The 57,671-nt window shown below is 33.1% G+C and carries 61 protein-coding genes and 2 pseudogenes (1 of these 63 running past the window's edge); 10 read left to right on the top strand and 53 right to left on the bottom strand.

Annotation, left to right across the window (positions count from 1 at the left end):
• Together cas1 and cas9 are read right to left on the bottom strand one after the other, a co-directional pair.
• Positions 1-530: the 5' portion of a type II CRISPR-associated endonuclease Cas1 gene (gene cas1, locus F5ESL0228_RS01110; RefSeq protein ID WP_122022601.1), read on the bottom strand. 382 nt of this gene lie to the left of the window's left edge; only the first 530 of its 912 coding nucleotides appear in the window; it begins with the start codon at positions 528-530; its stop codon lies off the left edge, out of view.
• A 228-nt stretch (positions 531-758) separates the two neighbouring features.
• Positions 759-4,949, bottom strand: coding sequence for a type II CRISPR RNA-guided endonuclease Cas9 (cas9, locus tag F5ESL0228_RS01105; RefSeq protein ID WP_122022600.1), 4,191 nt, complete (start codon positions 4,947-4,949; stop codon positions 759-761).
• A gap of 185 nt (positions 4,950-5,134) precedes the next feature.
• Here cas9 and F5ESL0228_RS01100 point away from each other — a divergent pair, with 185 nt between their 5' ends.
• Positions 5,135-6,076 carry an aldo/keto reductase family oxidoreductase gene (locus F5ESL0228_RS01100; protein WP_122022599.1) on the top strand — a complete coding sequence of 314 codons (942 nt, stop codon included), beginning with the start codon at positions 5,135-5,137 and terminating at the stop codon, positions 6,074-6,076.
• 104 nt (positions 6,077-6,180) lie between these two features.
• Here the strand turns inward: F5ESL0228_RS01100 and rpoN are convergent.
• From rpoN to F5ESL0228_RS01060, 7 genes and pseudogenes are all read right to left on the bottom strand, one after another.
• Positions 6,181-7,257 (bottom strand): annotated as a pseudogene (gene rpoN / locus F5ESL0228_RS01090) (RNA polymerase factor sigma-54).
• A 201-nt stretch (positions 7,258-7,458) separates the two neighbouring features.
• On the bottom strand, positions 7,459-8,163 hold the full coding sequence (locus F5ESL0228_RS01085; protein ID WP_122017724.1) for an MgtC/SapB family protein: 705 nt from the start codon (positions 8,161-8,163) through the stop codon (positions 7,459-7,461).
• Complete coding sequence (locus tag F5ESL0228_RS01080; RefSeq protein ID WP_122017723.1) at positions 8,164-8,991, bottom strand: PTS system mannose/fructose/sorbose family transporter subunit IID; 828 nt, start codon at positions 8,989-8,991, stop codon at positions 8,164-8,166. It abuts the gene before it with no gap.
• The gene (locus tag F5ESL0228_RS01075) at positions 8,988-9,827 is read right to left on the bottom strand and encodes a PTS sugar transporter subunit IIC (protein ID WP_122017722.1); all 840 of its coding nucleotides are present in this window, start codon (positions 9,825-9,827) and stop codon (positions 8,988-8,990) included. Before F5ESL0228_RS01075 ends, F5ESL0228_RS01080 begins: the two co-directional genes overlap by 4 nt.
• A gap of 21 nt (positions 9,828-9,848) precedes the next feature.
• Positions 9,849-10,340, bottom strand: coding sequence for a PTS sugar transporter subunit IIB (locus F5ESL0228_RS01070; protein WP_122017721.1), 492 nt, complete (start codon positions 10,338-10,340; stop codon positions 9,849-9,851).
• An 11-nt stretch (positions 10,341-10,351) separates the two neighbouring features.
• Positions 10,352-10,768 carry a PTS fructose transporter subunit IIA gene (locus tag F5ESL0228_RS01065; RefSeq protein ID WP_122022596.1) on the bottom strand — a complete coding sequence of 139 codons (417 nt, stop codon included), beginning with the start codon at positions 10,766-10,768 and terminating at the stop codon, positions 10,352-10,354.
• Positions 10,769-10,904: 136 nt separating this feature from the next.
• Positions 10,905-13,472 (bottom strand): sigma 54-interacting transcriptional regulator, encoded by a 2,568-nt coding sequence (locus F5ESL0228_RS01060; RefSeq protein WP_122022595.1) that lies wholly within the window; start codon positions 13,470-13,472, stop codon positions 10,905-10,907.
• Between the two features lie 443 nt (positions 13,473-13,915).
• Here F5ESL0228_RS01060 and F5ESL0228_RS01055 point away from each other — a divergent pair, with 443 nt between their 5' ends.
• The 3 genes from F5ESL0228_RS01055 to F5ESL0228_RS01045 are packed head-to-tail and all read left to right on the top strand — an operon-like array spanning position 13,916 to position 16,610.
• Positions 13,916-14,884 (top strand): ABC transporter substrate-binding protein, encoded by a 969-nt coding sequence (locus tag F5ESL0228_RS01055; protein ID WP_122022594.1) that lies wholly within the window; start codon positions 13,916-13,918, stop codon positions 14,882-14,884.
• A 30-nt stretch (positions 14,885-14,914) separates the two neighbouring features.
• On the top strand, positions 14,915-15,805 hold the full coding sequence (locus F5ESL0228_RS01050) for an ABC transporter permease (protein ID WP_122022620.1): 891 nt from the start codon (positions 14,915-14,917) through the stop codon (positions 15,803-15,805).
• 1 nt (position 15,806) lies between these two features.
• Entirely contained in the window at positions 15,807-16,610 is an 804-nt protein-coding gene (locus F5ESL0228_RS01045; RefSeq protein ID WP_122022593.1) for an ABC transporter ATP-binding protein, read from the top strand.
• A gap of 113 nt (positions 16,611-16,723) precedes the next feature.
• Here the strand turns inward: F5ESL0228_RS01045 and F5ESL0228_RS01040 are convergent, their stop codons facing one another.
• The 8 genes from F5ESL0228_RS01040 to F5ESL0228_RS01005 all read right to left on the bottom strand — a co-directional run bounded on the left by F5ESL0228_RS01040 (position 16,724) and on the right by F5ESL0228_RS01005 (position 22,882).
• A complete protein-coding gene (locus F5ESL0228_RS01040) occupies positions 16,724-17,104 on the bottom strand; it encodes an MFS transporter (RefSeq protein ID WP_158592463.1) in 381 nt (126 codons plus the stop codon).
• 157 nt (positions 17,105-17,261) lie between these two features.
• On the bottom strand, positions 17,262-19,103 hold the full coding sequence (locus F5ESL0228_RS01035) for a transcription antiterminator (RefSeq protein ID WP_122022591.1): 1,842 nt from the start codon (positions 19,101-19,103) through the stop codon (positions 17,262-17,264).
• Between the two features lie 11 nt (positions 19,104-19,114).
• On the bottom strand, positions 19,115-19,657 hold the full coding sequence (gene hxlB, locus F5ESL0228_RS01030; RefSeq protein ID WP_122022590.1) for a 6-phospho-3-hexuloisomerase: 543 nt from the start codon (positions 19,655-19,657) through the stop codon (positions 19,115-19,117).
• Positions 19,650-20,246, bottom strand: a complete 597-nt coding sequence (locus F5ESL0228_RS01025) for an SIS domain-containing protein (RefSeq protein ID WP_122022589.1) — start codon at positions 20,244-20,246, stop codon at positions 19,650-19,652. The genes hxlB and F5ESL0228_RS01025 overlap by 8 nt, the downstream gene beginning before the upstream one ends.
• The gene (locus tag F5ESL0228_RS01020) at positions 20,239-20,766 is read right to left on the bottom strand and encodes a YjbQ family protein (protein ID WP_122022588.1); all 528 of its coding nucleotides are present in this window, start codon (positions 20,764-20,766) and stop codon (positions 20,239-20,241) included. The genes F5ESL0228_RS01025 and F5ESL0228_RS01020 overlap by 8 nt, the downstream gene beginning before the upstream one ends.
• Positions 20,763-21,053 carry a PTS sugar transporter subunit IIB gene (locus F5ESL0228_RS01015; protein WP_122022587.1) on the bottom strand — a complete coding sequence of 97 codons (291 nt, stop codon included), beginning with the start codon at positions 21,051-21,053 and terminating at the stop codon, positions 20,763-20,765. The genes F5ESL0228_RS01020 and F5ESL0228_RS01015 overlap by 4 nt, the downstream gene beginning before the upstream one ends.
• 19 nt (positions 21,054-21,072) lie before the next feature.
• Positions 21,073-22,410 carry a PTS galactitol transporter subunit IIC gene (locus tag F5ESL0228_RS01010; protein ID WP_122022586.1) on the bottom strand — a complete coding sequence of 446 codons (1,338 nt, stop codon included), beginning with the start codon at positions 22,408-22,410 and terminating at the stop codon, positions 21,073-21,075.
• A 13-nt stretch (positions 22,411-22,423) separates the two neighbouring features.
• Complete coding sequence (locus F5ESL0228_RS01005) at positions 22,424-22,882, bottom strand: PTS sugar transporter subunit IIA (protein WP_122022585.1); 459 nt, start codon at positions 22,880-22,882, stop codon at positions 22,424-22,426.
• A gap of 173 nt (positions 22,883-23,055) precedes the next feature.
• Between F5ESL0228_RS01005 and F5ESL0228_RS01000 the strand changes: the two genes are divergently transcribed.
• The gene (locus tag F5ESL0228_RS01000) at positions 23,056-23,700 is read left to right on the top strand and encodes a ribulose-phosphate 3-epimerase (RefSeq protein ID WP_122022584.1); all 645 of its coding nucleotides are present in this window, start codon (positions 23,056-23,058) and stop codon (positions 23,698-23,700) included.
• A gap of 71 nt (positions 23,701-23,771) precedes the next feature.
• Here F5ESL0228_RS01000 and F5ESL0228_RS00995 read toward each other — a convergent pair whose 3' ends face one another.
• The 7 genes from F5ESL0228_RS00995 to F5ESL0228_RS00965 all read right to left on the bottom strand — a co-directional run bounded on the left by F5ESL0228_RS00995 (position 23,772) and on the right by F5ESL0228_RS00965 (position 31,658).
• Entirely contained in the window at positions 23,772-24,518 is a 747-nt protein-coding gene (locus tag F5ESL0228_RS00995) for an aspartate/glutamate racemase family protein (RefSeq protein ID WP_122022583.1), read from the bottom strand.
• Positions 24,519-24,529: 11 nt separating this feature from the next.
• Positions 24,530-26,101 (bottom strand): UDP-N-acetylmuramoyl-L-alanyl-D-glutamate--2,6-diaminopimelate ligase, encoded by a 1,572-nt coding sequence (locus F5ESL0228_RS00990; RefSeq protein WP_122022582.1) that lies wholly within the window; start codon positions 26,099-26,101, stop codon positions 24,530-24,532.
• A 44-nt stretch (positions 26,102-26,145) separates the two neighbouring features.
• Positions 26,146-27,300 carry a cell wall metabolism sensor histidine kinase WalK gene (locus tag F5ESL0228_RS00985; RefSeq protein ID WP_122022581.1) on the bottom strand — a complete coding sequence of 385 codons (1,155 nt, stop codon included), beginning with the start codon at positions 27,298-27,300 and terminating at the stop codon, positions 26,146-26,148.
• A gap of 3 nt (positions 27,301-27,303) precedes the next feature.
• On the bottom strand, positions 27,304-27,990 hold the full coding sequence (locus F5ESL0228_RS00980) for a response regulator transcription factor (RefSeq protein ID WP_122017712.1): 687 nt from the start codon (positions 27,988-27,990) through the stop codon (positions 27,304-27,306).
• A 202-nt stretch (positions 27,991-28,192) separates the two neighbouring features.
• On the bottom strand, positions 28,193-29,161 hold the full coding sequence (locus F5ESL0228_RS00975) for an ABC transporter ATP-binding protein (RefSeq protein WP_122022580.1): 969 nt from the start codon (positions 29,159-29,161) through the stop codon (positions 28,193-28,195).
• Between the two features lie 2 nt (positions 29,162-29,163).
• Positions 29,164-30,690, bottom strand: coding sequence for an ABC transporter permease/substrate-binding protein (locus tag F5ESL0228_RS00970; protein WP_122022579.1), 1,527 nt, complete (start codon positions 30,688-30,690; stop codon positions 29,164-29,166).
• Between the two features lie 11 nt (positions 30,691-30,701).
• On the bottom strand, positions 30,702-31,658 hold the full coding sequence (locus tag F5ESL0228_RS00965) for a zinc-binding dehydrogenase (protein ID WP_122022578.1): 957 nt from the start codon (positions 31,656-31,658) through the stop codon (positions 30,702-30,704).
• Positions 31,659-31,790: 132 nt separating this feature from the next.
• Here F5ESL0228_RS00965 and F5ESL0228_RS00960 point away from each other — a divergent pair, with 132 nt between their 5' ends.
• A complete protein-coding gene (locus F5ESL0228_RS00960) occupies positions 31,791-32,144 on the top strand; it encodes a helix-turn-helix domain-containing protein (RefSeq protein WP_122022577.1) in 354 nt (117 codons plus the stop codon).
• Between the two features lie 187 nt (positions 32,145-32,331).
• Here F5ESL0228_RS00960 and F5ESL0228_RS00955 read toward each other — a convergent pair whose 3' ends face one another.
• From F5ESL0228_RS00955 to rsmG, 9 genes are all read right to left on the bottom strand, one after another.
• Complete coding sequence (locus F5ESL0228_RS00955) at positions 32,332-34,161, bottom strand: ABC transporter ATP-binding protein (RefSeq protein WP_369916831.1); 1,830 nt, start codon at positions 34,159-34,161, stop codon at positions 32,332-32,334.
• 42 nt (positions 34,162-34,203) lie between these two features.
• Complete coding sequence (locus F5ESL0228_RS00950) at positions 34,204-35,928, bottom strand: ABC transporter ATP-binding protein (RefSeq protein ID WP_122017710.1); 1,725 nt, start codon at positions 35,926-35,928, stop codon at positions 34,204-34,206.
• A 147-nt stretch (positions 35,929-36,075) separates the two neighbouring features.
• Positions 36,076-36,858: a DUF1129 family protein gene (locus tag F5ESL0228_RS00945; RefSeq protein ID WP_122022575.1), complete on the bottom strand. Its 783-nt coding sequence runs from the start codon at positions 36,856-36,858 to the stop codon at positions 36,076-36,078.
• Positions 36,859-36,867: 9 nt separating this feature from the next.
• Positions 36,868-37,968, bottom strand: a complete 1,101-nt coding sequence (gene ychF, locus F5ESL0228_RS00940) for a redox-regulated ATPase YchF (RefSeq protein WP_122017708.1) — start codon at positions 37,966-37,968, stop codon at positions 36,868-36,870.
• A 22-nt stretch (positions 37,969-37,990) separates the two neighbouring features.
• Complete coding sequence (locus F5ESL0228_RS00935) at positions 37,991-38,266, bottom strand: DUF951 domain-containing protein (protein WP_122022574.1); 276 nt, start codon at positions 38,264-38,266, stop codon at positions 37,991-37,993.
• Positions 38,259-39,146: a ParB/RepB/Spo0J family partition protein gene (locus F5ESL0228_RS00930; protein WP_122022573.1), complete on the bottom strand. Its 888-nt coding sequence runs from the start codon at positions 39,144-39,146 to the stop codon at positions 38,259-38,261. The genes F5ESL0228_RS00935 and F5ESL0228_RS00930 overlap by 8 nt, the downstream gene beginning before the upstream one ends.
• A complete protein-coding gene (locus F5ESL0228_RS00925) occupies positions 39,124-39,903 on the bottom strand; it encodes a ParA family protein (protein WP_122017755.1) in 780 nt (259 codons plus the stop codon). Before F5ESL0228_RS00925 ends, F5ESL0228_RS00930 begins: the two co-directional genes overlap by 23 nt.
• A gap of 15 nt (positions 39,904-39,918) precedes the next feature.
• Positions 39,919-40,767: a nucleoid occlusion protein gene (gene noc, locus F5ESL0228_RS00920; RefSeq protein WP_122022572.1), complete on the bottom strand. Its 849-nt coding sequence runs from the start codon at positions 40,765-40,767 to the stop codon at positions 39,919-39,921.
• A gap of 14 nt (positions 40,768-40,781) precedes the next feature.
• Positions 40,782-41,504, bottom strand: a complete 723-nt coding sequence (gene rsmG, locus F5ESL0228_RS00915; protein ID WP_122022571.1) for a 16S rRNA (guanine(527)-N(7))-methyltransferase RsmG — start codon at positions 41,502-41,504, stop codon at positions 40,782-40,784.
• A gap of 157 nt (positions 41,505-41,661) precedes the next feature.
• Here rsmG and F5ESL0228_RS00910 point away from each other — a divergent pair, with 157 nt between their 5' ends.
• A complete protein-coding gene (locus F5ESL0228_RS00910) occupies positions 41,662-42,198 on the top strand; it encodes a CvpA family protein (RefSeq protein WP_122022570.1) in 537 nt (178 codons plus the stop codon).
• Between the two features lie 93 nt (positions 42,199-42,291).
• Here F5ESL0228_RS00910 and F5ESL0228_RS00905 read toward each other — a convergent pair whose 3' ends face one another.
• The 11 genes from F5ESL0228_RS00905 to yaaA form a co-directional block, all read right to left on the bottom strand.
• Positions 42,292-43,218, bottom strand: a complete 927-nt coding sequence (locus F5ESL0228_RS00905; protein WP_122022569.1) for an FAD:protein FMN transferase — start codon at positions 43,216-43,218, stop codon at positions 42,292-42,294.
• A gap of 6 nt (positions 43,219-43,224) precedes the next feature.
• Positions 43,225-44,016, bottom strand: a complete 792-nt coding sequence (locus F5ESL0228_RS00900) for a tyrosine-protein phosphatase (RefSeq protein WP_122022568.1) — start codon at positions 44,014-44,016, stop codon at positions 43,225-43,227.
• A 90-nt stretch (positions 44,017-44,106) separates the two neighbouring features.
• A complete protein-coding gene (locus F5ESL0228_RS00895; protein ID WP_122022567.1) occupies positions 44,107-44,655 on the bottom strand; it encodes an NADPH-dependent FMN reductase in 549 nt (182 codons plus the stop codon).
• 11 nt (positions 44,656-44,666) lie between these two features.
• Positions 44,667-45,206: an NADPH-dependent FMN reductase gene (locus tag F5ESL0228_RS00890; protein WP_122022566.1), complete on the bottom strand. Its 540-nt coding sequence runs from the start codon at positions 45,204-45,206 to the stop codon at positions 44,667-44,669.
• 108 nt (positions 45,207-45,314) lie between these two features.
• Positions 45,315-45,920 (bottom strand): TetR/AcrR family transcriptional regulator, encoded by a 606-nt coding sequence (locus F5ESL0228_RS00885; RefSeq protein WP_122022565.1) that lies wholly within the window; start codon positions 45,918-45,920, stop codon positions 45,315-45,317.
• Positions 45,921-46,006: 86 nt separating this feature from the next.
• A complete protein-coding gene (locus tag F5ESL0228_RS00880) occupies positions 46,007-46,222 on the bottom strand; it encodes a hypothetical protein (RefSeq protein WP_122022564.1) in 216 nt (71 codons plus the stop codon).
• A 349-nt stretch (positions 46,223-46,571) separates the two neighbouring features.
• The gene (locus F5ESL0228_RS00875) at positions 46,572-47,246 is read right to left on the bottom strand and encodes an ABC transporter ATP-binding protein (protein WP_122022563.1); all 675 of its coding nucleotides are present in this window, start codon (positions 47,244-47,246) and stop codon (positions 46,572-46,574) included.
• 2 nt (positions 47,247-47,248) lie between these two features.
• Entirely contained in the window at positions 47,249-48,310 is a 1,062-nt protein-coding gene (locus F5ESL0228_RS00870) for an ABC transporter permease (RefSeq protein ID WP_122022562.1), read from the bottom strand.
• Positions 48,310-48,831, bottom strand: a complete 522-nt coding sequence (locus F5ESL0228_RS00865) for a TetR/AcrR family transcriptional regulator (protein ID WP_122022561.1) — start codon at positions 48,829-48,831, stop codon at positions 48,310-48,312. Before F5ESL0228_RS00865 ends, F5ESL0228_RS00870 begins: the two co-directional genes overlap by 1 nt.
• Before the next feature lie 155 nt (positions 48,832-48,986).
• Positions 48,987-49,586 carry a histidine phosphatase family protein gene (locus tag F5ESL0228_RS00860; protein ID WP_122022560.1) on the bottom strand — a complete coding sequence of 200 codons (600 nt, stop codon included), beginning with the start codon at positions 49,584-49,586 and terminating at the stop codon, positions 48,987-48,989.
• A gap of 26 nt (positions 49,587-49,612) precedes the next feature.
• Positions 49,613-50,380, bottom strand: coding sequence for a peroxide stress protein YaaA (gene yaaA, locus F5ESL0228_RS00855; protein ID WP_122022559.1), 768 nt, complete (start codon positions 50,378-50,380; stop codon positions 49,613-49,615).
• Between the two features lie 63 nt (positions 50,381-50,443).
• Between yaaA and F5ESL0228_RS00850 the strand changes: the two genes are divergently transcribed.
• Entirely contained in the window at positions 50,444-51,103 is a 660-nt protein-coding gene (locus F5ESL0228_RS00850; RefSeq protein WP_122022558.1) for a hypothetical protein, read from the top strand.
• 152 nt (positions 51,104-51,255) lie between these two features.
• On the opposite strand, the gene F5ESL0228_RS00845 is transcribed toward F5ESL0228_RS00850, so the two are convergent.
• Entirely contained in the window at positions 51,256-51,549 is a 294-nt protein-coding gene (locus tag F5ESL0228_RS00845; protein ID WP_122017682.1) for a DUF202 domain-containing protein, read from the bottom strand.
• 22 nt (positions 51,550-51,571) lie between these two features.
• Positions 51,572-51,679: pseudogene (locus F5ESL0228_RS08385) on the bottom strand (PTS system mannose/fructose/sorbose family transporter subunit IID); the annotation flags it as partial.
• 51 nt (positions 51,680-51,730) lie between these two features.
• Here F5ESL0228_RS08385 and F5ESL0228_RS00835 point away from each other — a divergent pair.
• Positions 51,731-52,006 carry a hypothetical protein gene (locus F5ESL0228_RS00835; RefSeq protein WP_147441414.1) on the top strand — a complete coding sequence of 92 codons (276 nt, stop codon included), beginning with the start codon at positions 51,731-51,733 and terminating at the stop codon, positions 52,004-52,006.
• A gap of 54 nt (positions 52,007-52,060) precedes the next feature.
• Here F5ESL0228_RS00835 and F5ESL0228_RS00830 read toward each other — a convergent pair whose 3' ends face one another.
• The 6 genes from F5ESL0228_RS00830 to F5ESL0228_RS00805 form a co-directional block, all read right to left on the bottom strand.
• A complete protein-coding gene (locus F5ESL0228_RS00830) occupies positions 52,061-52,405 on the bottom strand; it encodes a hypothetical protein (protein ID WP_122017680.1) in 345 nt (114 codons plus the stop codon).
• A gap of 162 nt (positions 52,406-52,567) precedes the next feature.
• The gene (locus F5ESL0228_RS00825; protein ID WP_122022556.1) at positions 52,568-53,416 is read right to left on the bottom strand and encodes a PTS system mannose/fructose/sorbose family transporter subunit IID; all 849 of its coding nucleotides are present in this window, start codon (positions 53,414-53,416) and stop codon (positions 52,568-52,570) included.
• Positions 53,413-54,222, bottom strand: coding sequence for a PTS sugar transporter subunit IIC (locus F5ESL0228_RS00820; protein WP_122022555.1), 810 nt, complete (start codon positions 54,220-54,222; stop codon positions 53,413-53,415). The genes F5ESL0228_RS00825 and F5ESL0228_RS00820 overlap by 4 nt, the downstream gene beginning before the upstream one ends.
• Positions 54,219-54,695 (bottom strand): PTS sugar transporter subunit IIB, encoded by a 477-nt coding sequence (locus tag F5ESL0228_RS00815; RefSeq protein WP_122022554.1) that lies wholly within the window; start codon positions 54,693-54,695, stop codon positions 54,219-54,221. Before F5ESL0228_RS00815 ends, F5ESL0228_RS00820 begins: the two co-directional genes overlap by 4 nt.
• Positions 54,676-55,122 carry a PTS sugar transporter subunit IIA gene (locus F5ESL0228_RS00810; RefSeq protein WP_118907252.1) on the bottom strand — a complete coding sequence of 149 codons (447 nt, stop codon included), beginning with the start codon at positions 55,120-55,122 and terminating at the stop codon, positions 54,676-54,678. The genes F5ESL0228_RS00815 and F5ESL0228_RS00810 overlap by 20 nt, the downstream gene beginning before the upstream one ends.
• The gene (locus F5ESL0228_RS00805) at positions 55,112-56,206 is read right to left on the bottom strand and encodes a tyrosine-protein phosphatase (protein ID WP_122017676.1); all 1,095 of its coding nucleotides are present in this window, start codon (positions 56,204-56,206) and stop codon (positions 55,112-55,114) included. Before F5ESL0228_RS00805 ends, F5ESL0228_RS00810 begins: the two co-directional genes overlap by 11 nt.
• A 378-nt stretch (positions 56,207-56,584) precedes the next feature.
• Here F5ESL0228_RS00805 and F5ESL0228_RS00800 point away from each other — a divergent pair, with 378 nt between their 5' ends.
• Complete coding sequence (locus tag F5ESL0228_RS00800; RefSeq protein WP_122022553.1) at positions 56,585-57,385, top strand: MurR/RpiR family transcriptional regulator; 801 nt, start codon at positions 56,585-56,587, stop codon at positions 57,383-57,385.
• Positions 57,386-57,473: 88 nt separating this feature from the next.
• Here the strand turns inward: F5ESL0228_RS00800 and F5ESL0228_RS00795 are convergent.
• On the bottom strand, positions 57,474-57,671 hold a 198-nt coding region (locus F5ESL0228_RS00795), incomplete at its 5' end, for an IS3 family transposase (RefSeq protein WP_147441413.1).

Below are 57,671 nucleotides of genomic sequence, written 5' to 3'. Positions count from 1 at the left end.
CCATAATCAAGAGCAGCATTAATTGCACATGGATTACGGCGAACAAAGGTCTTGTCAAACAATATCATAAAATATTTTCTTGCAGCAGCCGCTTCACGATTACTGCAATCATTTAATTCCAATTGATTCAGTTCATCATAAACAGTTTGGGTATTCAAGTGATAATTTTCTAAAACCTTTATCTGATTGGTGATTTTTTTATTAACAATCTTCGTCCAAAGTTTTTCTTTACTATCCTGATCCCAATTGACTTGTTTAATCAACTTCTCCTCTTTCCTAGCACCTGGATAATAATCAACCGTCTCAGTTACTGGATTACTCTTTTCATCCACAAAGATTACTTTTGTCTGATTTTGCGCTAGTTTACTAATCAATGCACTCGAAATTACTGCTTGTGTCGTTGAAACTAGTAGTAGATTAATATCTGCAATTGGTATTTGATTAATACCATCACGCGTTTGTACAACCATCATGTTCATTGTATAAGTTAATTTCGCATGTTGGGTAATAATTACAGAACGCCATCCCATAGAATTCCTCCTTGCATCTTTTACTAAAAATGTTATAATTTAGTCGTCAGGTAGCTCCTGACAGATGATTTCTGATCATCATTGATCTAACAACCAAATTTTAAAATCAAACAAGCATCGTTAGATGTAAGTTTTAACGCGATATTTATCGTCCTACCTCAGCTCTATAGCGGAGGCTTTTTTATACACAAAAAAGGGAACCGGATTTTTCGGTTCCCTTTTTTTACTTTATAAATCCGTAACTTTAACTCTCTTTTCAAATAAACCAGTTGGTGATTGAAAAATCAGCTTAGCATTAGATGAAAGTATAATACCATTCGCTATTTGCATCATACCAAATGGAGTTTTAATTCCAATTGCTTTAAGATTACCAAATTGAGAATTGTCATGTAATCCATTCAACAATTCTTTCAAAATTTTCGCTTTATCGTTAGTTTCGAGATTAATAAATTTTTCGCGCCCCTGGTCTAGACCTTCTATAAACTTATTAATATTATACAATGGTAAATATTTATGAACTTTTGCTAAAATTTCATCATAAGCAGAGATAAATAGTGTATCTTTGTCTTCAGTTTTCTCAATGTGGCCGGAAACAATCCGCATTGTCTCTTGCGATAAGGTCAATTGTTTTGCATTATACATATATGCCGAACTTGACAGTGCAAATTTTCGATCACCATCAATGACTACTTGTTTATTTAATAAATGCCCAGCAAGAATTGTAAAGCTTTTCACACCACGTTTAGGTTTTCCTTTTTTGTCATACATTATTAAGGGCTCTAAGATTTGCTTAAGAACCCCATTATAATTTCCAACTTTTTTAGCCTTCTTAAGATCCGCAAGACCGCGCATTGGTACTCCTACTACCCGATAGATAGTATCTTTTATACTAGTAATTTTAACAAGAGCCATGTAGGCATCAGTATTTCCACTATAACCACCATAAATTTTAGTATCTAATCCTTCACCTTTCGGAATTAGGCTTCTAGTTTTAGCAGTATCGCGCTCAGCACGTGGATAAATAGTCATATTAAACATTGCTTGATCTTCTGAAGTGGTTTCACGTGATACTAACATATATTTATAATTATAAGCTTTTCGTAATTTGTCAAAAATATCTGGATGTTTATAAAAGACGATCTGATTGCTGTTGTTTTCTCGAATCTCTTCCGGTGCTTTTCGCTCTTTAGTATCTTTTTGCAATAATGGCCAAATGAAACTAAAAGTCTTTACCTGTTCAATAGTTTCATCTTGTACTTTTTCACTTTCTTTAAACTTTTTGAATTTTCCATAAACAAAGAACGGTCGTAATTTTGGATAAACTTGATACAAGAAGTTAGCGCAAATAACTGACAGATAAGCATCAAGTGCATGATGATAATCATTAACCGCTCTACTCTTATATAACTGTAACCTTTTACGTAAAGCAGAATTATAACTGGCCTTAACCACAACAATTTCAGAATCAGGATATTTGCTTTGCAATATAACTGAAACCAGTTTAATAATTTGGCTTGTTTCAACTAATTGTCTATTAATAAATCCAGAACGTTGGTATTTACTTATATGGTCAGGATCTAGTAAAAGGTTCCCTAGCTTACGTTTAGTAATTAAGCCATCTTCCTGCCATTTTTTCCACATTTCACCTACGGTCATATTAATATCGGCTATACTTTTATTAGCAAAATGCTTATATGGCACATCATCAGATTTTGCTGCATTTAGTGCCTTAGAAGTTAAAACACGATTATCTAATGAATCATCTTTGACAAATGACTGCGGTAAAATATGATCTATTTCATATCGTGATGTAATTTCATCAATATTAATTTTTTTACCAGTGTATGCATCCCTGCCACCCTGCATGAAATAGAGGAAATACTTATCTTGATCTAGTTTTCGAGCAGTCATGTTATTCTTCAAAGAATTAACTAGGTCTTTATCTACAATTTCCTTTGCAGTATCTTGATAAGCTTTGAGTAATTTACTACCTCTTAATTGGGACAACTTTGGATTTTTATCAGGCTCACGTGTAAATTCAATTGCAAATTGTGCCGGAGCCTTGCCATCAGCCGCTTTGACAACATCATCAACTACTTTTATTACTTGCCTAATTGCCTTCTTATTAGCAGGTGAAGTATATGCATCAGCTAAAATAGCTTCAATTCCATTATCTTCAGTAACTTGGGCATTTTCTTTAGTAATTGCTGCTTTAAAGTCTGGCTGTGTAACAATTTGCATAAAGTTATTTTCACTAGCCCACAACAATTCAATAATATTTTTCTTATTGCTATCACGTAGTTCTTGCAATAATTTCTTTGATAAACGCCCCCAACCTTTTAGATGCCAATTGGCTAAAGCTTTAATTTGTTCTTCTGTTAACCACTTAATTGTATGCAATTCTGCTTGACGTATCTTTTTATCTTCAAAAATCGAAGATAATTCGATTATTTTTTCAAAATCTGCTTGATAATTAGGATCATCAAGTTGCTTATCAAAAAGCTTCATTTTTTTAAGCTGATAATAACTAGACAAACTAGAATTGAATTTTTTGGGATCGGCTAAGCCTTTAATTTCAATGTATTCAAGATGTTGATTTTGTTTTAAATAATTAGTTAATTCTTCAACTTTAACTATTTTGTTTTGCATAAACAAATCATTATAAATAGCCTGCTTTAGTTGGGGATCAAGTCGCTTTTTATTGATTTTAACATTATTAAGTTCATTCAAAACTTCATATTTTTGGTACAACAAACTATTAGCAGGTAAAACATCTTCACCAAGTAAATAGGTATCCTTAATTGTCATACGCGTGATAAATTTTCTGGCTGATTGATGAGTATCTACTACTTGTTCAAAATTCCACGGTGTTATCGTGTCATCACTTTTGCGAATCATCCATGCAAAATTTTTACCTGATGTTTCTTTTTGTTTATCAGTAGTGATCATTGGACCAACATAATATGGCACTCTGAATCTTACTAACTCATCAAGTTTATAAGGAGCCTGCTTTAAATGCCCTTCAACCGGATTGGATTCAGCCAAAAATGGATAGTATCTACTTTGCATCGTAATAATTTGATCAAGCTCAATTTGATGAAGCTGATAAGGAATTACACCATTACTGTTAATTCGCTGTTTAGGCATAAACTTATCCTGTTCAATTTCTTGTATAATTTGTTTAGATGCTTCAGAATCATCGAGATTATCTTGGACTACTTTATAAAATTCCTCTTTACTTAAAACACCACTACCCTTATGCCATTTTTTTAATGTTGTTTTAGCTTCAAGTAATCGTCCATGACGATAATTAACGTATAAATCATAGGCAAGTCTTAGATTTTCAGCTTTTTGCTTATCATGATGATTCTTAGCCACACTTTTAAGTAGCTTGTAATCATTACCATGCTGGTTATATTTTTCCACCATGGATTCTGATAAAGTCATCCCTTCATAAACAATGTTACTTAATGTAATTGCGCCAAACAACTTACGAATTTCGGCAATAATTGTTTCCTCTTGCTCATTTAGCTCAGTTAAAAACGATTCCAATTTGTCATCTGCATCTGCGTCGGTTAGTTTAAATTCCCAACTTCCTTTATCGATTTTATCAATTTCTTTATTTAAAATTGTCTCAAATTGTGTCTTGTAACCCATTATGGCATTGGCAACTTGCTTAGCAACATTCTTAGCTGCTTTGTCACTTGAATCAACTAATAACTGTGCGATCTTCTTAACCTTATCTGACTTATACAGAGTACGCTCATCATCTTGACCGCGAATCACAGCTTCAATTTGTCCTGCATTTTCAATTTTAAACTGAATTGAATCCAGATTCTCATCTGTTAATTGACGATAACTATTATTTAAATCACTTAAAACAGGACCCACATCAATCTTTGAAGCATTAAAGTTATTAATAGACGTGTCTTGCAAGAAATTACCACGATATTTAACAATATGATGAATCGCTAAGAAAATCTCACGCAAATCAAAGCGCTTATCCTCAGTCATTAAAGCATGTCGTAAATGATAAATCGTCGGATATTTCTTATAAAACTCGCTATCTTCCTCTGCCGTTGGAAAAACAATTGCTGGGTACTTGGTACGCATTTTATCTAATGGTGAAATCCAAGATTTATGTAATCGTACAAAAAAGCTCGGATCTACTTGTGCCATTTCCTCAGCAAAAATTTCTTCTAATAGTCCTAAACGCCACTTTCTACGTTTAAGTCGTCTTCTGGTTGTTCTAAAACCACGCCGATCAGCTGCTGAATGACCTTCCTCAAACAAGTGCGATCCCAAAGCAGTTTTGCCGCGCAATTTCAATAAGTTATTTTTTTTATCAGTAACAGCCCAACCACAAGAATTTGTCCCGATATCGAGACCTAAAATATAATCATCATTTAATTTAGTCATTACAAGACCCCCTTCTAAAAACACATTTAATTTATTTGTTTTTATTATAATAACTCTAAAAGATAACGCATTCACTATTAATTTTTGAAAAACAGCAATTATTTTTACTTTACTTGATAGTTGTTTGCAATCGTTTCCAAATGATTTAAGCAAATTTGGCGTATACTTAAGAAAGGAGGTAAATTATGAAACAAATTAAGATTGGTAACACGAGTTTTACTAGTTCAGCGATTGCGCTAGGAATTATGCGGATGAACAAATTAACTATTGATAGCGCGGTCAAGACCTTAGAAACAGCGCATGATGTTGGCATTAATTATATTGATTCAGCCGATGTTTATGGTCATGGAAAGTCCGAAGAAGTTTTTGGAGATGCCTTAAAGAAGTCCTCACTTAAACGAGAAGATTTTTATATTCAATCAAAGACAGGGATTTATGAAGATCCGACACTTGATTACAAAACAACTCGGTATGACTTTTCTAAGCAATATATTATTAATGCAGTTGATGGCATACTTAAGCGGATGAATATTGATTACCTAGACAGCTTACTTTTACACCGTCCTGATGCACTAATGGATCCTGCAGAAGTCGGTGCTGCATTTGACGAATTGCAAAAAGATGGCAAAGTTCGCCATTTTGGGGTTTCAAATTTCAATCCCTGTCAAGTTGACTTGTTACAAGCTGGCATCAGCCAAAAACTACTGATCAACCAATTACAGTTCAGTGTTATGCATACTGGACCGATTGATTTTAATATACATACTAATATGACCGACAATCGTAGTATTGACCACGATCGTGGTATCTTTGACTATTCAAGACTGCATCAAATGACTGTTCAAGCTTGGTCACCATTTCAATACGGTCAAATCGAGGGTAACTTTATTGGTAATCCAAAATTTCCGCAAGTTAACGATACCTTAGAAAAATTAGCCAAGCTAAAAGGGAGCTCTAAAAATGCAATCGCAGCCGCCTGGATTTTACGCTATCCAGCTAATATTCAAGTAATTATTGGTACCATGACACCAGAACATATTATTGATAGTGCAAAAGGTGCCGATATTGAATTGAGTGCTCAAGATTGGTATGACATTTATTTAGCTGCAGGAAATGATTTGCCATAAAAATTGGGGAGTACAAAAAACAAATAAAAAGCTGATAATCTTTGTTAAATAAACATAGATTTGTCAGCTTTTCTTTTTTCAGGCACTTTTATATTATTAAAATTTTAGGATTTACGATTATAACTATTAGGAATCCCTAGCTTTTGGCGATACTTTGAAATTACACGCCGGCTCAGATGGACATCTTGCTTGTTAAAAAGATCCACTATTTGTTGATCACTTACAGGATTTTGGGGATTTTCATTTTTAAATATTTTGGTTAGATTATACTCTATCTGTTCTTGAGATATATTTTCAGTAACTGAACGTGGAAAAAGTAATTTTAAACTAAAAATTTAATTTTGACACTGAAGATATTTATCCTTAATTGCTCTACTTATTGTACTTTGAGCTAATCCTAAGGCTTGGGAAACTTCTCTTAGACTCAATGGCTTTAAGTCTTGTTTATGCAAGGTTAATAAAAACTTATGTTGGTATTGCCCAACATACTGTCCCAGTCTTATGATGGTCCGCTGCCTTTCTTCAATAGCATGTTTCATTTCCAGATATTGTCGCTTTTGCGCAGAAAAATATTCCTTTTCACCAGACTGTGACTGCATTATAATAAATGCCTTTTCGTCAAACAATAATTCTGGTAATTGCGACTGAGCACTTTCAATAGTTAAACGGCCATCTTCCACTTTATAAATTAAATCAGGTACTAAGTATTGAGAATTATCATTATTCACATACTCACTAGCAGGAATCGGGTTTAGAGACTGAATACTAGTCAATGCATTAGTTAGTTCAATACGAGAAAAAGCAGAGCAGCTCCATTTTTCAGGACTGGCTAGTAATTGTAGTTGATTATTACGTAAAATTTGCAAAGCTATGGGATTAAAATCATTAATTTCAAGTGCTTGGATTAATAAACATTCACTGAGGTTGGTTGCACCAATTCCTAGCGGATCAAGTGTTTGTAACAATGTGCGAGCTTTTTCTAATTCTGGTAATGAAAATTCATTCATTCTTGCGATCTCGCTCAGAGAAATTCGCAAATAACCATCCTGATCTAGATTATAAATTAGTAACTTAACGGCTTGCTTATCCTTACTTTTCCAGTTATTCAAATTTACTTGCCAAAGCAAATGATCAATTAAGTTCTCTTTTACAGGTGATCTAATCCAATCTAAATTTTGCATTTCGGCCTTTGCTCCACGTAAACTAACAAAGGGATTGCTAATACACAAATCCTTCATGGCGTTTACTAAATCACGCCTACTATATGATAAGACTTTTAAATTTTGTTTTAACCTAGGTGACAAGAAAAGTCGTGTTACTAGTTGTTCCTGCGGCTTTAAAACCATTTTAGGCTTTTGATACATCACCTTATCTCCTATAAATCAAATACTTACTAGCTGAACTTCTACCACATTTTTATTCATGGAAAGATCTTCGATTACACTTGCATAATCAATTGACCGTGGCATCTCAATATCATATATATTAACATAAACGATATTATTCATTGCCTGCCTTACTTTAAAATCAACGTTTACCACAGTGATACCTTGCTTAGTAAAGTAATCGTTAATGAATTCTTTTGTTTCAACTTTATGTTTGTACTCTATTTCCAGCTTTTTCATAGGATGAATATTAATCAATTTTTTTGAAAAAACTAAAACAACAATAACGACTATTGAACCGGCAATTCCGATACTGTAGTCTCCCATTCCAAAAGCTAATCCAACACCAGCAACTGCCCATAAACTAGCCGCTGTTGTTAAACCCAAAATTGTTCGATGTTGAACCAAAATTGTTCCTGCTCCTAGAAATCCAATTCCTGAAACAACTTGTGCAATTAATCTTGCTTCATCGGCTCGAACAACTCCTGCTAATCTAGGCTTTGCTAGAGCAATTTGTAAGGCATCAAATCCAATTTTTTTCTGGATTAGAGCAATTATACATGCACCAACACAAACTAGAACATGTGTCTTGATTCCAGCAGGTCTATTTTTATGTTCACGATCAAAACCGATAACACTTGCAGTTATCACGGATAGTAATAGTCTGATAATAATTTCTGGTAGTGTTACCGCAACATTCACTCAAACCACTCCTATTAACCCTAAAATAATTGCTAAAATCAAAACACCAAGTAAAATCCAATTAACATTAACTTTTTTCGATAGTAACCAGTAGCAGCAGAGCGTTAAAAGTAAAGGAATTAGTCCCTTCCATAACTGATCAAAATAAGTTTGAATCAAAATCGGTTTACCACCAGTAATTGGAATACTCAGTTTTGATTTAAATTGAACCATTGTTGCTGTCATACAACCAATCATCATTAATCCCAATGTTGACGCAGCTTTATTCAATAATTGCATACTTCCACTTTTATACATGTCTTGAATAAAAGTGTCGCCCAGCGTAAACCCCATGTAAGTAAGATAATAACGTGCCAAAATGGATGGAACATTATAAATAATCAAAAATAACAAGGGACCCAAAACTGAACCTTGACTGGCTAAGCTAATACCTATACCAGCAGCAATTACACGTAGAACACCCCAAAAAATTGAATCGCCAATTCCAGACAGTGGTCCCATTAAAGAAGTTTTAATAGCAACCGTTGTTTCAGGATCAAAGTTCGGATCCTGAGCCGTTTTCTTTTCCATCGAAGCAACAAGTCCCATTACGAACGTACCAACATTCTGAGTAATGTTATACCAAGTAGTATGTCTCATCATAGCTTCACGATGTCCAGCTTTATCTTTTTCATAATATTTATCCAGTGCTGGCATGATTGAATACATGAATCCCGGTGCATGTGCTTTTGTTGCACCTACTCGACTTGCAAATACCGTAAATGATCTCCAAAAAATACGATTAATAATCTTTTTGTCTTGAGGTGAAACGCTTTTAGTTAATTTCATGAGAAAAAGTCCTCCTCTTCTTGCGTTGCTGTTGTTTCAGAATTATTGTTTGCAATTATTGCATCAGATTTAGCCAAGGTTTGCTTCTGCCTATTTTCTAGATCCATTAGTTGTTTATCACGCATCCATTGAATAGCAACGATAATAATACCCACAGCTGCTACTGCTACAGATGGAAGATTTAAATAGGCTGCTAAAACAAATCCTAAAAAGTAATATGGGGATAACTGCTTACTCCATAACATCCTCATCAAAATAGCAAAACCAACAGCTGGAAGAAGACCACCTGTTGCAGCTAATCCAGACATAAGATTAGCTGGGATTCGTGCAACTAACTGCTGAACAGGACGAGCACCAGCTAAAACAGCAAAAAAAGTTACTAACGAAAAAACAAAATAATTTAAAAACCACATGCCAAAATGGAGCCAGGTCAAACCTCTGACATTATCATCATTGGCTACTTTATCAACCATTGGAGCAAAGATGTTCATAACAACGTTTTTCATGAACATCAAAATAAATGCAGCAAATACGCCAATTGGAACAGCCAATGCAAGCGCCGCTTTTGTATTTACTCCTAAAGTAATAGCAAAAGTCGTTGCTAAGACGGTAGCTGTAACTGGTTCAGCCGAAAGTGCCCCACCAATATCAACCGCTCCCATAAAAATAGCTTCAAGAGAAGCGCCAATTAAAATACCAGTTTGCATATTACCCATAATTAAACCGGTAATTGTACCGACAATTAATGGACGTTCTATCATTGTCTGACCCCAGAGCCAATTACCACCGAGACAGACAAATACACATAACGCTGCCAAAAAAGCTGTTTGTATCATAGTTATCCTCCTTTACAGTAATTATTTTCCTTTCAATAAAGACTTAATTGGTGTTTTTACGTTACTAGGAACAACTTGATTAAATACTGGAATATCTAATTCAGCTAATTCCTTTAATGAAGTTAATTCTTGTTCAGATAGCATCAAAGTGGATGATAACTGAACTCCTTTATTTGCATCATTAGCAAAACGACCTACATTGGCAACATTAATCCCATCAATTTCTTTAACATTTTTAGCAATTTTAAGTGCATCTTCAATATTATTAGTTAACGCAAAAATTCTCATATCACTTCCCTTAGGATTATTGAACACCTTAATTGCATCATCAACTGTTCGAATCAATAACTTCTTTCCCGTAGGAGTAGCCATTTTCAAAGTCATTTGAACCATGGTATTATTTGCCGCATTATCATTTGCAACAACAATTCCTGGCGTATTTAATTCTTTGGTCCACACTAGTGCAACCTGACCATGAATTAAACGGTCGTCTACTCTTAATTGTGCAATCATTTTTCTTCTCCCTATTCAAAAAAATCTTCATCTGCATCATTCGATTCAGTTTGACTATCATCAATTTGACACAATTCTACTTGGCTTTGATTAATTAAATCCTGTATGTGATCTCTGGTTAATTTCTCATTATCAAGTAAAACTGCCATTACGATCGCAAGATTAGTTTGAGTTACTACAAAAATATTTTTTTTATTAACTGCTTCTAAGACTACTTTTTGATTAACACTTCCTCCCCTTAAATCTGTGAAAATAACTGCTGGGTGTTGTGCATTTTCAATAAATCTTATAATTTGCTTTGTATAATCAGACTGATCGACATATGCATCAATTGTCTGTATCTTATCTCCCATGCCCGTTAAAATTTCAATTGAATTTTTTAAACCACTAGCAAAGTGACCATGACTTGCTACTAATATTTCTGTCATATTCTCTCCTTTTATATCTTTGTGTTTCATTTCCTTATTAGCAATAATCATGCCAACTGCTAAAAATACATATCTATTGGTATAAAAAAAGAAGTGTTTATTTTTTAAACACTTCTTTTTTTATGGTTAAACATTCCTATATAAACTGTTTAAACAATTCGTATAAAAGCGATATTTCATAATATGATATTTGGATATTGTACTTTAACTCAACTGGTTGAAAAATACTACGTGTAACCTTAAAAAAGATTTTTTCTTTCTCTGTTTTTGGTTGAACTATACTTGAATTACTCTTGCGCATCATTGTACGTTCAATCATTAATGCTATATGCATATAAAGATTCAATTTAACTTTGCCATCTAATTTTAAATTGTAAAAATCTTCGTATTTTTTATTAATTGTTTCTACTTCTTTTAATACCACCTCTGGGTTCAAAAAACTTAAACGTTCAGAAATTCCTTCTTTAGAAAAGAAACGCAATAATTGATCATTAAAACTTATCAATTGTTTCTTGGTTAAGTATGGGGCTAACCAATGATTTAGTTTATTCTCCCCCGTAGAATCCAATATATTATAGAGATTCATATGGTTAAATTCGACTTTTTCGCTAATATCAATCGTTGTTAAAACAAATAATGTCTGTTTAAAATACGACCAACTTTTACTAGATATTTTTTCTTTTAACTTATTATAGCCAATTGGGATAACCATAATATTATCTGGTAAATATTTCTGCATAATATCGCTAATCTTTTCTGCAATTCCTAAACCAGAAATACAAGAAACCAGAATATTGGTCGATTGAGAAAATCCTTCATAATATTTAGTATTGATCTGATAATCTTTTTCTGCTTCCTGCGCTATTTGCTTAAATGATAGATTTTGTTTCATTTTTAGAGCTAAGTCAAGAGCTGTCAAGGTTGTTAAATTATTAACTACTAGTAAATCGCCATTTAATTGTGAACTAATTTGGGTATAAAGCTGACTTAATGACCCCATATCAACCATTAAAATAAAACCATTAGATGTATTATAACTAGCAATCAATTTTTTTGTCTCTTCGATAATCGATGAAATGTTAGCTTCTATCGGCATATCAATTGCATCAAATAGATAATTATTACAAAGTGAATTAACAACAGTTTGAATACTGGTGGCTGTATTTTCACCATGAGCTACCATTAATCCACGTAATTGAATTTGCTCATCCACATAATCACTTAGTAAAATAGCCAAAATATTTGTTAATCCTTTATGACTTTGTATATCTAAAATTGGAAGCATATTATAAAAATTCTTGGCCACATGAAAGGCTCGTGGAAAATGATTTAAGATAATTGTACGTAATTTAGTACTATTACAAATTGGTGTAAAATGATGCTCATAAAGTTCATATATAATTGTCTCTAAGTAATCTGCCGTTTTTAAACCAAACTGTTTTTTAATTACTTTTTCAAAAATTCTTTTATGCTGTAAATGTAATCCAGTTATTGATCCATCCCTTATAATAAATTTACTAATATTTTGAATCTGTAGCTTACACCTAGTTAGATTATCCTTAGAATAATTTGTACTTAAGTCTTTCAAGGAATTATTAATAAACATTAGTTCTTGGCTTAAACTAATGTTTGATGTAAAAATTGGTTCTTGGCTAGAATTAACAGTAATTGTTCCGTAATCCTTAAATGGTTGCAAATTATTTAATACCACATCTTTTAATTTTAAGTTGATAATATCATAATTGTACCAATCATGATATGCTGTGGCGCATGAAACTTTAATAATATTTTTTAAATAACCAATATTTCCTGCATGATCAATTTGCATTAATGCAGAAACAACTTCTTTATCTACCACTATCTTTTTGCTAAGTCGCTGTGCTTCTGTATAAAATAGTTCATTTAAAAGTTCTAATCGCTCGTCAACTGGCCTTGAAATCAGATTTGGTAGTTTAACCTGGACCGGTACTCTGCGTAAAAAAGTATCAAGTAAAACATTTTCTGGTTTTTCTGTAGTTGCCATTATTAGCCGAACATTAGCTTTAATCGGATGAACATTGTCTCCTACTTTATAAAACTGTCCTGAATCAATAAAGTTAAATAATTTTTCTTGATTTTCACTATTTAACCGATGAACTTCATCTAAGAAAAGATAACCATTATCAGCTTCTTTAAGTAGACCATTTTTTTCAGAATCTGCACCTGTAAAAGCTCCCCTCACATAACCAAATAGCATACTGGAAATTAATTCCGGATTATTAGCGTAATTAGCACAATTTAAAACAATATATGGCGACTTATCGGAAATAGCACCTTCACGTTTAGCATAATCATATAACTTATTAGCTAAAAAGCTTTTACCAGAACCCGATTTCCCTGTAATCAAAACATTTAGTCCATTGGGAGGATAAATGGCTGCTGCACATAACTGATCGATAATTTTCTTTAATGATCCATGATTTCCTATCACATTTTTAAAAACACCAGTAGCTGTTGGAGTAGTATCACCAACAGAAATTTTTCGCCATTTTACAGGTCGCTCTTCGATTTTTTGAACCTTATTTTCTTTAACAAGCTGATTAAGGTAATGACTGATGACAGATCTAGATAGATTTAATTTTCTCGCTAAATCACTTGTACAAATTTCTTCATCATCAGCTAATTCTTCTATTTTGTTTAAAACTATCTTTTGCGCAGTCCTCATGTTTTTACTCTCCTCAACTATGTATAGCTTTAGACTCAATTATATTCAACTATAGTTAATTTGTGAATTCGTTTTCTTAAATTGCTTTTAACAGTACTATAGAAGAAATATTTATTTAAAATACAGCTTGACATTATCTTTTTCATATTTTATAATTTTCTCATTAAGGTTGGAGGTAAATTTTAATGAATATCAATTTAAAACCTAACTTACAACTGAATAACCGCTATTACTTTAGCTATTTTAGATAAAGTTTGGGTTCATCATAGATGAATTCGAACATATTCTAGTTTGAATTTATCTATGATGGCTAAAGCCCTTTAAATTACGGTTAGCCACATAGTATCTGAGTGGTTAACCGCAATTATTGTTTAATATCAATTTGTGTACCCACTCAGAAATGAGTGGGTATTTTTGTCGTTACAGAATATGGAGGAAACACGATGAATATTAAAAAATTAATTGCAGGTATTAGTTTAGCCAGCTTATTAGTATTAGGTGGTTGTAGTAACAAAAAAGCTAATAGCACCGCAAGCGTAAAGCATGTTGGAGTTTTACAAGTTGTACAACATCCTTCTTTAGATAAAGCCTACCAAGGTTTTAAAGAAGGACTAAAAGAAGGTGGCTACACGGAAGGCAAAAATCTTAAAATTGATTACCAAAACGCGCAAAATAGTCAAGATAATTTAAAAAGTATGAGCGAAAAATTAGTTAACGAAAAATCCGATTTAATACTAGGAATTGCTACACCGGCTGCTCAAAGCATTGCTAGTGCTACTCAAGATATTCCAACCGTGGTTACTGCAGTTACAGATTTAAAGGCAGCTAAACTAGTCAACTCGAATAAAAAACCCGGTCGCAATATTACAGGAACGACAGATATGGTTTCAATTGATAAACAAATCAGTTTACTTCTATCAATTGTTCCAAAGGCAAAAACAATCGGTGTTATGTACAATGCCGGAGAAGCAAATTCTAAAATTCAAGCCGATTTAGCTATCGCTGCTTTAAAGAAAGCTGGTATAAAAGTCTTAGTTAAAACGGCTAATACGACAAATGACGTTCAACAAGTTACGGAAACACTTGCAGAAAAGGTTCAGGGAATTTACGTTCCAACTGATAATACTTTTGCCTCAGCAGCCTCAATTATTGGCAAAGTCGTCAAAGAAAAGAAGATCCCATTAGTAGCTGGTTCAACTGACCAAATTAAGACTGGTGGTTTAGCCTCGATTGGTATTGACTATGAAGAACTAGGAAAGCAAACTGGAAAAATGGCGGCCAAAATTTTAGATGGTAAAGCTAAACCAGCTGAGATGCCTGTTGAAAAAGCAAATCAATTAAAATTAGTCGTTAATAAAGAAATGGCCAAAGCTTTAGACATTAACCCCCACTCAATTAAGGCACCCAAATAAGATAGAAAGGTAACGTGAACGTTAATTATGATGAATACTTTTTGGGATCTATTTCTTTCAGCTACCTCACAAGGATTGCTATGGTCATTAATGGCAATCGGAGTTTATTTAACTTTTCGAATCTTAGATCTAGCCGATATGACTGCTGAGGGAAGTTTTCCTTTAGGTGGTGCTATTACCACAATGTGCTTAATTCAAGGTATTAATCCGATCTTAGCTACCCTAGCTGCATTTGGCGGGGGCTTAATTGCCGGTTTTGTCACAGGATTTTTAAACACCAAGTTAAAAATTCCATCATTACTAGCAGGAATTATTACAATGACCGGATTGTATTCCATTACTTCGCGAGTAATGAATAACGCAGCCAATGTTTCACTTTTAGGTAAACAAACAATTTTTACAATTGCCCAAAATTGGGGGTTATCACGTAATAATGCTGTCATTATAATGGGGTTATTCATTGCCTTATTAGCTATTGGACTATTAGTCGTCTTTTTTAAAACCGAAATTGGTTTGGCAATGCGGGCAACTGGTGATAATTCCGAAATGAGTGCTGCTAATGGAATCAATACTCAAGCAATGAAAATTCTCGGTTATATGATCTCTAATGCCTGTATTGCTCTCTCAGGTGGACTTTTAGCACAAAATAATGGCTTTGCTGATCTTAATTCTGGCGTAGGTACAATTGTTATTGGATTAGCCGCTATTATTATTGCAGAAGTTTTAATTCGCCACTTATCAATTGGAGCCAGATTACTGACCCTAGTCTTAGGTGCTATTATTTATCGGTTAATCTTAGCTCTAGTCTTTCAAATGAATGTTGAACCATCCGATGCTAAACTAGCTTCTGCACTAGTTCTGGTTGTTTGTTTGATACTGCCTAATTTTCATTTACCACATAATTTAAAGGGAAGGAAATAAAATGCCTAAAGTATTATCAATTAATAATCTTCATCAAACCTTTGAACAAGGAACAGTTAATGAAAATCGTGTCTTAAGAGGAATTGATCTTGAACTAGAGACGGGCGATTTCGTGACTATTATCGGTAGTAACGGTGCTGGTAAATCAACCTTATTAAATAGCATTGCTGGCACAATTCCCGTTCAAGAGGGACAAATCATTTTAAATGGTACTGATATCAGCAAGTTCCCTGTAACAAAGCGCGCCAAAAAGATCAGTCGTGTTTTTCAAGATCCTAAAATGGGAACTGCTGTGAGACTAACTGTAGAAGAAAACTTGGCACTAGCAATGAAACGTGGTCAACATCGTGGCTTTCGTAACGGCGTTAAAAAACACGATCGGCAATTTTTTAAAAAACAATTAGCCCAACTCAATTTAAACTTGGAAAATCGTTTGGAAACCGAAATAGGTTTGCTATCAGGAGGTCAAAGGCAAGCAATTACATTATTGATGGCAACATTAAAGCGTCCTGATTTAATTTTACTTGATGAGCATACTGCAGCCTTAGATCCTAAAACTTCCATTACCGTAATGGAATTAACTCAAAAACTGATTAGTGAGCAAAATTTAACAGCTTTTATGGTAACTCACAATATGGAGGACGCTATTCATTATGGCAATCGTTTAATCATGCTCCATCAAGGTCGTGTCGCTTTAAACTTGGCAGGAAAAGAAAAGCAAAGTTTAACTGTAACCAAATTAATGGAACTATTTCAAAAACAAGTTGGTTCTAAATTGGAAGATGATGCAATGTTACTTAGTTAAGAAAAAAATGCTGCGCCAACCTCAATAGTCGATCATTAATCCTGTTATAGTCAGAACAATTACCGGTGACTCCAGCGGCTAGCCCAAGAATACCTATCATTGTTCCCTGCTTTTTAGGAATACAATGTCATAATTACTACCTGTGTCAAAGGCAAAATTATGCTACTACCTAGGGCTTGCAGTATACGTCCTATAAGTAGAAAGGCAAAACTATTACTCCACCAGCTAATTAAAGATCCAATAGTGAAAAATGCCATTGCAGAAATAAAGGTTTGTCTTGTGGTGAATCTTTTTATTAAAAATGCTGTAGTTGGTACCATAATTGCCATTGTTAAGCTAAATGCACTAGTCAACCATTGAGCTATTGTAGCAGTAAGTGATAATTCACGCATAATTTGTGGCAAAGCTGTTGTTAATGAAGTTTGCAACAATGAAGACACAATTGCTCTAGTCAGTAATATGCAAAAAATCAAGTCAGTCCTTTTAGTAGTCATAAATTTCTCTTCTTTCATTTAAGTTGAGCTTAATTATAACTAGCTAAAAACTGCAAATACCCAACAATTTAGCCTAAAATATTGGGTAGAATGGCAATATGTAAATTAAATACGAAAAGTCTCCTATTAAGAACATTGATAAGAGACTTTTTAAGTACTATTCAATTTTTATAATTTCATTCACAAATTCTTCGTACGTCTTACATGCAGTTAGTTTGGAAACTTTATTATCATTAATTATGACCTCAGATAATTCATCAAAAACTTTTCGAAATCTTTTATCATCTTTTGAACTCGAAGCCAAAACAATGATTAAATATACTAATTGATTTCCCCACTTAATTCCCTTTGAATTAATATAAATGAACCATTGACTAAATTTAGCATTGTAATTAATCGTGTGAGGTATCGCTACAGAACCAAAAGCTGTACTTGAAAGTTTTTCTCTTTCTAAAATTTTGTTTTCAAAATCATCATCTACAATATTTTTATTTAGAAATTGATTTGAAACATAATTTATTATTTCTTGAGGAGTTCTTTTACAATTTTCCCTAACAAAATTAGTTTCCGAAGTAAATTTATTTAATCCTAATTTTAATTCATGTGACAAATTTATATCTTTAATTTGCTTAATAGCTTTTTGAATTTTATTAATATCATTAGGGAGAAGAAAACTGGATACTTGGACAAAACTATGTTGCTTAATAATCTGATCAGAATTAACAACTATTACTAATTGAGTTTCAGATAAAATATCTGTTTCATCTGAAATAACATTTAATAAAACCATCTCATTACCAAATTTTCTATTCAAACTATCCTTTACAGTTTGAACATCGTCATGATATTCAGGCATAAGTAATTGAGAAATGACTTTATTTTCATTTCTTATTTGCTCAGTAACAATATTACCTACATGAAGCGCTATAAAAGAAATTTCTTCTTCACTAACAGCTATACCCAAGAAATTTTTTATTTCATAAGCAATTAATGTTGCACACTCATAAATTGTTGGTGAAGAATTCTTAATATTTTTGGCTAAAGGGTTATGAATTGGATTGTCGTTTTTAAAACGATTAATTAAACGTAATAAGTGAGGCAAAAAACGCTTTTTAAATAATTCTTCGTCTAAATCAAGATCATAAGTTTTTTTAATAAAGAGTACAATTCTTTTAAACAATTTATTAATCTGAGAATCAGCTGGAAGTTCCACTTTATCATCTTTTGATAGTAGCTGAAACATATCAGTTAACTGTTTAATATCATATTCGGATAAATTATATTTTTTTTCTGTTAGTCCTAATACTATTTCTTTAACTATATTATTACTAATATTCTCCAATCTTACATTCCATTGTGCTTTTTCATTTCTATCAAGCATAATTACTAAGTGCAATAAAATGTTACTAAAGTTATAAGAATCTATTCTGGTTTTTGATTTTACAATACTTTGTCGTAATATTTTACTAACAATGTCAACTTTAATTTCAGGAAAATATTTTTGAATTGCTTTTTCATTTAAAAGTGTTCCATTTAATTCATGATAAATAATGGAAGATAAAAGTTTTCTTTTATCTTCTTCTTTACCCTCAACTTTAAAAAAATCACCTTGTTGAAGTAATTTAAGATTAAAATTGGCAAAATCTTTACGTAAGTTTTTTAATTCTTTACGCAATTCGACATCATTTATATAAAGTTCAGCAGACAAATCATATACATTCACAGATTTTTCAGCTTTAATAAGCTGTCTTATTAACCAAGAATTTCTCTGATTTGCATTAGTTGGTAAATAATTTTTTATTATATAAGATTTAACATCATTCTTTAATTTATACCCTCTAGATCCACTCTCAATCTCAATTTTATTTTTACGCAGCTGGGAAATTTTGTTTTTTACGGTTCTTTCTGATATACCCAATTTCATTGCAAGAGTTTTAGCAGTGATCCAAGATTCATTATTTTTCCGTAAAAAATCCAGCAAATCTCTGTTATCGCCCACATTATAGCTCCTTACTCTAAATTAGAGTGTAATGATCGTAATTTAGCTGTAGTAATAAAACCTGATTTTATGACTTTTAATATTAAGCTATCAAAGAGTATTAACGAAGCTTGTTCATATAAACTTCCCATTGGTTGAATCGAACCATTAATTTTATCTTTGGTTGGTGCATCGATTAAAATCACCATATCACTATTTTGACTAAGTGGCGCAGTTTTATCAGAAGTAAAAGAAATAATTTTTGAACCTGCTGCTCTAGCATTTTTAGCCTGTGAATTTAAAAAAGTTGAACTACCACTAGCCGAATTAAAAATTAGCAAATCATCAAACCCAATTGCCGGTGCTGTAATTTCGGAAACAACATGTACTTGTAATCCGATTTGTGACAAACGATTAGCAAATGCTTTGATCATTAATCCGCTTCTACCCTCTCCTGATAAAAAAATTCTTTTTGATTTAAAAATTAATTTTATAATCTCTGCAACTTTTTTATCTGTCAAGTTATTACTAACATTACTGAGTTCACTACATATTTCTGAAAATTCTTTAATCATGTTTTACATCCATAGCTAAACGCTGACCCACATCACCTGACGGGTGATTCAACAAAAAATCTTTTTTACTAAAATTTTTACACTTCATAAGTATCGTAGCAATTACATCAAAAAGTGAAATTACTGCCAAAGTACTGGTAGTGGCGAGCATATTAAATTCATCTAATTCTTGTTCAACTTTAACTTTAACCATTAAATCAGCTCGTTTAGCTAGCAGTGAATTAGAATTTTCCGTTATTACAATAATTTGCAATCCTTTTTTATGGATATTTTCCACAAAACTAGTTAATTCTTTTGTAGAACCTCCTTTTGAAATAAAAATTATAATATCTTCACTTTTCACCTGTCCAAGACTACCATGTACAGCATCCGAAGGGTTTAAATAAAATGCAGCAATATCAATTACATTTAAAGTATGAACAATTTTTTTAGCTGCCATTGCTGATGTCCCACATCCCGTTAAAAATACATTACCTGTATTTTTAACTAAAGTTGATATTAATTGCGTGATTTGGTCATGATTTATAGTTTGACCAAGTTTTATAATCTCTTCACCTTCATTTTTAAAAAGTTGTACATAATCATTCATTTTTACTATCACCTACAATGATTATTTCAATATTGCGTATACGTTTTCGCGTTTGATCAAAATCTACAAAAAATACTTGTCCAACAGATCCTAATAGTAATTCTCCTTTATGAATGCCCAAAGAAACACTGGAACCAAGAAAGTTAGATCTTAGATGCCCATCCGTATTTAGCATTGACCATTTGACTGCTGGATAGTTAGGGTCTGTTTTTTTCATACCATAAGAAATGTGTTTGGGCCCAGGGCTAAGATATGGATAATTCTCTGATGTTTGGCGTGGTATTATTTTTTCTAATATATTATTCAAATCGACTTGCAAAAAATCATCATTATAATAATTTTTATCATGCATAAACTCATCAAAATATATGGAACACGTAGTATGCGTTGTCTGGACTAAGCAAATACCATTCTGAATACCACTATTATATAGAGCTTCTTGTATTTTATTAGTAATCATATGATAAGATGGTCTATTTTGAACTGTCTTCAGTTGAAATTCTTCAAAATAAAAGCTCATGATTCCAAAGTCGCTTTCACTTGACTCCAAACTTGATCAGTACCAACCCCTGTTAAAAGAGCCACACCGTTGATTACTTTATTTTTAATTTCATCAGGAACAATTGTCGTAGAAATAACAATGTCATAGGCATCATTTTGAATATTATCAACTTCTTGACTAACTGCAGATTGTTTAATTTCAACTTCATTTTTAAATCCATTTTTTTCAAGCCAATCATCAACCTTTGCATGCACAATAGTTGATGTTGCATGCCCTGCTCCACACATAATTAGCATCTTTTTCATAATTATTTACTTTCCTTTACTATTTTTCACCTAAATTGAATTTTTTAACTATGTTTAAATAATATAATAATCCCAAAATAAGAACTATTAGTAATCCTAATCCAACAACACCAAGTTTTTGTGCCATCCATACAAAAATTGAATTTGTCCATAATCCAGATAGTTCAAATGAAAACGCACCTTTGGTATTTATACTATAATTAGCTAGTTTAAAACTTTTCATAACTAATGGTGATAACCATGTTGAGAAATATAGCATTGGTACAGAATAAATAATTGCACCAATTAAGCTTCTAATGATATTGCCCTTAAAAGCCCCTACTAATAATGTAAATACATAAACATATAAAGTTAAATCTCCTAATGGTAATACTTTATTTCCTGGCAAGATTGTTGCTAGGAATAACGAGATTGGAATCATTAATACACTTGTTGCAATAACTGCAGGATGGCCGACAGTTAACGCAGCATCCATACCAATATTAACTTTTTTACCGTGTAAATGCTTTTTAGTAAATTCTTGTGTTGCTGAAGAAATTGGAGTTAAACTTTCCATAAACATTGAAATCATTTTTGGCATAATCTTTAAAGTCGCGCCCATTTCAACTCCAAGTTGTAAAATACCAGCAACATCAAAACCTGCAAGTAAACCTATTCCAATCCCAACAATAAAACCAATTACTAATGGATCACCTAAAATTCCAAAACGTTTTTGTATTTTTTCAGGACTTGCATCTAGTTTATTAAAACCAGGAATTTTATCAAATAGCCAATTCAATGGTACTGCCAATACTGTCGCAGATAACGCCATAGTATGAGTTACTGCTATCCCTGGTAAGTTAAAAAATTTTTCAGTAATTGGTTGCATCAAGTCTGCAAGAAATAATTCTAATAAGAACCCTCCACAAAGGGCAACAATTCCATAAATATAATTACTTGTGACTCCCCATACCAACAATCCGATAAAAGTTGGTTGCCATAAATTCCAAATATCGACATTTAGAGTTCTGGTTAATCCAATCCATACAAGAATTAAATTAATTAATATTGTTATTGGAATAGCTAGAACACCTAAAGAACTTGAAAAAGCAAGTGGACCACCTACACCACATCCTACATCCATAACACTTAATGACAAATGATAACGGGCAACCATCAATTTGATGGCAGGTTGCAAATTAGTTGCCATCATATTAACAACCATATTCATTCCAATAAAGCCTGCGCTCAGCGTAAGTCCTGAAATTAGTGCTTTAGATGGTTTCAAGCCAACAATTAGGCCCAAAATGATAATAATAATTGGAATACCAACTGTTGAACCTAAGTTTAAAAACCAATGTATTGCTTGTCCAAACATTTTTATCACTCCTTCAATTCAAATTATATTTTGTCAATATTTCGTACGCTTCACTAACTTTTGTAGTTGTTAGCAAAGCTTTAATCCCACTTTCATTTTGGCAAAATGTCATCAGATTACTTAAAAGTTGGGCTTGCTCGTGTGGCTGGCTCATTGCAATCATGAATACTAGGTTCACTTTGACATCAACCTCTTTGTCTACCATACTTTTAAAGGAAACCGGTTTTTGTAAAGTGGCTAAAGCAATTTGTGATTTATTTACGTAATCTGAATCTGTATGGGGAATTGCTATACCTATTCCTCCTTCAAGCTGTAATCCAGTAGGAAAACTTTTCTCTCGAGATAAAACATGTGCTAAATAACTATCCTTTACTACATCTTCTTGTTTTAATGCTTCAGCTAATCTGGTAATAACTCCTATATTAGTTTCAGCATCTAATCCTAGATTTATTATCTTTTGGTCAAAGAACATTCTCATCCGCCTTTCTTAAGATTTATCTTAAGCGTTAACACAAAATAATTAAAAATGAAATTTGCACCTCACGGGGAAAATAAAATGAACTTAATTTTCACCTTCACTAGGAAAATTATGTTTTGCATTAATTCTTACTATGATTAAAAGTTAATGTAAAGGAGATAATTAAAATGATTAAAGTTGCAGTTTCATTACATAGCGGACCTAAAATAAATATAGAAAAATTATTGACGAAATTACTTGAAACAAATGTCGATTTGCTCCATATTGATGTAATGGATGGACATTTTGTTTCTGAAATTGATTTTGGCGAAAAATTAGTAAAAGAAATTAGTAATTTCTCACCAATCCCCTTAGATATTCACATGATGACTAAAAACCCAGAAAAACTAATATCTAATTATGCATTTCCCACAACCAATGTAATTGGTATTCACGTTGAATCAACACAACACATTCATCGGGCTTTAACGCTTATTAAAGAATTAGGTAAAAAGTGTGAGATCATAGTTAATCCAGGAACGTCTATTTCCACGATAATACCCGTTTTAGATTTCGTTGATCAAGTAATGGTCATGTCTATAGATCCTGGAACTAGTGGTACTAATTTTATTGATTCTTCAATAAAAAAAGTAGCATTGCTTGATAAAATGCGTAAAAAATATCATTACCATTATCAAATTGAAGTTGATGGAAGTATCAACGATCACAATATCAAAAAATTGATACCAGCTGGTTTAGATATTGCAGTTTCTGGTTCCTTTATTTTTAACGGAGATTTGAAAAAACAAATTGAAATACTTAAAAACATATGATTTTTTACTATAATTAATGCCACATATACAAAAAAGCAGCAGTTGCAATAGAGCAACTGCTGCTTTTTTAATTAATATAAATATTTTTGAATAACCTTTTGAGGATCCTTACCTGAACGAATTTTCATTTCTAATTCAATAGCGACATCAGCCATAATTGACTGCGGATCAATCACGTGATAAGGATGATTCGGTGCTTTTTCTTGTGCTAAAGATAGTTCTGTACAACCAAGTAAAATCACATTGCATTTATATTGATCATGCATAATTCGTAAAATGCGATGATATAATTTCGCATCTACAACACCTTTTTCTTTAATATTGGAATATATGAGTTTAGTCACTAAAGGTTGCACTTCTGGCCCACCCAATTCTACATGCCGGCCTACTTTTTGTAGCTCATCAACATAAAGATGATCATAAATTGAACCTTCAGTTGCGATTAATCCTATTTTCTCTTCTTGTGGATACTCATCTATAAATTTATGCACTGCAATTCTCATCATGTGCAAAAATGGTATATCCGTTAAACTGGCTAACTCATCATAAAAATAATGTGCAGTATTGCAAGGCATTACAAAAAAATCTGGATTCAACTTTGCTTGCTGCAATACATCATCATGCAAATCACCAAAAAAATTAGGTTGACGATGATCTTTAATATAGGCTGTTCTATCTGGAATTTGAGCATCATTTACCAGAATATAGTTTAAATAATCCTGATCTTTTGTAATTTTTATACGGTGATTAAGCAGATGGACATAACTTTCAGTCGCAATCGTTCCCATCCCACCAATGATACTAAAAAAATGTTTCATTTTTTATTTTTCTAACTATTAAAATGTCCTTCTTGTTCTTCAAGCTTGTTAATTACCTGCTGGGCCACGGTAATATCAGAAGGATATGGTGTATTGATACCACGAACCTTTTGAAAGCCATCCTCACCTTTACCACAAATTAAAACAATATCGTCTTTAGATGCCATACTAATAGCATCATAAATGGCTTTTTGGCGATCCAATTCAATTGTGACATCAACTTTTGAATGGTCAATTCCCGTATCAATTTCTTGGGCAATCTTTTTTGGATCTTCAAAACCAGGATCATCAGTAGTCAAGAAAGCTTTGGTAGCATATGCATTTAAACTATGACTAAAGCCTGGTCGACGTGATACACCTTTGTCACCCGGTGCGCCAACAACAACAATAATTTTAGGATTATTAAACTCACGTTGCATGAACCCCATTAGAGCCATCATTGAGGCTTCATTATGTGCATAATCAACTACAACAGTTCCATGCTTTTTTGTGATTTCAGTCTGCATTCTTCCAGGAACAGTAACTTCACCAATTCCCTTTGCAGCGGTAGCATAATCTAATCCTGCCAACCCAGCACCAATTACAGCGGCAGTACCATTAGATTCATTAAAATCGCCCAACATCTTTAACTTATAACTACCAGCAATTGGCAATTTTTTAGCTTTCGGACTAACGCAAAGAAGCTGGAAACAAGTTTGAATCATATCAATTTCTTGAGTTGAATAGCGAAAATCAATTGTTTGCTTCAAGGCAGGATTAGAAAACTTTTCATCAGCAAATAAATATATGCTATCAGGAGCTGTTGTTGTCGTTGCTGCTGCATAAACTTCCTCAAAGTGATCAGTTTGAGCATTAATAATGCATTTACGGGCATTAACAAGCAATTGCAACTTACAATGTAAATAATCCGCGAAATTCGGATGTTCATTTGGTCCAATGTGGTCTGGAGAAATATTCAAGAAGAAACCTAAATCATAAGTTAAACCAAACACACGATTCTTCTTGTATGCTTGACTTGAAACTTCCATTACCAAATGCGTCATCCCGTTATCAACAGCAGTACGCATATCGCGAAATAGATCCAGTGATTCTGGTGTCGTTAAGCTAGACTTAAACGTATCTGCTTCATTTTGTCCCACAACATTATTTACAGAAGAAATTAGGGCAGTTTTCCCACCATTAAATTGATCTAACATTCCTTTTAAAAAGTATGCTGTCGTGGTTTTACCTTTGGTTCCCGTAATTGCTACAACGTATAGGTCATCTTGAGGGAACCGGAAAAATGCTGCCGACAATAAAGCCATTGCCTTAGATACATCACGCACAATTAAGGCATGCATTCCTTTTCCTTCTGGATATGGTTGTTCAGCTACGTAACAATTTGCGCCATTATCCTTAGCCATCGACAAATAAGTTGGACGAAATCCTGCTCCCTTACAGAAGAACAAGGTGTTAGTTTGGATATCACGCGAATCATATGAAACATACTCCATCCTTGCCGTAACTGTGTCCTGAACTGCACTTGATTTAAGCAAATGATGTTCTTTTAAAATTAAAATACAGGTATTTAAAGAAATACTCATGTTATACCCCTCTATTGTTGATCTTAGTCAAAATTATAACATAGCTAGCCATTAATTTTTGCATTCTTTGGATTTAATGGTAAACAAATGATAAAACTAGTCCAATCTGCCCCAGATTCGCAACTGATTGTACCATGATGTAATTCAACAATACTCTTAGTAATCGATAATCCCAAACCAGTTCCACCCGTTTCAGTGTTACGTGATGGTTCTACCCGGTAAAAGCGTTCAAAGATTTTTTTAAGTGAAGATGAGGGAATTGGGGCTCCGTTGTTTTCAACTCTTAATTCAACTTCATTATTATTCACTAAATTAGCTATTAACTTAATTTGAGTTGCACCTTTACCATATTTTAAAGCATTGGTAATTAAATTATTATACACTCGCACTAATTTCTCTGGGTCAGCTTGAATCGTTAACTCCTTTGGTCTAGTCTCAATGCTAAAAGTAATTCCCTTTTCATGTGCTTCAAATTCAAATCCAGCAGCAACTTGTTCTAACATTGAGAAAATGTGTAGAGACGTCAAACTAAGTTTCGTACTAGTTGATTTTAGAGTGGTATAATCTAGCAAATCATGAGCTAAAGATTTCATCTGTTCAGCTTTCATATAAGCAATATCGAGATACTTTTGTTGATCTTTAGGATCAGCAACACCTGATTTCAACAATCCCAAATAACCAATAATTGATGTCAATGGTGTTCTAATGTCATGTGAGACATTACTAATTAACTCATCTTTTGAACGTTCAATTGCTTTTTCTTCATTAATTGCATTAACTGTACTAGCAACCAAAGAATTAATTGAATCTATCACCTTTTGCAGATCTGTTTTTACTTTAAAAGAAATTGTGTGATCAAAATGGCCCTGGGCAATGTAATGTAATTCAGAAATAACATGACGCAATTGCATTTGATGATAACGACGAATTAAACGCCAATAAAGCACAATTAGGTCAGCAATTCCCATCATAATCAAAAAAGTATTTTGCCATGACCATAAGTGACGACCCCCAGCAAAGGTAATCGTTTTTTTTAAAAAATAAATTCCATTGACTAAATTTTGGTTCTGTAAAATTGTTAGATAAATTAGAATAACAATCGATAAATTTAATAACAGTAATAGTACTACTGTTATTACGCCTTCAGCAAACAACTCGCTCTTTTCTGCAGCTGTGAGCTTTACACGTTCCTTTTTCATTAATTAAGCCTCAACTTTATAGCCGACGCCCCAAACTGTTTGAATAACATCTTCGCCCCCAGTGGCTTTTTGAATCTTGTCACGCAAATGTGACACATGAACCATTACAGTTTTTGCTGAAACAATTGATTCTTGCTGCCAAACCCGCTCAAAAATTTCATCAGCAGAAAAAACACGATTAGGATGACTTGCGAGTAAGTACAAAATACCAAATTCCAAAGCTGTCAGCTGAATATCTGTACCATCAATCGTTTTTACTTCATGCGAATCACGGTTAATAACCAATGGTCCAATTTCTAAAATATCAGGTTCATCATCTTTAACTTGTCTTTGACTTCGACGAAGAAGTGAACGAACTCGTGCCATTACTTCAAGTGGGTTAAATGGTTTAGAAACATAGTCGTCAGCACCAGTGATTAGACCTTGAATTTTATCCATATCTCCAGTTTTAGCAGAAACAATAATAATTGGAATATCCGAGTCTTTCCGGACTTCCTTAATTACATCAATTCCACTCATATTTGGCATCATCACATCTAAAATCATTAATGCAATATCTGGACTTGTTGTAAGTTTAGTAATTGCTTCTTTGCCGCTATAAGCCACGACGGGTGTGTAACCTTCATTTTTAAGGTAAATACTTAATAATTCAACGATTTCTTTGTCATCATCAACTACCAAAATTTTCATTAGGTTCTTCCCTTCTTTTTGTTTTGTTGAATCCTTCATATATAGTGTAGCAGAACTTATGTCTCATATTTTAGCTAATTTAACTGTAATCACCTAATATTCGAACTCATCTTATCTTTTTATTAAAAAAAGCCAGGACATTTGTAACGAGTGGCAAAAGTTAGACAACTTGCGCCACTCATTATACTTCCCAGCTAAAATATTATTTATTAATTCTAATTATATTTAAATATTCAATGAGCCACTGATGATCAATATAGCCCTGACATTTATTATTCTGATCCTGAATTCGAATTTCTTTAGCCTTACTCAAGAACTGCAACACTTGAGCTAAACTGATTCTTTCATCAATCGTAATTAAGTTGTCAAATAAATTATGGGGCTTCGGGTTTAATTTAAGCAATAAACAAGCCTGAGATACAGGTGTTTCATAAAAATCATTTACCATACTACCATGAAAGAAGTCCTCTACAAAGCTAGTAGCCGGATGACGCAGAATAGTTTGTGGCTGGTCAACTTGTACTAACTTACCGTTTTTCATAATTCCAATTCGATCCGCTAATTTAAATGCCTCATTCATATCATGAGTAACAAAGACAATAGTATTATTCATTTTTCGATGCAAATCTAAAACGAGATTTTGCAGATTATTTCTTGCCAAAGGATCAAGGGCACTAAAAGGCTCATCCATTAAAATAATTTGCGGATTAGCGGCAATCGCTCTTAAAATACCAATTTTTTGCTGTTCACCACCTGATAAATCTTTTGGATAGCGATTATAAAATCTTTCTGCATCTAGTCCAACATCATGTAATAATCTTTCAACCATTTGCTGTTGATTTATTTGTTCACCCTTAAGCATAGGTACAAGAGCGATGTTCTCGGCAACTGTCATATTGGGAAATAATGCGTTTTGCTGAAATACATAGCCAATATTCCATCGTAAGGAACGTAAATTATAATCTGTAACTTTACGATTATTAACAAGTATATTTCCTTCGCTAGGTTCTTTTAAGCGGTTAATCATTTTAATAGACGTAGTCTTCCCACTACCAGAATTTCCGACTAAAACAAACAGTTCTCCTTGGTGAATATCTAAATTCAAATCATTAACTACCAATTTACTAGCAAAATATTTCTTTACATGTTCAAATTTAATTGCTGTTGTCACTTTTATTTCTCCTTGATCAAGTGATGGTTAACTAAAAAGCGATGTGCAACTACAGCTGGAGCAATATTTTTAACATTTACTTCATAGTTCATTTCTTGCATCTGCTGTTCTGTTATTCGTCCAGCAAGCTTATTTAAACTTCGTACAATTTGTGAATGCTTGCGAGCAAATTCCAATTTCATCAAGGGAGCTCCTTGATAAATTGGAAAATTGTGTTGATCATCTCGTAGAATACTCAAATGATATTGTCGCAATTCACTATCTGTCGAATAGGCATCGACAATATTGACTTTGTTCTGGTGAATTGCTTGATAACGTAATGCAGGTTCCATTGATCTAACAGGAAAATCAATGCCATATATCTTTTTTATCCCTTTAAGCCCATCATCGCGATCAATAAATTCAAGTGTCATACCACCTCTTAATTGAGATTGGATATTTATCAAATCGCTAATTTTGTTTAGCCGGTGTGCTTTCTTAAACGAATTTTTTACTGCTAATGCATAAGTATTGTTATATGCCATTGGTTTTAATAGAGTTAGCTTGTCCTGCTTTTTAATCAACTTTTGGGCCTTCTCATACGTTTGCTGTTCAGTTAAACCAACCGCTTTTTGTGGTTTTTTAGCTAATGTTTCCAGAATTGTCCCAGTAAATTCTGGATAAATATCAATTCTAGCTTTGTTCAACGCACTATACAAAAAAGTAGTCTTTCCAAAATTTGGTTTTAAAATGACTTTAATATGTGGGTCATCCTGCTCAATTAGCTCTTTATACATATTAATTAAAATTTCTGGTTCTGAACCAAGTTTACCAGCAATTGTTACTATTTGCGTTTGATTAGCCATTGTAGAATAAATACCACTTCCGAATGTTAAAAGAACACCCATACTTAATACAATAAAAACTGTTTTTAAAGATGAATGATCTAGCCACTTGATAAGAATACTTAAACTAATTGCTAAAATTCCTGAACAAACTGCACCAATTATAATTAAGGAAGTATTATTACGATCAATTCCTAAAAGAATAAAGCTTCCAAGTCCCCCCGCGCCAATTAAAGCAGCCATTGTTGCAGTTCCTACAATTAATACCATTGCTGTTCTAATACCGGAGATAATAGTTGGCATCGCTAATGGTAATTCAACTTTGACTAATTTCTGCAAAGGCGACATACCAAATGCATTAGCAGCTTCCTCATATTCCTGATTAATACTAGTCAATCCAACATAAGTATTTTGAAAAATTGGTAGTAGAGCATAAATGACTAAAGCTATTACTGCTGGCACAGTACCAATACCAACAAATGGAATTAGTAGTCCAAGTAATGCTAAAGACGGAATTGTTTGTAGTATGCTAGTTAATTGAAGTAAACATTCAGCAGCTTGACAATGTTTTACTGCCCAAAAAGCAAGTGGCATTGCAATAATCATTGCAATTAATAGAGAAATCATTGATATTTGCAAGTGTTGTAACAAAGCAACCCCTAAATCACCTCCGCGCTTACTTAAGATTTGTAAAATTTGACTCATATACTCACCTCTTAATTATTTAAAACAATAACTTTTCCTAAATTTTGTGAACTTTCTAAAAAATTATGTGCTTGTTGCAATTCACTAAGTTTAAAAATTTTTTCCGGTCTAATTTTAATATTATAAGCATTTATATATTCTAATAAATTGTTTAATATATTTTCAGAAACATTATTGGAGTAGAAACTAGTTAAATACGAATTAGTAGCAAAATCAATTATTGGATCAATATTCTCTAAACTCCATTGGCCTCCTAATTGACCTGTACTACAAACAATACCGCCTGCTTGGACATGCTTAAAAGTATCTTTAATAGTTTTAGGACCAACTAATTCTAAAACTTTACTGTATCTATCATTTGTTTGTAAACTATTGTTTATATCTAAAACAATATGATCATAACCATAATCTAATAAAGATCGCTTTTTGGTTATATTTCTTGTAGCAGCTGTCAAAATGCAAGTGGGAAACTTAGCCTTAACTAAATTAACGAAGGCTAGCCCAACTCCACTACTTCCTCCACGAACTAAAATAGTTTCATCAGCAACTATTCGCAGATTGAGTAAAGAACCATATGCTGTATAATACGATTCCGGCAAAGTAGCAAGTGAGATCCAATCTAATGAAGTCTTAATTGGATAAATTTGTTTGTTCGGTACCAATGTATATTCTGCATAGCTACCATCAAACGCCCGTCCCATCTCTCCCATTAAAGAGACTACCTTTTGTCCAACTGGTATGCGGTCAGAATCTGTTGATATTGAAATCTCTCCTACACACTCAATCCCTAAAATTCGCGGAAATTTCACAGAAGGTGACAACCCTTGTCTAGTAACTATTTCAGAATGATTTATCCCGAAACCTTTAACCTTAATTAATGACCACCCTGGCTTTACTTTTGGCCGTGATACTTCCATGTAACGTAACTGATTTATATCACCTGGAGTCTCAACTACTACAGCTTTCATTATGCAACCTCTTTTCATATTTGCCTTAATTTCTTTTATTTAATATAATTTTTACAGGATAAAATGTAAAGTAGGCACTTAAAAGTTGTGTACATACTTTTAGTTAGAAATTAATTTGTGGAGGTTAACATCATGTCTCGGAAAACATTAGAACAAAATGGAATTTGTCCAGTAGCTACTACGATAAACTTACTTAGTAGTAAATGGAAAATCTTAATTATGCGTGATTTATTAACTAAGAAAATGCGCTACTCGGAGTTAAAAAATAGTGTCTCTGGTATTAGTCAGAAGATGCTGACTCAAAGCTTACGTGAAATGGAAAATGATGGTTTAATTAAGCGAAAAGTTTTTCCAGTTATTCCGCCCAAAGTTGAATATAGCTTATCGAAACTAGGACAAAGTATGCGTCCAGTAATTGATGCAATGGCTGACTGGGGGAGCACATATCTGGATAAAAATCCAACTAAACGAAAAGAAATTAAATAACTATTTCTTATAAAAATTTGAGTCTAAGCACTATTTAGTTGCTAATTATCTAAGTGCAAATTAAAAGACTAACTTTATCTAAATGATGAAAGTTAGTCTTTAATAAATTTAGCATAGTTTATATTCAATTTTATTTTTCTTTTATAACGAAGTGCACTAAAAGAAAGCTAATAAAATAGTTTTTAAATTATTCAATTTCTTTTTTACCAGTATACAATTCGTAGTAGTATCCCTTTTGCTTTAGCAATTGGTCATGGTTACCTGCTTCAATAATATGACCATGATCAAGAACTAAAATCAAATCAGAATTAACAATTGTGGATAAACGGTGCGCAATCACAAAACTAGTCCGACCAGCAAGTAGGTTATCCATTCCAGACTGAATTAATTTTTCTGTTTGAGTATCAATACTTGAAGTTGCTTCGTCTAAAATCATTACCGGTTCATCAGCTACCATTGCTCGAGCAATACTTAGTAATTGCATTTGACCTTGTGAAAGATCGCCACCATTACCATCAATGATAGTTTGATAGCCTTCATCTAAATGATGAATAAATTCATCTGCATGTGACAGATGAGCAGCTTGATAAATATCGTCATCACTAGCACTTCTATTACCAAAGCGAATATTATCCATAACAGTTCCGGTAAACATATGTGTTTCTTGCAAAACAATTGATAAAGATTGCCGTAAATCATCTTTTTTAATTCGCTTCAATGGGATCCCATCATAAGTGATTGTACCGGAATCTATTTCATAAAATCTATTCAACATATTAGAAATAGTAGTTTTCCCAGCACCTGTTTCGCCAACTAGAGCCACTTTCATTCCTGGTCTGGCATCAAGAGAAATATTATATAAGATTTGCTTATCAGGAGAATAACTAAAATTGACATTGTCAAAAACAATGTGACCCTTTACCGTAATCTTTTTTATTGTTCCATCTGCTTGGGGCACATTCCAGTGCCACATTCCCTTAACATTTTCATCTTTTGAAATTGTTACATCGCCATCATCGATCTCAATAGGTTGATCTTCTAAATCAAAAATTCTCTTAGCACCAGCTAAAGCCATTACAATTGAGTTTAATTGTTGCGATATTTGGGCAATCGGCATTGCAAATTGTTTCGATAACTGCAGGAAAGCACCAATGACTCCAAGCGATATTGGTGCAATGCGATTAATCGCTACTGCACCGCCTAAAATAGCAATTAAAACATAAAGTAAATTCCCCATGTTTCCCATAATTGGAAATAAAATGGTGGCATAAGTATGAGCCTTACCTGATGCAGCTTCCAATGCCCGATTATAGCCTTCAAAATCTTCTTCTACCTCGGGTTCATGACTAAATACTTTAATTACTTTCAAACCATTCAACATTTCTTCATTATAACCATTGACTTGGCCAAGTTCTTTTTGCTGTTTTTGAAAGTAGTAAGCCGATTTAGATGTTAGGAACCGTACGATCCCGATTGATAAGACAAAAACAATCAGAGTAAATATTGTCAATTGCCAACTTAAACTAAGCATAGCCCCCAAAACAAAGATAATATTAAGTCCTGAATTGATAAATTGGGGAATTGATTGCGAAATCATCTGCATCAATGTATCAATATCATTTGTATAACGACTCATTATATCGCCGTAATCATTCTCATCAAAGTATGCAATAGGCAACTGCTCCATGTGTTCGAACATCTCGTTACGTACACGGTATTGTACTTTCTGGGCTAACACAGCCATCAACATGGCAAACAGATAGCTAGAAATAAAACCGATTGCGTACATACCAAACATTACCATTATTGCACGCCAAAGTGGCCCAAAGTCTGGATGAGCTTGCTTAGTTAACGGAATAATATAAACATTGATTAACCGTTCAATGAACAATGATCCAGCAACTGTTGAACCTGCCGCTAAAATTATTGCAATAATTGATGTGATGAGCATCCATGGACTAGTATTTACCACTAATTTTAGCAGACGATATAAAGTTTGAGACTTCTTCTCCTTCATACTTGTATTCTTATTTTTTCCTGCTTTATCCAACTTCATCACCTACTTCTTCTGTTCTTCTTGGAACTCAGCAATTGAACTGTACAAATCGTTACGCTTCATCAATTCATCATGTGTACCAATATCCTGAATTTTACCATCATCCATCACAACAATTCGATCCGCATCTTTAATTGAAACAATTCGTTGTGAGATGATAATTTTTGTTGTATCCGGCATATTTTTAGACAATGATTCTCGAATTTCACGTTCAGTTTGAGTATCAACTGCAGAAGTTGAGTCATCTAAAATTAGAATTTTAGGGTTCTTAAGGAGGGCTCGTGCAATTGTAATTCTTTGCTTTTGTCCACCAGAAACATTTGCTCCACCTTGTTCAACCATTGTGTCATATTGATTAGGCATTTCACGGATAAAATCATCTGCATGTGCAACTTTAGCTGCCGCTACAACTTGATCGTCGGTAGCATTTTCATTTCCCCATTTTAGATTTTCTTTGATTGTACCTGAAAATAGCACATTATTTTGTAAAACCATTGCTACATTATCACGCAATGTTTTTAAATCATATGATTTAACATTATGTCCAGAAACACGTACCGCACCAGATACAGTATCATACAAACGAGGAATCATCGCCACCAAGGTTGATTTAGACGATCCAGTTTTACCAATTATCCCCAGGGTTTCACCTGCATTGATATGCAAATTAATATTACTTAAGGCTAGCGCTTTATCTTCTTGGTCATACTTAAAATTGACATGATCAAAAATCACTTCACCATTATTCAAATGAGTCAATGGCTTACGTGGATTTTCAATTGAAGGCTCTTCGTTAATTACGTCCGCTATTCTTCGACCACTGGCAGATGAAAGAACTAGTTGCGTGAAAATCATTGCCAAAATATTTAAACTATTCAAAACTGAATTTGAATAAGAAAACATTGAAATCAGTTGACCTGTTTGTAAAGTGCCACCCACGATTTCTTTAGCTCCAAACCAGCAGATGGCTAAATTAGAAATATTTAAAACTGCAATTACAATCATCGAATTAAGTGACATAATCTTCTGCGCAGTTGAAAATAATTTGTAAATAAATCCTGAAGCTTTATTGAATTTTACCGTTTGTGGTTTTTCCTGAACAAAAGTCTTTACTTCACGTATTCCACGAACATTCTCTCGAACAACTTCGTTCATTTGGTCATAACCCTTAAAGATTTTAGGAAAATACGGACTGACGCTTTTGATTACTAATGCTAACAGTAATATAAAAACCGGTGCCAAAACCACAAAAATAAGCGATAATCGTGGACTAATAATGAGTGACATGATTATCGAAACAATCAGCATCATTGGGGCTCTAACAGCAATTCTAATCAATATTTGATACGCCATCTGAACGTTATTAACGTCTGTTGTCATTCGCGTAACTAAACTTGCACTGGAAAACTTGTCAATGTTTTCAAATGAGTAATCCTGAACATGATAAAACATATCCTTACGCAAATTCGCAGCAAATCCTGCCGCAGCGTGAGCGGACACATAACTAGCTCCTGCTCCCAATACTAAGGAAATAACAGTAATAACTAGTAGAATCAAGCCCCATTTTGTAATATAAGACATGTTGCCTTTCATGATTCCATTATCAATTAAAATACCAACCAGATATGGAATTAACATTTCAATGATAACTTCACCTGTAACAAGTAATGGCGACAACAATGATAAATTCTTATACTGCCTAATTGATTTACGCAGTGTGTTAATCATTAAATACCTCTTTCTATTCAATACAAAATGTTGTTTCTTTTCTACAAGTAACTTATTTTAAAAAGGATAAATAGATTATTAAACCTATTTATCCCCTTTTAAATATAGAGTTCTTTTAGTATAGCTCTTTTCTTGACAAAAAGCACTTTATTTGTTTTTAGCAGCCGGTGAGAAAACGGAACCAACAATTTCAAAGTGTCGCCGAAATAACCACCGAATGCCGTAGGCAATAAGAGCAATAATAATATTGGTCATACCAGGTAAAACCGGATTAACTACTTGCAGCGCTGGAATTGATAACACCATTAGCCAGCCATATAAAACCACTATTATTCCTGCCATACCCAAAATAATTTTGGTCCAAGGAATTTTTTTATTCTTGCCATTATCCGGTAGAAGCCAAGTATTATACTTGGTCATAAAAATTCCCATTAATACCCCAATGCTAATTAAAGTTAAAATTCCCATTTGTGAATTATTTTTAGAATTTGGCTGGAACAATGCTATTAACCCAAATATACCCACAAAAATTGCAACATAAAGTAATGCACTATCAACTGCATACTGCCAAAACGGAATATCTGCTGCAGTTTTGAGCTTAGGTTTTAAAATATCAGCCGCTTTGATTTTAGGTGACATATTATAAAAGGTGTTAGCTGGTTGCCCATGGCGCTGGGCAATGAGTAAATCTGGCAAAAGCTTATCGATTTTGCTTATTGCAGTTTTTTGACTCAGCTTACCTTGATTTTCTAATTCTTTTTGCAAACGAAAAATATAGTCAGCATTCTTTTTACTTAATTGTTTGCGTAATTCTGCAGGTGCCATTTGTCTGACTTGCTCTTCCATATTCTGATTAGCAACTTTATCTTTCAGTTTTGTTTGCTGATCAGCATCTATTTTTACTTGTTCTTCTTGTTTATTTTCTGCCATTATTTTTTCCTAAACGTTAAATCTAAATTCAATAATGTCACCGTCTTGAACTTCATAATCTTTACCTTCAAGACGTAATCTACCAGCTTCTTTAACTTTTTGCATGGTTTCATACTTATTTAAATCGGCAAAAGAGACAACTTCTGCTCGAATAAAGCCACGTTCAAAATCGGAATGGATTACTCCAGCTACTTGTGGTGCCTTCATCCCTTCATGAAAAGTCCACGCACGCGTTTCAGGACCACCAGCTGTAAAGAAAGTTCGCAGCCCCAATAGATGATATGCAGCCCTAATCAAACGATCAAGTCCAGATTCAGTTACTCCTTCTGCTTCCAGAAATTCAGCTTTTTCATCATCATCAAGACCGGCAATTTCTTCCTCAGTCGCTGCAGAAATTCCTAAACATTCAGCATGCTCTTTGTCAGCATGCTTTTTAACAATTTGATAATAATGATCATTTTCTGCATCTGCCATTGATTCTTCAGCAATATTCGCAACATAAATAACCGGTTTAGCTGTTAAAAGAAATAGGCCCCTAACAATCTTCAGTTCATCATCATTAAAAGTAATTGAGCGAACAGCCTTACCTTCTTCTAAAACTGGCTTAATCTTTTGTAAAACTTGTAATTCAGCCTTGGCATCCTTGTCATTTTGTTGAGCTAGTTTCTTTACTTTATTAATTCTTCTGTTTACTGCGTCCAGATCAGAAATTGCTAATTCTAAATTTATCGTATTAATATCTTCTTCTGGATCAACCTTGCCAGTTACGGATGTTATATTATCATCTTCAAACGCTCTTACAACGTGAATAATTGCGTCAGTTTGCCGTATATTTTCTAAAAATTTGTTACCAAGTCCTTCACCTTTAGAAGCCCCCTTAACCAATCCTGCAATATCGGTAAATTCAAAAGTTGTGTGCACTATTTTTTTGGCCGGAATCAATTCTTGGATTCTACCCAAGCGTTTATCCGGAACTTCCACCATTCCAACATTCGGCTCAATCGTAGCAAACGGATAATTGGCCATTTCGGCTCCAGCTTTGGTAATCGCATTAAACAACGTTGACTTTCCAACATTTGGCAAACCTACAATTCCAGCAGTTAATGACATCTTCAACCTCTTCTTATAAAAATTATTTATTATCTTGATTAAAATCTGGTAACGCAATTGATGCTTTAGGAATATATAGCTCATTTTTACTATTTACCGGATCATTAGCTTTAGTTAAAACTTTCTTTAAATTATGAACAAATTTTGCTCGTGAAATTAGCACGATATGCCCACATCCCATACACTTTAAACGAATGTCTGCACCTAAGCGCAGGATTTCCCAATTGTTTGTTTTGCAAGCATGCGGTTTTTTCATCAATACCGTATCTGCTAAATTATAAGCAATATCCTTATTCATCTAAATCAACACCTAATATTTCAAGAATTCTGTTTAGCTCATCGACAGAAGAAAAACCTATCGACAAATGTCCATTACCTTTTTTACTTTCAGAAATATTAACACTTGAGCCTAGCTTGTTAGCTAGCTGGTGTTCGCTTGCTTTAATAAAGGCAGATTTCTGAATTACCTTTTTCTGCGGTTTTTGCGAATTTAAACTAGCTACTAAAGCCTCAACTTTCCTAACAGGCATTCCTTCTTTAACGACTTGTTTAGCAACCTCATCGATTCTATCTTTGTTTTTTAATCCTAAAAGTGTTCTGGCCTGTCCCATCGACAATTCACCATGTTGTAACAAGTGCTTGGTCTTATTTGGTAAAGTCAATAATCGCAAGTAATTAGCGATATATGGTCGAGACTTGCCCATTCGCTTAGATACTTCTTCCTGGGTTAGACCCAAATTTTTTTGCAGCATCTCATACGCTTGCGCTTCTTCTAGCGGAGTTAAATCCTCACGTTGCAAGTTTTCGAGAACAGCAACCTCCATCATTTGACTTTCACTAAAATCACGAACAATTGCCGGAATGGTGGTTTTCTTTGCTAATTTTGATGCACGATAACGTCTTTCACCAGCAATAATTTCATAACCATTAACTGATTTACGCACAATGATTGGCTGAAAAACACCGTTTTCCTTAATTGAATCGGCCAACTCTTTCAAAGTTTTATCATCAAAACTTTTCCTAGGCTGATATGGATTGGGTCTAATTTCACTTAAATTAATATCAAAAATTTCTTCTTCGGTTTCTTCAGCTTGCGGTTCATCTTCAAATAATGCCTCAATTCCGCGTCCGAGACCGCCATGCTTCTTACTTTCTTTATTTTTTAAGTCTCTTACCATGATTCTTTAACACCTCCTTGGCTAAATCATCGTATACCTTAGCACCGCGTGAGTTAGGGGCATATTCAGTAATTGCTTCCCCGTAACTAGGCGCTTCCGCTAATTTGGTGATTCGAGGAATAATTGTCTTATAAACTTTATCTGCAAAATAAGATCGAACTTCCTTAACAACTTCAGCTCCCAAGTTGGTTCGAGCATCAAGCATTGTCATTAAGACTCCTTCAACCCCTAAATCTTTATTGAAATGCTTTTGAACTAGTCGAATTGTATTAAGTAACTGACTTAATCCTTCCATTGCATAATATTCACTTTGAACGGGAATCAAAATTGAATCTGATGCGGTAAAAGCATTAATTGATAATTGCCCAAGAGATGGTGGACAATCAATAAAAATAAAATCGTAATCTTCACTAACCGTATCAAGAGCTGATTTTAAACGTGTCTCACGAGCCATCATGCTGATTAATTCCGTTTCGGCACCCGATAAGTTAATTGTTGCTGGTACAAGGTCTAATTTAGTAGTTGTGGTGTGAAAAATTGTGTCTTTTAGTGGAACATCATTAATTAAAACGCTATAAATATCTTGATTAATTTCTGATTTTTCAATTCCTAACCCAGAAGTTGCATTTCCTTGAGGATCAATATCAACAATTAATACTTTATATCCACGTTCAGCAATTGAAGCAGCTAAGTTAATGGTCGTTGTGGTTTTGCCAACACCACCCTTTTGGTTAGCCACAGAAATTACACTCACCATATTTTCCATACCTTCCTACTTCCTTTTCATTTCAATTGTAATCATATAATCATCAGGGTCATTATTTTCTTTGACTTTAACCTTAATACCAGATTCTTTAGCTAATTTTACAGCACGTTTAATTGTATTAATTTGAACTTTCATATCCTTGGGTATTCGATTAACCGCACGCTGTGTTTGCTCTGTTTTTGCCTGTTCCTTAATTTTGGCTTTTTTATCCGCAAAATATCCCTCAACATCACGAGCAATTTTTTCTGTTTCACTGACATTAAGATTATTAGCTAATACTTCATCAAGTACTCGACCCTGATCTTTCTCGCTTAATCCGACTAAACTGCGACCATGTCTTGGCGAAATTTCACCACTAGCCAAATAGCTCTGTACTTTGGGAGTTAACTTTAATAACCTTAATTTGTTAGCTACATATGATTGTGATTTACCAATATTTTGCGCTAATGTTGTCTGAGTTAAATGATTCAACTGCATTAAGTTACTATACGCTTGTGCTTCATCAATTGGATTTAAATCTTCCCGTTGCAAGTTTTCAATTAAGGCAAGAGAAGCAGCCTGGCTATCGTCCATATTATTCACAATAGCAGGAATACGTTCCCATGCTAGATGCTGCGCTGCCCGAAAACGTCGTTCACCGGCAATGATTTCATAATCTTCACCCTTTTCACGAACAATGATCGGTTGCAATAAGCCATCTTTATCAAGTGTTGCCGCTAATTCACGAATTGATTCTTCAGAAAATTCTCGTCTTGGTTGATAAGAATTTGGCTTGATCTTAGTTAATTTAATATCTTGAATTTGTTTATCCTTTGAAATTTCGTCATGATGACGTAAAGACGAAAAAATTGACATATCAAGTCCTCCTATTACTGAATTGGTTTACGATGAGGGGTGCCCGCTTGGCGCGGATACTTCTTGGGTGTAGACTTTATTTTTTGAATAAGGACTAGCGTTCGTTCTTCATTACTATCTGGTAATCGTAATTCTTCTGTTTTAAGCACTTTACCACCAAGTACACTGATAGCCTTTTGACTTTTTGCTAATTCACTTTCAGCTTTTGGTCCCTTCAATGCCACAAAATAACCTTTCTGCTTAGTTAGTGGCAAACAATATTCACTTAAAACTGCCATATTAGCTACCGCACGCGCAGTAACAAGGTCAAATTGTTCACGATAAAGTTTGTTTTGACCGATATCTTCAGCACGACCATGAACAAGTTTTACATCCTTAAGATTTAAATTATTGACTAAGTCTTGCAAAAAGGTCAATCTCTTTCCTAGTGAATCAACTATTGTTAATTTTAGACTCGGTTGCATTATTTTAAGTGGAATTGAAGGAAAACCTGCTCCTGCTCCGACATCACACAAAGTACAACCTGCTTCAAAAATATCATAAAAAGCAAATAGAGGTGTCAAACTATCAAAGAAATGCTTGAGATATACCTCGTCAAGTTCCATTATCCTTGTAAGATTAACGTGCTTATTTGCAGCTACTAAGATATTAAAGTATTGCTTAAATTGATTGACTTGGTTTTCATTTAAGTTAAAATTACGTTTTGCTAGTTCTTGAACAAATTTGTCAGGATTCATTTTTCACCCGTGAAACCTTGTTTCACACTCTTTAAATTTAACGCTAAATTTGGCTTATTGTAAAGCCATTACATCTCTTTAATTATGAAATATTTTTTGACAGTCGTCAAAGTCTAAGTGTAGGAAATAAGTTATAATATCGTCAAAGGAGAAAAAAATGATTATTACTTTAATTGTTCTGGCTTATTTGATCAGAAAAACATATAAGGGTTATCAAACTGGTTTTACAAAATTAGTCATCAATCTAATTTTTGCAGCCATTGTATTCATTGCTGCCATCTTCTTTCAAAATCCAGTTGGCAACTGGATTTATGCCCAAATTACTGGTAAAAGCATCCAAACCACACTCACTCCTGGTGATAATCTCATGCTCTTTCGCTTTTTGGCGTTCTTCATTATTTTATTTATTGGTAAAATAGTGATCAAAGTTTTTAAAAGTTGGCTACCAAATAAAAATCCACATACATCAAGTTTTGGAAATATTTTAGATAGCGTTTTAGGTGCAATCGCATCTTTTTTTGCTGGTTACTTTTTCATCTATATTATTTTATCAATGCTTAATGCTTTGCAAAATCCATGGTTTATTCAACAAACATTAGATTCATCGTTCTTACGCTTCATTATTTACAATACACCTGGACTTTCTAACGGTATGTTTAACACTATCTTTAGTATTAGTCGCACTGCTGCATAAAACGACAATATCTATAAATAGCTAATAAGATTGGCAACATCAAACAAATTGGCCTTGATATTTTTAAGCAAAACATCAAGGCCATTTTTCATTTTATTCAAAATTATCATATTCAACGTGATTATCATTATAAACAAAGATAGCTCCAATACGATTAGGTTTACTATGCCAGTCCTTGATTGGATGACCAGCAAAAAACAGCCTCTTGCATTCAATTTCTGCTTGTACAGAATCTTTAGTAAAAGTCGTTACTCCAGCTAAATCAGTTTCAACAGGATAACCTGTTCGCGGATCAATTAAATGGTGATATTTATGCCCATCGACTTCGAGATAACGTTCATAAGTACCACTAGTTACAGCTGAACATTCATGAACCATTTCCGACGTAATATTTTTACCACGAGGCTCCTTGGGATCTTGAACACCAACGACCCATTGACCATTGACACGTTTAGGACAATCACCAACCAATAATATATTACCACCTAGATTGATAATTCCTGCATGAACACCATACGCACGCCAATAATCACGGATGCGATCTGCAATCCATCCCTTAGCAATACCGCCCAAGTCAAGCTCCATTCCTAGCTTCTTCAAAAAAACTGTTTGATTAGAATCATTTAACTCAACATTAAAAGGATCAATCAACTTCATTTTTGCTTTAATTTGATCTTCGGTCGGCACATGAGCTCCTTTAAACCCAATTGCCCATAATTTTACTACTGGGCCAATTAAAGCATTGAACCCAAAATTCTCCCGACTTTTCATTACTGCCAATTTGATTAAATCATAAGTGCCACTAGAAACTTGCACTGGATGATCGCCTGCAGCATGATTAACACTCATTACTTCTGATTTATCCCGGTTTACTGTTAACAAATCTTCATAGTGATCAATTAAATCAAACGAATGGCTAATTATGTCTTCTTGGGCATTTCCAAATATTTGCAACGTGATTGATGTACCCAATGCGTGATGTTCACCAACTACTTGTTTCAATGCGATATTTTCAATCATTTTTTCTTATTTCTCCAAATACTTTTCTCTAATAATCATTTGCATCTGTTCACTCACTCCCAGCTGATTAATAATAAAATTATCTAGTCCACCATAGTTTTCACGTATCGAGATTAAACTAGTATCTAAAAAGATATTGGCAACTGATCCTAAAACACGCATATTGGTACGAAACTTATCATTTTCGCCTATTTCTTTAAACTTTTGATCACGCACAGCACGATAATTATTAAGCAAATAATTAGAATAAAGATAATCTTGTCGAATCACTTCCATATCAACACCTAAAATATACAAGAGTATTACTGTCACTAACCCTGTTCTGTCTTTTCCTTCAGAACAATGATATAAAATTGCCCCCTCATCAGTTTCTGTAATTAGTTGCATTATTTGGTAAAAACTATTTTGAGCAGCTTTATTAAGAATATGATTCCGATACCGCCAACACATTCTACGTAAGCCAGCATATTGATCGTGACGATACTTCTCAAATTCTCTCTTCATATTTAAGCCATTGTCTCCAGTATTATCCTCGGACGACAAGGGTATTAAGTAGTGTGCTATTCCTGGTAATTCTTGATCAGGATTTTTTTGATATTCTGCTGGTGAACGCAAATCAATAATTTTTTTGAGACCGTAATTAAGCAAAAATTGACTGTCCTCAGCTGTTATCTTACTAATATTACCAGAACGTAATAATCTATGTGACCTGATTCTACGACCTTTGTAACCCAAATAACCGCCTAAATCACGAGGATTTCGAACAGATTTTATTGGTAAAACAACTGGATCAGTCATTTCAATATCCTTTCTAAAATAAACAAAAAATAATCGGACAGGTACTCCTATCCGATTATTTTACTCTCTACTAGTTGTTCTAGCAAAAATTTATTTATTGGCATGTTCAACAAACTTAAAGAAGTTGTCCATCATTCCATCTAGTTGTTTAACAGTTGCTTCATCGGTAAGCTCACCAGTTTCTTTATCAAACTTACTTGGAGCTTGCCCAATTAATATTTCATTACCTGGCAAAACATTAGCGCTCATATCTGGTGAAAGTAAAATTTCACGAATATCTTCTTGCGCACGACTACTACCTTGACCACCATGTGAAGCACCAGCAACCGCAACAGGCTTCATCTTCATAACATTTGGTCCAGCATGTGAACCAAGCCATTCAAGACTGCTCTTTAATGCAGCAGGAATAGTGTGATCATATTCTGGTGTTGTAATTACAATACCATCAGCATTTTTAATATCTTCAATCCAAGCCTTAATTGTATCATCAGCCATATCCGTTCTTGAAAACGGAGTTAACTTATCAATTTCTTTTACTTCAATTTCTGCTTTATCACTATAACGCTTAGCTATAAATTGTGCTAAAAAGCGGTTATATGAAAAAGATGCATTTGTACCGACAATTGCTAATAATTTCATTCCTGGTCCTCCTACTTAGTAACTTGTGCGTACCAATCATCAACTTCATCGAAGAAGTGACCTAAGAATTCAACGGTTGACTTATCAATTAAGTCACCATTTTCATCAAATTGTTTCGGTGCGTTGCCCATCATGAACTCATCACCATTAAAGACTTCGGCGTTAAAGCCTGGGGCAGTAAGTAAACTCTTTAACCGACTTTGAGAACGAGATGCACCTTGAGGCATTGGAGAAGTTGACACAATCACAACTGGCTTACCTCTAAATGGATGAGTTGCGCAAGACATCCATTCTAAAGCACTACTTAAAGCACTGGTTACTGAGTGCTGTTGTTCCGGTGAACCAAGTAATACCAAGTCGGCATCCTCAATTTCCTTACTCAAAGTTTGAATAGACTCAGGAGTATCTTCACCTTCTTTAAACATTGGCAGACCTTTAACTGACGCCAGTTTAAAGTCATATTTATTAGAGAATTGCTTAGCTATAAATTTAAGCAACGCCTCATTAAACGAATTATTGGCATTTGAGCCAGATAATGCAAGTATTTTCATAAAAACCACCTTTCAGAAAACTAATTCCTTTACTAATTATAGCATATGGTAATTTTTTTAACATAAACTTGCTTGAAGCAAACCGTAGCAATTATTTAACTTATAAAATCAGTTTTTATCGTCACTGGAATCGAATAACGAATTTTTTCCATTTTTACTAAGCCAATCATTACGAATTGCATCGTTAACTTGCGCTTTCAATACATTGACAATTTGATCTTGCGAAAAATGAGCAATTTCATTAACAATTAGTGAGGCAATTCCCATTGTGGTAATCCAATTTGCAATAACAACATTCTTAACTTTGTCGTCAGAATATTCCGTTTCAGGGTATTGTTCTGTAAACTTCTCAACACCTAAATCAATCAGAGTATCTGAAATCACCTTGCTACCAAATTTACCATCAACAAACATGGCTCGGAAAAGATTTTGATGTTCCTTAGCAAAATCAATATAAGATAAATCCATATCAATCAACGGTTCGTTAATATATGTTTTTTGTAGAATACTATTTTTTAAATTATCTGCAATTTTACCTAAAACTTCCTGACGCAGCTCATCCATACCACTAAACTCAAGATATAAAGGCTGCGTTGAAAAATGTCCTGCATTAGCAATATTGCGTGCAGTAAGACTCTCCATCCCATCTTTAACAACCAGTTTATAGGCAATATTTAAAATCTTTTTTCTTCCTATTTCTTTTTTTCTCGCCATTGGTTTTCCCTTGACTATCTTCAGTAACTGCTACTCTTAACTAATTGTAATTTATTTATCTTAACAACCAGTCTACTTAAAAAACTCTAATTTTTTAGAAATTCGTCATAATAGGTCGAAACCATATCGCTTACTTCAGCTTTACTTAGACCTTGTGACGCACAAAATGAAAAAAATGCCGCCGATATAATATAACCTCTTTCACGATCATCGGTTAAATTTTCCGAAAATTTCATATTAATACTTTCATTTTTATAATCAGTTGATACTTCAATTGATTTATCTTGCGGAATTTCTTTCATTACTACACCTCAGATCACTTTATCGGCTTTAAATTCATGCTCTATTAACAGCAATCACCTAGATAAAAATACTAATACATAATTTAAAAATATATGCTAGTTGATTATTATTCTTACTCAAAAAGTAATTCTTTTAACAGAAAAAAAACTCCCAATCAACTACTTATATGATTCCAAAAAATAACAATTAATTATCTAACATTTAGAATAGTAAACTTAAAACAACTTTGTCAAGTAAAAAAATAATTTTTTATGCCAGATTTTTTATGAAAATAATTGTACCTACAAAAAAAGAATGATTTTATCATCCTTTCAAAAAATTTATAATATTAAATCATTACAGGAAAAACTAACTTTCTTTAGTCATTTGACCATCCATCATTTCATATATGTGATCTGCATATTTTTCTAATCGTGGATCATGCGTTACTAAAATAACTGCTTTATGATAATTTTTAGCTAAATTCTTAAATAATTGACCAACCTCATCAACATTTTTACTGTCAAGTGATGCCGTCGGCTCATCTGCAAGCAGCATCTCTGGATTAGCATATAGAGCCCGCGCAATCGCTGCTCGTTGCTGCTGACCACCTGATAATTCATTTGGATATTTATTCACTAAACCAGAAATTCCTAACTGACCTAATAATTTTTCCAATGTAGCTTTATCGATATTACCTGATTTTTTAACCCGATTAACTAGCTCAAATTGTTCTTTAATCGTCAAAAATGGAACCAAGTTATAAGATTGTAAAACAAAGCCGATTTGGTTTAAACGTAGTTTATTGCTTTCTTTAACACTTAGTTCAGATATATCTTTTCCTTTAATTAAGACTTTACCAGCTGTCGGCTTTTGTAGAGAACCAACCACGGTTAAGAAAGTACTCTTACCAGCACCAGAAGGACCCATAATCAAAACAACTTCACCTGCATTAGCTTGAAAATTGATATTTTTAAGTGCCTCAACAGTTGCTTCGCCTTTACCATAATTTTTTTGAACATTTTTTAATTCAATTACTGTCATCTTTATTCACCTATTGCTTTTGCTGGATCTACTTTTAAAATTGATCTAACAGGTATTAGACTACCAATAACACCCATTAACAACATACCAATTATTCCACTTAGCATAATTGTAGGCGTAAAACTCATTGGAACAGCTGCTGGCAATAATTTAGCAGTTAACAGCATCGCCAAAAAGCCAAGAAAAACACCTGTAATAACCAAAATAATTGATTGACTAATTGTTGCTCTTACTAAAGTACCACTTGGGATGCCTTGCGCACGCATTACGGCAAAATTATGCATTTTTTGCATCGTTAGAATGTATAAAAAAACAGCGATAATAATTAATGAAATTATAAACAAAAAGCCAATCATTAACTGAAATGTCATGTTTTGAGCCGTATAGCCCGGCAATTTGGTAATAAATTGCTTTATAGGATAAGTTTTGTTATTTCCATGATCATTATAATAATTTGATCGTCGAGAAATAATTGCTGATGCCTGCATTGTTGGAATACCCTGACGTAATGTTTTCCACATAGGTAAAGTACCATAAACAATTGGAGCAATATTGATTTTAGCATTTCTAGCAAAACCAACGATTCGGTATTTTTTCTTGGAACCATTTAATTCCAGTTTGTCATTTAAGTGATAACCCTTATCTTTAAATGCTTGATCAACTACAACCTCATCGCTCTTGTTGGCTTTTCTACCGATAATTATTTCTAAACCTTGATAGATAAATTGATTCTTTTTTATACCAATGAACTGGGCAGACACTTGCGTTCTTCCTTTGCTTTTAACAACAACTGGCGTCTGTCCTAACAATGCCTCATCATTGGTCATCTTGGCATTTTTTAAATCGGCCTTGTTTAGAACTGACTGACTTATACTGACATTAGCATTTTTATTTAAAACGACTTGCTTAGCCTGCCAAGATACAATTGCCTGCGTATTTTCACTGGCAAGACCTACTGCTAATGAGGATAAAACAAAAATCAGATAACTGATTAAGAAAATCATTAAAATAATCAAACCATAACGCATTTTTTCACGTTTTATCTCTTTTATTGCTAAAAACACTACTTTGCTCCTTCTTCTAATAATTCAAGTCCAGCTTTCAGATAGGTTAAAATCTTTTCTTTTTGATTTTCATTTTCGAGAATCATTCTAATTGCAGAATGACTAAGTACCATTGCACTCCAATTCTGACTATTCAGTTGAAGCAATCTTACATCAGGAAAATGTTGCGATAATGCGTATTCATTATACAGAATATGCATTTTAACTAGATCAGCAAATTTACTTGTCTGAGTTTGGTCTATAAAATTTACGACCATCTTATAAAAAATCCCTGAACTAAATTTCTGCATTTTTCTCACAGGGATATGAATTTGAAGCATTGCATAATGATACAAATATTGATATGCATCTTCCAAATCTGTGAAATACTTGTAAAAAGAACCACGAGAAATTCCTGCATTCTTCACAATTCTTGCTACCTGAGATTTTGACAAGGGATATTTGCTAAATTCATTAAGCAACGCATCAGTTACCAGATCTTTTTTGGCTAGTGGCAAATTAATAAAAGTTTCTTTTACCATTTCCTTGAATTTTTCTCCTCCAAAAGTGACACCGCGTCACTAAAAAACAAGAATAACGCTCTACTAATTAGCAGTCAACTAAATTGCTTAAGCGATTCAACTGAACAGAATATTTAATAAAATATCTTTTAAATCATTAATAACAAAAAATACTCTTAAGCTAAAATCCGATTATAATAATTAATTCTGGCAATTCCTTTACGATAAGAAATTTTACCTAACGCACAATTATCCATCGTTTCAAATCCATTGATATCACCACCAGTAAAATAATGCGCAAACATCATTCGGATCAGGGTTCCATGACAAATTACCAAAATCTTTTTCTCTGAATAATTTTCCTGCATTTCTATTAAGAAACTACCACAGCGTTCATCAAGTTCCTGGAATGTTTCACCACTCGGTGCATACTTAACATAATTATCGTTGGCTTTACCCCACGGATCGATACCAGTAGGATATTTCTGTTTTAATTCTGAAAGTGATTTTCCATCCCATTCACCGAAATTAAATTCAACTAATCGCTGATCCAGAATAATTTCTTTTTGCTTTTTTGTAAAAATCTGTGCAGTTGTTACAGCGCGTTTCATCGGGCTGGAAAAAACAAAATCAAAATCGCTCGGATCAAAGTTAGTTGCAGCCTTTTTCGCATATTCTCTTCCTTCCACACTCAAATCATAGTCAAAGTGTGAACCTTGAATTTTATGATTTTTATTTAAGGTTGTTTGTCCATGACGAATAAAAACAATTTCCATATTAATTCAGCTTTCCGTAAATATTTCTAATGTCGTTTGAAATCATATTCCGTTCTAAAAACATAGTTGTTTTCATCACTAATTTGTCCAACAAATTTGAAACCAAAATCATTAAATTTTTGTAAGTCTTCTGGTTTACTCAACTGCTCTTCAGCAATCAAACGCACCATTTCTCCTCGTGCCATCTTAGCGTGAACCCCAACAACTTTCCAAGAATCATTTTTCTTTTCTTGAAATTCAATATTAATCATTCGGCGTCTTTCAGTTAAATATGGCATGATAATTTTAGAGTACTCTTTAGACGCAAGATTAATAAGAGTTTGATCTTCAGCAAAAAGACTATCAGCTATGGTACTGCTCCAAAATTTATACAGATTGGGCTCATTAAATCCCAACATTTTATTTTTCATCTCTAAACGATACGGCCATACCCCATCAAACGGTTTTAAAACTCCATATAATCCAGACAAAATGCGAACATTTTTTTGCAGATATTCAAGTGCGGGTAGAGTAAAAAGATCAGGAGCCATATATTGATATTGAATGCCTGAATAAGAAATGATGGCCGGAGTTAATCCGTCAGTTTGAGCTAAATTCAACTCAAAGAGTTGATTTTGACCTTCTTTAGCTGTACGTTCACTCGCCTGCCAAATTGTTTTTAATTCACTTAAACTACATTTTTTAAGAAAATCTGCCAAGACTTTTGCCTGAGTAATAAATTGAGGAATTGATCTTGTCGGAAAAGATTCTTGATCAACTTTCATTTTCATTGCTGGAGAGATAATAATTTTCATCTTTCGTATTTTCCACCTTTTGGGTTAAACTTAGTAAGTAATCTGTACTGAGGAGAAATAATAATGAATCCTGATTTTGCTATCATCTTAAATTTTAAACTAAAAAATGCTAAAGATATAGACCCCGACTTTTTGGTAAGAACTGCTCGTAATATTGGTGCTCGAGCAATTAGTGTTAATTATCAAGAAGATAAATTTAAAGTATTTGGAGAAAAATACACAATAAAATTGGTTGAAACTAGAGATGGCAGTAATCTTACTGCAGCAAATGTTATAGATACTCTAGTTACCAACCGAAAAAAAGGCCAGCAAACTATTATTAATATTCCTATTGAAAATAATGGCTTCTTTAGCAATGAAACAAAAGATATGTTAGAACATATTAACGACTGGATGCATATTTTTGGCCATGCCTTTAACGAAAGTGAACCATCTTCTTTAAAGGTTGCCAATAGTGGATTTGCTCTGCAAAATCGACACATGAATTATCAAAAGTATATTTTCTTAAAAAATCATTCAAATAAAAATATAGAAATTTTTGGACTTGATCATCAGCCGAATCGAATTGAAATGATCGAAAATAGGATCGAATTGAAATTTACTTACGAAGAAGACAAATTAACAATTGACTTATCAAACGCTCCACACAGTAATTTTGCTTGGCAAGTTTTGCGAATTCAGGAGCATCGGCCTGAAGATGACCTCAAAGAAACAAAATATTAACAAGAGGTCTAAAAAACAAATAAATAAAAAACTGATAGATCTCATTGCTTAAAAAATTGATCTATCAGTTTTTCTTTTTAAATTAATATCTTTACAATTTTATGTTAAAAAGATTTTTTCTTGACCTTTTTAACAAAAATCACACTAAGAATTTACTTTTCTAAATAATTGATTTTCTTTTGATAATCAGATATTAATAATTTTAAATTTTTCTTGCCACGATATTTGCCATAAGCAATTATAGCTGAACTAAACATACTAATTAATAATAAGATAATGCCGATAATAAATAACCAGATTGTTCGTCTATAAAAGTAATAACACAACACAAAACCAATCGCACCAACTGCTAAGAAAAACTGTAACCAGTATTGTAAATTTTGTAACATTCTTTTTTGATATGTGACTTCTTCTTGATATCCTTCAGTTATTTTTTTAGCATTCATTATTTGCCCCTCTTGATGAGACTTAATATTTCAACCCTGGGTTGAATACTCCAAGAACGACGCCAGCAAAAGCAATGACTATAAGGATAATCATTGTCCAAATAGCTGAAACATGTTTCTTAGCCATTAACGGGAATTCATGAAATTATTATGCACAAACAAAAACATCCAATGCGAAGTTATGAAAACAAATATGGGAGCATCAGTTTTACCTAGCGTTATTAACAGTCCTGCCTGCCAAAGAATTCTTGATGAAAAAGTCATCAATTATCATAATTTAACTACTAAAAAATTAGATTTAATTATGACAGACGGTTCTACAATACCAAAATTCAAATCTTATAATTCCAAAATGGAACGGCTTAATTATAAAATTCAAAGTGCTTTAAAGACAGGAGATTTAGAAACGCAATTATTTAATATTCAATTACAGGTTAACCATAATAACAATGAGTAACTATTAAGTAAAAAAGACACATTCAGCGTTATCCACTAAATGTGTCTTTTTATTTTATTGATTCAAATAGTTAATTATCTGCTTAATTGCAGTACTCTTTTGCTCTTGTGAAAGTTCATCATCTTTAATGACTTCAATCGCATGTTCAGCAATTGAAAATATTTGTTTGTCATCTTCATCATCGCTTGCTAAATAACTTATTTTTAAGAATGACTCTAAAACCGTAACATTATTATCTTTTAGTGCATTATTGATAATTGTCTTAAGCATAATCTTCATATTACGAGTTTTTTTACGTTTTGCACGCATCTTATCAAAATATGGTAAAAACAATGCAACACAAACTGCTGCGATCTCTGCACAAGCTGTTACCCATTCTGACAATGGTCCTATTTCCATAATCTCACCTCAAATTTTATTATACTAAGGATAGTGAGACTGGTAAAATTTTTATTTTATCCATCAAATCAAATTTAGACATTTCTTAAGTAATCATATCAAAATTTAAACTTCAAACATGAAACATTGCTTCCTCAATTCGTTACGATTTCCTAATATTGATTATAAAATCTTGAAATATGTTAATCCAACAACAATTACCATCATTGCAATAATGAGCAGCGCTGCATGCTTACCATTAGTCTTTTTCAAAATATAGTAAACTGCTGTTGTCACAAGTAAACTTAATACCCCAGGCATTATTTTATCAAACATTGATTGTAAGCTAATTACGTTATTACCAACCTTACTTGAAACGTTTGAGTGGACCGCAATTTTAATTGGCGTACTTATTTTGATTACTGTAGAAATTAATGCACCAACTACCATTAGTCCAACAACATTCGCCATCGTTGAAATTTTTTGAATAACATCGCTTTGCTGATTACTATTTAAAAAATCAATTCCTTTTTTGTAACCAAAAGAAACTGCATAATAACGTGCACCCATGTTAATAATATTATATAAAACAAACATTAAGATAGGGCCAAAAACACTACCACCAAATGCTATTGATGCACCGATACTACCAACAATTGGCAGCCAAGTAAATTTAATTAAACTATCTCCTAAACCAGCTAAAGGTCCCATTAAACCTGTTTTTAATGGATTGATTCCTTCCTTTTCATCTGCTGGCGTAGTTTCTTCCATCGCAGCTGATAAACCTAAAATCACAGCATCGAAATTAACATGCGAATTATAAAAAACAAGGTGTCGCTTCATTGCTTCAGATAGATCTTTTTTATCAGGATATATTTTAGCTAATGCGGGAGCAATTGCTCGCATGAAACCCACACCCTGTAAGGTCTCATAATTAAGCGTAATTCTCATTGTGTTCAATCGCATAAACATGCGCCATAAATCACGATTGTTTAACTTATGTTCTGGCGCAGTCAATTTTTCATCGGTCATAAGTCATAATCCTCCTCATCTTCATCACCAATACTTGTTTGTACAGGTTGACTTGCAACTGCTTGATTTGCTAACTCTCTTGTTGCTCTTTCATACAAGAAAGCAAATACTATAGCAATCAAAGTAATTGGTAAAATGTCTAATTTTAAATAAGAAGATAGAACAAATCCTAAAATAACAAACATCCAAAGTTCTCTTTTTTTCAACATTGTCATCATTAACAAAGCAATACCCACCGATGGTATAATTGATCCTGCTGTACTTAAACCATTGATAATAAACTTTGGTAAATCATTAATTGCTTGCTGAATAGCTCCTGCACCAAACTGTAAAGCTAAAAAGGTAGGAAATGCACGAGTAAAACCATATAAAAGTGCTGGTGGCCAAGTCAACCAATATGTTCCTTTTACATCAGCATTATCAGCTAACTTCTTAGCCCAGCCGTTAAGAGAACAGTTAACAGTTTCAATTAGGACAAGCAATTGTTGTGCCAAAATTGATGTAGGAACAGCCAATGTGATCGCAGTCGCAACCATAGTTGAAATCGACTCATTACTATTTCCCATAATTGCAAGCGATGTACTAATCATTGTCCCAGTAATTAAATCTGGTGCCATATAAGCACCGACATCACCGATTCCCATCCACATAATTTCTAAAGTAGCACCAATAATTAATCCTGCTTGTAAATTACCCAAAATAATACCAACAATTGGTGCTATCAAAAGTGGTCTACGAAACATTTTAGTGCTAACATCATCAATTCCTAAAAGAAAAGCTAAAGCAGTTAAAATAAAGACTTTCATTTCTCTAAAACCTCTCTTAGTTTTACAGCTCCATCAGTTGGAACCATTTGAATTTCAACATCAACACCGTGATCCATTATTCTTTCTAATGCATGTTTTTCGTCATCTGTTAAAAACACAGCCTTAGTATATTGCTTACGCTTATCATTACCACGAATACCACCAATATTTAGTTTTTCAATCTTATAACCGTTATCAACAATTTCTTCCACTGTAAACGGAGATGCGAACAACAGCATTGTTCTTCTAGTTACTGGATTATTAGGAACAATTTTTAAAAATTTTTCTGTAGTAAAAATATGCAATTTAATGTTACGCGGTACGCTCATTTTTAGAACGTTCGATTGAATCTTGTCTTTTGCAACGGCATCATCAACAATGATTACCTGCTCAATTTGTTTAATATTTAACCAGGTTGTTACTACTTGTCCATGAATCAAACGATCATCTATTCTACAAAATTCCACTGCCATCTTCTTGTTCCTCTTCTCTAAATCTTTCTGAAATATTTTGAAAACCCATTTTATATGATTTTTCAAGTGACTCGGCTAGTTCATTTAAATTTCGATTACGATTGGTAAATAAATCTAAAAGCATTGGTAAATTTAAACCGCTTAATACCAAAGTGTTTTCCTGTTTTAAGCAAAATGCACCGCTGACATTCGAAGGAGTGCCTCCTAAAATATCACATAAAATGATTATTCCTTTACTAGTATCAAGATCCATTAACAATTTTTCCATTTGGCTTTTTGCTTGTTCTAGATTCATATCTTCTTTAACTGCAAGATATGCACAATTTTGTTGTTTTCCTACAATCATTTCAGCGCTGCGTAGAGCTTCTTTTGCAAAAAAGCCATGACTAGCCAATATAACAGCTACATTAGAGGATTTATCTATCATATTGCGTTCCTTCTTCTAAATAAAAATTTCTTACATTATTAATCTCATCCATTGTTATGCCAAAATGCTTTTGAAAATAATTTTCTGGAGTATCGAACAGGTCGTAAATTTTATCAATTGCTGCTTTAATATAACTTTTTCTTGTATCTATCATCGCCATTAAATAATCAAGGTATGATTTTTCTTGCACAAGTTCTCGATACAAATCATACTTTAGCTGATTTCGATCTCTACGAATTGTTTTGGTAATCATATAATCTTGAATAATATCCTCCTCCTTTATATTCAATAACAGTAGGATCAGCATTGAACCAAAACCGGTTCGGTCTTTACCCCCTCGACAATGATGAAATAAAGGTAAGTTTTCTTTGCGACACACTGCCTTGATCATTCTGCCGTATGCTTGTTTGGCAACTGGAGATGTAACTAAATCTTGGTAACTTTCAATAACATTTTCGCCACGGTCATTAAGATATTTGTTAGGAACTTCTCCATTTTTTATAGATTGCACCAGTTTTTCGTTTTCACCTCGCAAATCAACAACGTTAGCTGCAGCTTCGGAAAAACTTGACTGGGGGTCACAATTTAAAACCTGAATAACCGTTGATAAAAATTTATTGGGATGATATTGCCGTTCATGTGGTGAACGATAATCAACAATGGTTTTAAAATGATACTGTGTTAAAACCTCAATATCATTTTTATCCAGTTTAGATAGCTGATCCCCACGGAAAAGAAGCCCCCACTTTAAAAATCTCCCATCCTTTGATTCATATCCTCCCATGTCACGAATATTAATTGCATTATTCAAAGGAAGCACTCGTTCTGTAAATAGATTTGTTGAAAAGTCACCATTTTCAGATTTAATAATAAAGTATTGGGGCAAACTTGTACGTGGTACTTTAATTTGAAAAATACCATTAGAACTAGTTGCCAATTTCGTATTAATTCCCTTTACACTAGCTATATTGCCTGCCAATAATTCATAAGTACGTTGCTGCTTTGAATGATACAATTCAATAGTTACAATATCACCATCTCGTTTTATTTTTATATTATGCAAAATATATGGTTGTTCTTTCATTTTTATGGAACCCCTTTCACGATTGATTATATTACAAGAAAATAATTTACGCAATTTTATTTTTGAGAAAATAATTTTTACAATAAACAAATAAAACACACAATAAACAAATAATTTCTTTGCATAAATTAAAAATTTTAAGAATTTAATTGATAAAATAATCTTAAATATACACTGCCATTAGTAACTTTAATTTTATTTTTACCTATATCCTTTGATAATTAGCTACTTTCTAGATTTGATCTAAATGAAACAATAAAAATAATTAATAATATTAAATCTTGAGGAAAATCATTTTCATTAAGTATAGTAATTCATTATAATTAGTAATATAAAAAGTCAATATGTTTTAACTATTACAAAAGGAATGAATTTATTTTGAACCCACTTGTTGCAATACAAAAAAATTATTTACGCTTTTCTAAAAATGAACGATCCATTGCTGATTACATTTTACAAAACAGTCCTAAAATTAATAATATGAAAATAACTGAGTTAGCTCATAATACTAAAACTTCCTGTGCAACAGTTACTCGATTTGTTAAAAAAATTGGTTGTACAAGTTATTCCGATATGAAAGTAGATATTAGTCAGCATTTAATTAAGAATATATCTAGACAAGAAAATGATATTTTAAGCGAAGTATTTAGTTTTTACCAAACAGTTATTAAAAATACTCAACAAATGATTGATCAACATTCAATCAAACAATTTATAAACCTATTAAAAAGTCAAAAACATATTATTTTAATAGGTTCAAGTAATTCTGGTGTTTCAGCAGAAGCTTTTGGTCTTCGGTTGATGCGAATGGGTTTTGACGCTCAGAGCTTTATTGATCCAAATTGGATGAAAATGCGTGCAAGTATCTCAACTAACAAAGATTTATTTTTGGCAATTTCAAATAGCGGAACTACCAGCTCTATTGTTGAGACTTTAAAAATTGCTAAAAAGCAATTTGCAAAAATAGTATCGATTACGAGCTACCTTGATAATCCTGTTGCTCAAATTAGTGATTTGGTTTTTCATGTTTATAATCCCAGATTTACTGACAACGAAAAATTTATTAATTCTCAATTTTCGAATATGTATTTGATTGACATCTTAACATCTTGTTTACAAGAAGAAGACAAATTTAAAGATTCAATGCAGACAACAAGAATTGCCGTTGGAGATAAATAAAAATAATTAATTTGTATTAATAAGTAATCTGCGCATCAAGAAAAAACCGCAACTTCATGAAGCTAACCCCTAAAACTGGACGTTAGTTTTATATCATTTTACTTAAGGCTTGATTCCGATATTGAATCGGAGTTAAGCCTTTTAGTTTGTGCCGAATTCTATCTTCATTGTAATAACTTATCCATTCTTTCATCGCCTTAACCAATTGTTTCTTAGTATCAAAGTGATGTGTAAAATAATTCATTTCAACTTTCATAATGTGAAAGAAACTTTCCATAGCTGCATT

It is taken from the genome of Lactobacillus sp. ESL0228 (assembly GCF_003692825.1).
Taxonomy (GTDB): Bacteria; Bacillota; Bacilli; order Lactobacillales; family Lactobacillaceae; genus Lactobacillus.
Note: the sequence above shows the minus strand (reverse complement) of the source record. Positions and strands in the feature narration are given on the sequence as shown.

Excerpts from the sequence above, each read along its gene's own strand:
- F5ESL0228_RS00835 (WP_147441414.1), top strand. The coding sequence starts at position 51,731 with ATGAAAACAAATATGGGAGCATCAGTTTTACCTAGCGTTATTAACAGT.
- F5ESL0228_RS01100 (WP_122022599.1), top strand. The coding sequence starts at position 5,135 with ATGAAACAAATTAAGATTGGTAACACGAGTTTTACTAGTTCAGCGATT.
- F5ESL0228_RS00925 (WP_122017755.1), bottom strand. The coding sequence starts at position 39,903 with ATGGTGAGTGTAATTTCTGTGGCTAACCAAAAGGGTGGTGTTGGCAAA.
- F5ESL0228_RS01055 (WP_122022594.1), top strand. The coding sequence starts at position 13,916 with ATGAATATTAAAAAATTAATTGCAGGTATTAGTTTAGCCAGCTTATTA.
- F5ESL0228_RS00965 (WP_122022578.1), bottom strand. The coding sequence starts at position 31,658 with ATGAAAGCTGTAGTAGTTGAGACTCCAGGTGATATAAATCAGTTACGT.
- F5ESL0228_RS00885 (WP_122022565.1), bottom strand. The coding sequence starts at position 45,920 with ATGGCGAGAAAAAAAGAAATAGGAAGAAAAAAGATTTTAAATATTGCC.
- F5ESL0228_RS00815 (WP_122022554.1), bottom strand. The coding sequence starts at position 54,695 with ATGGCAGTGGAATTTTGTAGAATAGATGATCGTTTGATTCATGGACAA.
- F5ESL0228_RS00945 (WP_122022575.1), bottom strand. The coding sequence starts at position 36,858 with ATGGCAGAAAATAAACAAGAAGAACAAGTAAAAATAGATGCTGATCAG.
- F5ESL0228_RS00970 (WP_122022579.1), bottom strand. The coding sequence starts at position 30,690 with ATGAGTCAAATTTTACAAATCTTAAGTAAGCGCGGAGGTGATTTAGGG.
- F5ESL0228_RS01060 (WP_122022595.1), bottom strand. The coding sequence starts at position 13,472 with ATGAGGACTGCGCAAAAGATAGTTTTAAACAAAATAGAAGAATTAGCT.
- noc (WP_122022572.1), bottom strand. The coding sequence starts at position 40,767 with ATGTCAATTTTTTCGTCTTTACGTCATCATGACGAAATTTCAAAGGAT.
- F5ESL0228_RS00860 (WP_122022560.1), bottom strand. The coding sequence starts at position 49,586 with ATGGAAATTGTTTTTATTCGTCATGGACAAACAACCTTAAATAAAAAT.
- F5ESL0228_RS00875 (WP_122022563.1), bottom strand. The coding sequence starts at position 47,246 with ATGACAGTAATTGAATTAAAAAATGTTCAAAAAAATTATGGTAAAGGC.
- F5ESL0228_RS00890 (WP_122022566.1), bottom strand. The coding sequence starts at position 45,206 with ATGAAAATACTTGCATTATCTGGCTCAAATGCCAATAATTCGTTTAAT.
- F5ESL0228_RS00880 (WP_122022564.1), bottom strand. The coding sequence starts at position 46,222 with ATGAAAGAAATTCCGCAAGATAAATCAATTGAAGTATCAACTGATTAT.
- F5ESL0228_RS00950 (WP_122017710.1), bottom strand. The coding sequence starts at position 35,928 with ATGATTAACACACTGCGTAAATCAATTAGGCAGTATAAGAATTTATCA.
- yaaA (WP_122022559.1), bottom strand. The coding sequence starts at position 50,380 with ATGAAAATTATTATCTCTCCAGCAATGAAAATGAAAGTTGATCAAGAA.
- F5ESL0228_RS00990 (WP_122022582.1), bottom strand. The coding sequence starts at position 26,101 with ATGAGTATTTCTTTAAATACCTGTATTTTAATTTTAAAAGAACATCAT.
- F5ESL0228_RS00985 (WP_122022581.1), bottom strand. The coding sequence starts at position 27,300 with ATGAAAAAGGAACGTGTAAAGCTCACAGCTGCAGAAAAGAGCGAGTTG.
- F5ESL0228_RS00905 (WP_122022569.1), bottom strand. The coding sequence starts at position 43,218 with ATGATTGAAAATATCGCATTGAAACAAGTAGTTGGTGAACATCACGCA.
- F5ESL0228_RS01070 (WP_122017721.1), bottom strand. The coding sequence starts at position 10,340 with ATGATTGCACAATTAAGAGTAGACGACCGTTTAATTCATGGTCAGGTT.
- hxlB (WP_122022590.1), bottom strand. The coding sequence starts at position 19,657 with ATGATTAAAGAATTTTCAGAAATATGTAGTGAACTCAGTAATGTTAGT.
- F5ESL0228_RS00895 (WP_122022567.1), bottom strand. The coding sequence starts at position 44,655 with ATGAAATTATTAGCAATTGTCGGTACAAATGCATCTTTTTCATATAAC.
- F5ESL0228_RS00995 (WP_122022583.1), bottom strand. The coding sequence starts at position 24,518 with ATGAAACATTTTTTTAGTATCATTGGTGGGATGGGAACGATTGCGACT.
- F5ESL0228_RS00935 (WP_122022574.1), bottom strand. The coding sequence starts at position 38,266 with ATGAATAAGGATATTGCTTATAATTTAGCAGATACGGTATTGATGAAA.
- F5ESL0228_RS00830 (WP_122017680.1), bottom strand. The coding sequence starts at position 52,405 with ATGGAAATAGGACCATTGTCAGAATGGGTAACAGCTTGTGCAGAGATC.
- cas9 (WP_122022600.1), bottom strand. The coding sequence starts at position 4,949 with ATGACTAAATTAAATGATGATTATATTTTAGGTCTCGATATCGGGACA.
- F5ESL0228_RS01045 (WP_122022593.1), top strand. The coding sequence starts at position 15,807 with ATGCCTAAAGTATTATCAATTAATAATCTTCATCAAACCTTTGAACAA.
- F5ESL0228_RS00845 (WP_122017682.1), bottom strand. The coding sequence starts at position 51,549 with ATGAATGCTAAAAAAATAACTGAAGGATATCAAGAAGAAGTCACATAT.
- F5ESL0228_RS00850 (WP_122022558.1), top strand. The coding sequence starts at position 50,444 with ATGAATCCTGATTTTGCTATCATCTTAAATTTTAAACTAAAAAATGCT.
- F5ESL0228_RS01025 (WP_122022589.1), bottom strand. The coding sequence starts at position 20,246 with ATGAATGATTATGTACAACTTTTTAAAAATGAAGGTGAAGAGATTATA.
- F5ESL0228_RS00825 (WP_122022556.1), bottom strand. The coding sequence starts at position 53,416 with ATGACCGATGAAAAATTGACTGCGCCAGAACATAAGTTAAACAATCGT.
- rsmG (WP_122022571.1), bottom strand. The coding sequence starts at position 41,504 with ATGAATCCTGACAAATTTGTTCAAGAACTAGCAAAACGTAATTTTAAC.
- F5ESL0228_RS01050 (WP_122022620.1), top strand. The coding sequence starts at position 14,915 with ATGAATACTTTTTGGGATCTATTTCTTTCAGCTACCTCACAAGGATTG.
- F5ESL0228_RS00930 (WP_122022573.1), bottom strand. The coding sequence starts at position 39,146 with ATGGTAAGAGACTTAAAAAATAAAGAAAGTAAGAAGCATGGCGGTCTC.
- F5ESL0228_RS00865 (WP_122022561.1), bottom strand. The coding sequence starts at position 48,831 with ATGGTAAAAGAAACTTTTATTAATTTGCCACTAGCCAAAAAAGATCTG.
- F5ESL0228_RS00910 (WP_122022570.1), top strand. The coding sequence starts at position 41,662 with ATGATTATTACTTTAATTGTTCTGGCTTATTTGATCAGAAAAACATAT.
- F5ESL0228_RS01040 (WP_158592463.1), bottom strand. The coding sequence starts at position 17,104 with ATGACTACTAAAAGGACTGACTTGATTTTTTGCATATTACTGACTAGA.
- ychF (WP_122017708.1), bottom strand. The coding sequence starts at position 37,968 with ATGTCATTAACTGCTGGAATTGTAGGTTTGCCAAATGTTGGAAAGTCA.
- F5ESL0228_RS01015 (WP_122022587.1), bottom strand. The coding sequence starts at position 21,053 with ATGAAAAAGATGCTAATTATGTGTGGAGCAGGGCATGCAACATCAACT.
- F5ESL0228_RS00955 (WP_369916831.1), bottom strand. The coding sequence starts at position 34,161 with ATGAAGGAGAAGAAGTCTCAAACTTTATATCGTCTGCTAAAATTAGTG.
- F5ESL0228_RS01065 (WP_122022596.1), bottom strand. The coding sequence starts at position 10,768 with ATGACAGAAATATTAGTAGCAAGTCATGGTCACTTTGCTAGTGGTTTA.
- F5ESL0228_RS01005 (WP_122022585.1), bottom strand. The coding sequence starts at position 22,882 with ATGTTCTTTGACCAAAAGATAATAAATCTAGGATTAGATGCTGAAACT.
- F5ESL0228_RS01080 (WP_122017723.1), bottom strand. The coding sequence starts at position 8,991 with ATGAAATTAACTAAAAGCGTTTCACCTCAAGACAAAAAGATTATTAAT.
- F5ESL0228_RS00980 (WP_122017712.1), bottom strand. The coding sequence starts at position 27,990 with ATGAAAATTTTGGTAGTTGATGATGACAAAGAAATCGTTGAATTATTA.
- F5ESL0228_RS01020 (WP_122022588.1), bottom strand. The coding sequence starts at position 20,766 with ATGAGCTTTTATTTTGAAGAATTTCAACTGAAGACAGTTCAAAATAGA.
- F5ESL0228_RS01000 (WP_122022584.1), top strand. The coding sequence starts at position 23,056 with ATGATTAAAGTTGCAGTTTCATTACATAGCGGACCTAAAATAAATATA.
- F5ESL0228_RS00810 (WP_118907252.1), bottom strand. The coding sequence starts at position 55,122 with ATGATAGATAAATCCTCTAATGTAGCTGTTATATTGGCTAGTCATGGC.
- F5ESL0228_RS01010 (WP_122022586.1), bottom strand. The coding sequence starts at position 22,410 with ATGTTTGGACAAGCAATACATTGGTTTTTAAACTTAGGTTCAACAGTT.
- F5ESL0228_RS00805 (WP_122017676.1), bottom strand. The coding sequence starts at position 56,206 with ATGAAAGAACAACCATATATTTTGCATAATATAAAAATAAAACGAGAT.
- F5ESL0228_RS00820 (WP_122022555.1), bottom strand. The coding sequence starts at position 54,222 with ATGAAAGTCTTTATTTTAACTGCTTTAGCTTTTCTTTTAGGAATTGAT.
- F5ESL0228_RS01075 (WP_122017722.1), bottom strand. The coding sequence starts at position 9,827 with ATGATACAAACAGCTTTTTTGGCAGCGTTATGTGTATTTGTCTGTCTC.
- F5ESL0228_RS00900 (WP_122022568.1), bottom strand. The coding sequence starts at position 44,016 with ATGACTGATCCAGTTGTTTTACCAATAAAATCTGTTCGAAATCCTCGT.
- F5ESL0228_RS00960 (WP_122022577.1), top strand. The coding sequence starts at position 31,791 with ATGTCTCGGAAAACATTAGAACAAAATGGAATTTGTCCAGTAGCTACT.